57 protein-coding genes and 1 pseudogene (2 of these 58 running past the window's edge) are annotated in these 55,778 nt (G+C 69.0%); 26 read left to right on the plus strand and 32 right to left on the minus strand.

All coding sequences use genetic code 11. The annotated features are described in order from the left end of the window. The 4 genes from ABZ863_RS22070 to ABZ863_RS22085 form a co-directional block, all read left to right on the plus strand. A protein-coding gene (locus tag ABZ863_RS22070) for a glycerol-3-phosphate dehydrogenase/oxidase (RefSeq protein ID WP_358538629.1) crosses the window boundary here: on the plus strand, positions 1 to 287 show its final stretch. 1,264 nt of this gene lie to the left of the window's left edge; 287 of the gene's 1,551 nt are visible here — the last part of the coding sequence; its start codon lies beyond the left edge, outside the window; the stop codon is at positions 285 to 287. 73 nt (positions 288 to 360) lie between these two features. Beyond that, complete coding sequence (locus ABZ863_RS22075; RefSeq protein ID WP_358538800.1) at positions 361 to 1,272, plus strand: ATP-binding cassette domain-containing protein; 912 nt, start codon at positions 361 to 363, stop codon at positions 1,270 to 1,272. Further along, complete coding sequence (locus ABZ863_RS22080) at positions 1,269 to 2,471, plus strand: ABC transporter permease (protein WP_358538632.1); 1,203 nt, start codon at positions 1,269 to 1,271, stop codon at positions 2,469 to 2,471. The genes ABZ863_RS22075 and ABZ863_RS22080 overlap by 4 nt, the downstream gene beginning before the upstream one ends. A 120-nt stretch (positions 2,472 to 2,591) precedes the next feature. Beyond that, positions 2,592 to 3,470 carry an alpha/beta hydrolase gene (locus tag ABZ863_RS22085; protein ID WP_358538635.1) on the plus strand — a complete coding sequence of 293 codons (879 nt, stop codon included), beginning with the start codon at positions 2,592 to 2,594 and terminating at the stop codon, positions 3,468 to 3,470. A gap of 63 nt (positions 3,471 to 3,533) precedes the next feature. Here the strand turns inward: ABZ863_RS22085 and ABZ863_RS22090 are convergent, their stop codons facing one another. From ABZ863_RS22090 to ABZ863_RS22100, 3 genes are all read right to left on the minus strand, one after another. Beyond that, complete coding sequence (locus tag ABZ863_RS22090) at positions 3,534 to 4,847, minus strand: citrate synthase (protein WP_358538638.1); 1,314 nt, start codon at positions 4,845 to 4,847, stop codon at positions 3,534 to 3,536. 235 nt (positions 4,848 to 5,082) lie between these two features. Next, a complete protein-coding gene (locus ABZ863_RS22095; protein ID WP_358538641.1) occupies positions 5,083 to 6,003 on the minus strand; it encodes a carbohydrate kinase in 921 nt (306 codons plus the stop codon). A gap of 10 nt (positions 6,004 to 6,013) precedes the next feature. Then, complete coding sequence (locus ABZ863_RS22100; RefSeq protein WP_358538644.1) at positions 6,014 to 6,607, minus strand: TetR/AcrR family transcriptional regulator; 594 nt, start codon at positions 6,605 to 6,607, stop codon at positions 6,014 to 6,016. Positions 6,608 to 6,690: 83 nt separating this feature from the next. Between ABZ863_RS22100 and ABZ863_RS22105 the strand changes: the two genes are divergently transcribed. Next, positions 6,691 to 7,827 (plus strand): acyl-CoA dehydrogenase family protein, encoded by a 1,137-nt coding sequence (locus ABZ863_RS22105; protein ID WP_358538646.1) that lies wholly within the window; start codon positions 6,691 to 6,693, stop codon positions 7,825 to 7,827. 21 nt (positions 7,828 to 7,848) lie between these two features. Here the strand turns inward: ABZ863_RS22105 and ABZ863_RS22110 are convergent, their stop codons facing one another. The 3 genes from ABZ863_RS22110 to ABZ863_RS22120 are packed head-to-tail and all read right to left on the minus strand — an operon-like array spanning position 7,849 to position 10,392. Beyond that, the gene (locus ABZ863_RS22110; protein ID WP_358538649.1) at positions 7,849 to 9,060 is read right to left on the minus strand and encodes an amidohydrolase; all 1,212 of its coding nucleotides are present in this window, start codon (positions 9,058 to 9,060) and stop codon (positions 7,849 to 7,851) included. 38 nt (positions 9,061 to 9,098) lie between these two features. After that, the gene (locus ABZ863_RS22115) at positions 9,099 to 9,464 is read right to left on the minus strand and encodes a hypothetical protein (protein ID WP_358538651.1); all 366 of its coding nucleotides are present in this window, start codon (positions 9,462 to 9,464) and stop codon (positions 9,099 to 9,101) included. A 10-nt stretch (positions 9,465 to 9,474) separates the two neighbouring features. Then, positions 9,475 to 10,392, minus strand: coding sequence for an aldose 1-epimerase family protein (locus ABZ863_RS22120; protein ID WP_358538653.1), 918 nt, complete (start codon positions 10,390 to 10,392; stop codon positions 9,475 to 9,477). A gap of 66 nt (positions 10,393 to 10,458) precedes the next feature. Here ABZ863_RS22120 and ABZ863_RS22125 point away from each other — a divergent pair, with 66 nt between their 5' ends. Both ABZ863_RS22125 and ABZ863_RS22130 read left to right on the plus strand, forming a co-directional pair. Further along, complete coding sequence (locus ABZ863_RS22125) at positions 10,459 to 11,037, plus strand: TetR/AcrR family transcriptional regulator (protein ID WP_358538655.1); 579 nt, start codon at positions 10,459 to 10,461, stop codon at positions 11,035 to 11,037. A 2-nt stretch (positions 11,038 to 11,039) separates the two neighbouring features. After that, on the plus strand, positions 11,040 to 11,864 hold the full coding sequence (locus ABZ863_RS22130) for an MBL fold metallo-hydrolase (protein WP_358538658.1): 825 nt from the start codon (positions 11,040 to 11,042) through the stop codon (positions 11,862 to 11,864). On the opposite strand, the gene ABZ863_RS22135 is transcribed toward ABZ863_RS22130, so the two are convergent. The 9 genes from ABZ863_RS22135 to ABZ863_RS22175 form a co-directional block, all read right to left on the minus strand. Beyond that, positions 11,853 to 13,226, minus strand: a complete 1,374-nt coding sequence (locus ABZ863_RS22135; RefSeq protein ID WP_358538661.1) for an APC family permease — start codon at positions 13,224 to 13,226, stop codon at positions 11,853 to 11,855. The genes ABZ863_RS22130 and ABZ863_RS22135 overlap by 12 nt on opposite strands. Positions 13,227 to 13,284: 58 nt before the next feature. Beyond that, positions 13,285 to 14,574, minus strand: a complete 1,290-nt coding sequence (locus ABZ863_RS22140; protein WP_358538663.1) for an MFS transporter — start codon at positions 14,572 to 14,574, stop codon at positions 13,285 to 13,287. Positions 14,575 to 14,617: 43 nt separating this feature from the next. Next, on the minus strand, positions 14,618 to 15,310 hold the full coding sequence (gene pdxH, locus ABZ863_RS22145) for a pyridoxamine 5'-phosphate oxidase (RefSeq protein ID WP_358538666.1): 693 nt from the start codon (positions 15,308 to 15,310) through the stop codon (positions 14,618 to 14,620). Between the two features lie 124 nt (positions 15,311 to 15,434). Next, positions 15,435 to 16,172, minus strand: a complete 738-nt coding sequence (locus ABZ863_RS22150) for an urease accessory protein UreD (protein ID WP_358538668.1) — start codon at positions 16,170 to 16,172, stop codon at positions 15,435 to 15,437. Continuing rightward, entirely contained in the window at positions 16,169 to 16,879 is a 711-nt protein-coding gene (gene ureG, locus ABZ863_RS22155; protein ID WP_358538671.1) for an urease accessory protein UreG, read from the minus strand. The genes ABZ863_RS22150 and ureG overlap by 4 nt, the downstream gene beginning before the upstream one ends. Beyond that, positions 16,869 to 17,555 carry an urease accessory UreF family protein gene (locus ABZ863_RS22160; RefSeq protein WP_358538674.1) on the minus strand — a complete coding sequence of 229 codons (687 nt, stop codon included), beginning with the start codon at positions 17,553 to 17,555 and terminating at the stop codon, positions 16,869 to 16,871. Before ABZ863_RS22160 ends, ureG begins: the two co-directional genes overlap by 11 nt. 10 nt (positions 17,556 to 17,565) lie before the next feature. Next, a complete protein-coding gene (locus ABZ863_RS22165) occupies positions 17,566 to 19,290 on the minus strand; it encodes an urease subunit alpha (RefSeq protein WP_358538675.1) in 1,725 nt (574 codons plus the stop codon). Further along, complete coding sequence (locus ABZ863_RS22170; protein WP_358538678.1) at positions 19,287 to 19,580, minus strand: urease subunit beta; 294 nt, start codon at positions 19,578 to 19,580, stop codon at positions 19,287 to 19,289. Before ABZ863_RS22170 ends, ABZ863_RS22165 begins: the two co-directional genes overlap by 4 nt. 11 nt (positions 19,581 to 19,591) lie before the next feature. Continuing rightward, the gene (locus ABZ863_RS22175; RefSeq protein ID WP_358538680.1) at positions 19,592 to 19,894 is read right to left on the minus strand and encodes an urease subunit gamma; all 303 of its coding nucleotides are present in this window, start codon (positions 19,892 to 19,894) and stop codon (positions 19,592 to 19,594) included. Positions 19,895 to 20,131: 237 nt separating this feature from the next. On the opposite strand from ABZ863_RS22175, the gene ABZ863_RS22180 reads away from it, so the two are divergent. Continuing rightward, positions 20,132 to 21,283: a citrate synthase 2 gene (locus ABZ863_RS22180; RefSeq protein ID WP_358538683.1), complete on the plus strand. Its 1,152-nt coding sequence runs from the start codon at positions 20,132 to 20,134 to the stop codon at positions 21,281 to 21,283. Positions 21,284 to 21,301: 18 nt separating this feature from the next. Here the strand turns inward: ABZ863_RS22180 and ABZ863_RS22185 are convergent, their stop codons facing one another. Both ABZ863_RS22185 and ABZ863_RS22190 read right to left on the minus strand, forming a co-directional pair. Then, the gene (locus ABZ863_RS22185) at positions 21,302 to 23,014 is read right to left on the minus strand and encodes an SDR family oxidoreductase (RefSeq protein WP_358538686.1); all 1,713 of its coding nucleotides are present in this window, start codon (positions 23,012 to 23,014) and stop codon (positions 21,302 to 21,304) included. A gap of 38 nt (positions 23,015 to 23,052) precedes the next feature. Next, a complete protein-coding gene (locus ABZ863_RS22190; protein ID WP_358538688.1) occupies positions 23,053 to 24,531 on the minus strand; it encodes an MFS transporter in 1,479 nt (492 codons plus the stop codon). A 133-nt stretch (positions 24,532 to 24,664) separates the two neighbouring features. Here ABZ863_RS22190 and ABZ863_RS22195 point away from each other — a divergent pair, with 133 nt between their 5' ends. The 5 genes from ABZ863_RS22195 (at position 24,665) to sepH (ending at position 30,071) form a co-directional block, all read left to right on the plus strand. Next, the gene (locus ABZ863_RS22195) at positions 24,665 to 25,888 is read left to right on the plus strand and encodes a sensor histidine kinase (RefSeq protein ID WP_358538691.1); all 1,224 of its coding nucleotides are present in this window, start codon (positions 24,665 to 24,667) and stop codon (positions 25,886 to 25,888) included. After that, on the plus strand, positions 25,866 to 26,486 hold the full coding sequence (locus tag ABZ863_RS22200; protein ID WP_358538694.1) for a response regulator transcription factor: 621 nt from the start codon (positions 25,866 to 25,868) through the stop codon (positions 26,484 to 26,486). The genes ABZ863_RS22195 and ABZ863_RS22200 overlap by 23 nt, the downstream gene beginning before the upstream one ends. 56 nt (positions 26,487 to 26,542) lie before the next feature. Next, a complete protein-coding gene (locus ABZ863_RS22205; protein ID WP_358538696.1) occupies positions 26,543 to 27,892 on the plus strand; it encodes a serine hydrolase domain-containing protein in 1,350 nt (449 codons plus the stop codon). Between the two features lie 12 nt (positions 27,893 to 27,904). Next, positions 27,905 to 29,035 (plus strand): phosphoserine transaminase, encoded by a 1,131-nt coding sequence (gene serC, locus ABZ863_RS22210; RefSeq protein WP_358538698.1) that lies wholly within the window; start codon positions 27,905 to 27,907, stop codon positions 29,033 to 29,035. Between the two features lie 181 nt (positions 29,036 to 29,216). Continuing rightward, the gene (gene sepH, locus ABZ863_RS22215; RefSeq protein WP_358538700.1) at positions 29,217 to 30,071 is read left to right on the plus strand and encodes a septation protein SepH; all 855 of its coding nucleotides are present in this window, start codon (positions 29,217 to 29,219) and stop codon (positions 30,069 to 30,071) included. Between the two features lie 133 nt (positions 30,072 to 30,204). On the opposite strand, the gene ABZ863_RS22220 is transcribed toward sepH, so the two are convergent. After that, positions 30,205 to 31,356, minus strand: coding sequence for an NAD-dependent epimerase/dehydratase family protein (locus tag ABZ863_RS22220; RefSeq protein WP_358538701.1), 1,152 nt, complete (start codon positions 31,354 to 31,356; stop codon positions 30,205 to 30,207). Positions 31,357 to 31,524: 168 nt separating this feature from the next. On the opposite strand from ABZ863_RS22220, the gene ABZ863_RS22225 reads away from it, so the two are divergent. Next, positions 31,525 to 32,013 (plus strand): GtrA family protein, encoded by a 489-nt coding sequence (locus ABZ863_RS22225; protein ID WP_358538703.1) that lies wholly within the window; start codon positions 31,525 to 31,527, stop codon positions 32,011 to 32,013. Between the two features lie 96 nt (positions 32,014 to 32,109). Here the strand turns inward: ABZ863_RS22225 and ABZ863_RS22230 are convergent, their stop codons facing one another. From ABZ863_RS22230 to ABZ863_RS22250, 5 genes are all read right to left on the minus strand, one after another. Beyond that, positions 32,110 to 34,389 carry a glycosyltransferase family 2 protein gene (locus ABZ863_RS22230; protein ID WP_358538705.1) on the minus strand — a complete coding sequence of 760 codons (2,280 nt, stop codon included), beginning with the start codon at positions 34,387 to 34,389 and terminating at the stop codon, positions 32,110 to 32,112. Beyond that, a complete protein-coding gene (locus ABZ863_RS22235) occupies positions 34,390 to 35,334 on the minus strand; it encodes an NAD(P)-dependent oxidoreductase (RefSeq protein WP_358538706.1) in 945 nt (314 codons plus the stop codon). A 76-nt stretch (positions 35,335 to 35,410) separates the two neighbouring features. Continuing rightward, entirely contained in the window at positions 35,411 to 35,770 is a 360-nt protein-coding gene (locus tag ABZ863_RS22240; RefSeq protein ID WP_358538708.1) for an MmcQ/YjbR family DNA-binding protein, read from the minus strand. A gap of 20 nt (positions 35,771 to 35,790) precedes the next feature. Beyond that, a complete protein-coding gene (locus ABZ863_RS22245; protein ID WP_358538710.1) occupies positions 35,791 to 36,399 on the minus strand; it encodes a DUF2537 domain-containing protein in 609 nt (202 codons plus the stop codon). Between the two features lie 2 nt (positions 36,400 to 36,401). After that, entirely contained in the window at positions 36,402 to 37,256 is an 855-nt protein-coding gene (locus tag ABZ863_RS22250; RefSeq protein WP_358538712.1) for an RNA methyltransferase, read from the minus strand. A gap of 223 nt (positions 37,257 to 37,479) precedes the next feature. Here ABZ863_RS22250 and ABZ863_RS22255 point away from each other — a divergent pair, with 223 nt between their 5' ends. The 4 genes from ABZ863_RS22255 to ABZ863_RS22270 all read left to right on the plus strand — a co-directional run bounded on the left by ABZ863_RS22255 (position 37,480) and on the right by ABZ863_RS22270 (position 41,166). Then, on the plus strand, positions 37,480 to 38,976 hold the full coding sequence (locus ABZ863_RS22255) for a glutamate-cysteine ligase family protein (RefSeq protein WP_358538802.1): 1,497 nt from the start codon (positions 37,480 to 37,482) through the stop codon (positions 38,974 to 38,976). Between the two features lie 72 nt (positions 38,977 to 39,048). Next, complete coding sequence (locus tag ABZ863_RS22260) at positions 39,049 to 39,660, plus strand: TetR/AcrR family transcriptional regulator (RefSeq protein WP_358538714.1); 612 nt, start codon at positions 39,049 to 39,051, stop codon at positions 39,658 to 39,660. A gap of 66 nt (positions 39,661 to 39,726) precedes the next feature. Beyond that, positions 39,727 to 40,380 (plus strand): biliverdin-producing heme oxygenase, encoded by a 654-nt coding sequence (locus ABZ863_RS22265; RefSeq protein WP_358538716.1) that lies wholly within the window; start codon positions 39,727 to 39,729, stop codon positions 40,378 to 40,380. A 162-nt stretch (positions 40,381 to 40,542) separates the two neighbouring features. After that, positions 40,543 to 41,166, plus strand: a complete 624-nt coding sequence (locus ABZ863_RS22270) for a superoxide dismutase (protein WP_358538717.1) — start codon at positions 40,543 to 40,545, stop codon at positions 41,164 to 41,166. A gap of 151 nt (positions 41,167 to 41,317) precedes the next feature. Here the strand turns inward: ABZ863_RS22270 and ABZ863_RS22275 are convergent, their stop codons facing one another. Genes ABZ863_RS22275 through ABZ863_RS22285 form a run of 3 tightly spaced genes read right to left on the minus strand, consistent with a single transcriptional unit; the run spans position 41,318 to position 43,547 of the window. Then, positions 41,318 to 42,649 carry an MFS transporter gene (locus tag ABZ863_RS22275; RefSeq protein WP_358538720.1) on the minus strand — a complete coding sequence of 444 codons (1,332 nt, stop codon included), beginning with the start codon at positions 42,647 to 42,649 and terminating at the stop codon, positions 41,318 to 41,320. Between the two features lie 33 nt (positions 42,650 to 42,682). Then, on the minus strand, positions 42,683 to 43,117 hold the full coding sequence (locus ABZ863_RS22280; protein ID WP_358538722.1) for a MarR family transcriptional regulator: 435 nt from the start codon (positions 43,115 to 43,117) through the stop codon (positions 42,683 to 42,685). A gap of 52 nt (positions 43,118 to 43,169) precedes the next feature. Beyond that, a complete protein-coding gene (locus ABZ863_RS22285) occupies positions 43,170 to 43,547 on the minus strand; it encodes an isocitrate lyase/phosphoenolpyruvate mutase family protein (protein ID WP_358538804.1) in 378 nt (125 codons plus the stop codon). On the opposite strand from ABZ863_RS22285, the pseudogene ABZ863_RS22290 reads away from it, so the two are divergent. Next, positions 43,515 to 43,736: pseudogene (locus ABZ863_RS22290) on the plus strand (helix-turn-helix domain-containing protein); the annotation flags it as partial. The gene ABZ863_RS22285 and the pseudogene ABZ863_RS22290 sit on opposite strands and share 33 nt — an antisense overlap. Positions 43,737 to 43,886: 150 nt before the next feature. Here the strand turns inward: ABZ863_RS22290 and ABZ863_RS22295 are convergent. Then, positions 43,887 to 45,341 carry an NCS2 family permease gene (locus ABZ863_RS22295; RefSeq protein ID WP_358538724.1) on the minus strand — a complete coding sequence of 485 codons (1,455 nt, stop codon included), beginning with the start codon at positions 45,339 to 45,341 and terminating at the stop codon, positions 43,887 to 43,889. Positions 45,342 to 45,387: 46 nt separating this feature from the next. Between ABZ863_RS22295 and ABZ863_RS22300 the strand changes: the two genes are divergently transcribed. Continuing rightward, positions 45,388 to 45,660, plus strand: coding sequence for a DUF2530 domain-containing protein (locus tag ABZ863_RS22300; protein WP_358538726.1), 273 nt, complete (start codon positions 45,388 to 45,390; stop codon positions 45,658 to 45,660). Between the two features lie 4 nt (positions 45,661 to 45,664). Here ABZ863_RS22300 and ABZ863_RS22305 read toward each other — a convergent pair whose 3' ends face one another. Together ABZ863_RS22305 and ABZ863_RS22310 are read right to left on the minus strand one after the other, a co-directional pair. Continuing rightward, positions 45,665 to 48,487, minus strand: coding sequence for a molecular chaperone Hsp90 (locus ABZ863_RS22305; protein WP_358538727.1), 2,823 nt, complete (start codon positions 48,485 to 48,487; stop codon positions 45,665 to 45,667). Further along, complete coding sequence (locus ABZ863_RS22310) at positions 48,465 to 49,247, minus strand: DUF3027 domain-containing protein (RefSeq protein WP_358538729.1); 783 nt, start codon at positions 49,245 to 49,247, stop codon at positions 48,465 to 48,467. The genes ABZ863_RS22305 and ABZ863_RS22310 overlap by 23 nt, the downstream gene beginning before the upstream one ends. 50 nt (positions 49,248 to 49,297) lie before the next feature. Between ABZ863_RS22310 and ABZ863_RS22315 the strand changes: the two genes are divergently transcribed. From ABZ863_RS22315 to ABZ863_RS22325, 3 genes are read left to right on the plus strand one after another with little or no spacing between them, the layout of a single operon-like run. Next, positions 49,298 to 50,083 carry a glutaminyl-peptide cyclotransferase gene (locus ABZ863_RS22315; RefSeq protein WP_358538732.1) on the plus strand — a complete coding sequence of 262 codons (786 nt, stop codon included), beginning with the start codon at positions 49,298 to 49,300 and terminating at the stop codon, positions 50,081 to 50,083. Positions 50,084 to 50,125: 42 nt separating this feature from the next. Continuing rightward, positions 50,126 to 51,910 carry an MFS transporter gene (locus ABZ863_RS22320; protein ID WP_358538734.1) on the plus strand — a complete coding sequence of 595 codons (1,785 nt, stop codon included), beginning with the start codon at positions 50,126 to 50,128 and terminating at the stop codon, positions 51,908 to 51,910. Between the two features lie 9 nt (positions 51,911 to 51,919). Then, positions 51,920 to 52,417 carry a DUF2771 family protein gene (locus ABZ863_RS22325; protein WP_358538735.1) on the plus strand — a complete coding sequence of 166 codons (498 nt, stop codon included), beginning with the start codon at positions 51,920 to 51,922 and terminating at the stop codon, positions 52,415 to 52,417. 10 nt (positions 52,418 to 52,427) lie between these two features. Here ABZ863_RS22325 and ABZ863_RS22330 read toward each other — a convergent pair whose 3' ends face one another. Further along, positions 52,428 to 52,814: a cold-shock protein gene (locus tag ABZ863_RS22330; protein WP_358538806.1), complete on the minus strand. Its 387-nt coding sequence runs from the start codon at positions 52,812 to 52,814 to the stop codon at positions 52,428 to 52,430. A gap of 161 nt (positions 52,815 to 52,975) precedes the next feature. Between ABZ863_RS22330 and ABZ863_RS22335 the strand changes: the two genes are divergently transcribed. Next, the gene (locus ABZ863_RS22335; protein WP_358538738.1) at positions 52,976 to 53,209 is read left to right on the plus strand and encodes a hypothetical protein; all 234 of its coding nucleotides are present in this window, start codon (positions 52,976 to 52,978) and stop codon (positions 53,207 to 53,209) included. On the opposite strand, the gene ABZ863_RS22340 is transcribed toward ABZ863_RS22335, so the two are convergent. Next, positions 53,148 to 53,801, minus strand: coding sequence for an HAD hydrolase-like protein (locus ABZ863_RS22340; RefSeq protein ID WP_358538740.1), 654 nt, complete (start codon positions 53,799 to 53,801; stop codon positions 53,148 to 53,150). The two genes, ABZ863_RS22335 and ABZ863_RS22340, sit on opposite strands and share 62 nt — an antisense overlap. 90 nt (positions 53,802 to 53,891) lie before the next feature. On the opposite strand from ABZ863_RS22340, the gene ABZ863_RS22345 reads away from it, so the two are divergent. Next, the gene (locus ABZ863_RS22345; RefSeq protein ID WP_358538742.1) at positions 53,892 to 54,482 is read left to right on the plus strand and encodes a TetR family transcriptional regulator; all 591 of its coding nucleotides are present in this window, start codon (positions 53,892 to 53,894) and stop codon (positions 54,480 to 54,482) included. Between the two features lie 16 nt (positions 54,483 to 54,498). Beyond that, positions 54,499 to 55,458, plus strand: coding sequence for a R2-like ligand-binding oxidase (locus tag ABZ863_RS22350; protein WP_358538744.1), 960 nt, complete (start codon positions 54,499 to 54,501; stop codon positions 55,456 to 55,458). Between the two features lie 38 nt (positions 55,459 to 55,496). Here the strand turns inward: ABZ863_RS22350 and ABZ863_RS22355 are convergent, their stop codons facing one another. Continuing rightward, positions 55,497 to 55,778, minus strand: the 3' portion of a protein-coding gene (locus ABZ863_RS22355) for a VOC family protein (RefSeq protein WP_358538746.1). It continues 132 nt past the right edge of the window; the window shows 282 of its 414 coding nt (coding positions 133-414); its start codon lies beyond the right edge, outside the window; it ends in the stop codon at positions 55,497 to 55,499.

Here is a 55,778-nt window from a genome sequence, read left to right on the forward strand (position 1 = left end):
CTGTGGATGCTCCGGCTCGACTCGTCGCCAAGTACGGCACCGAGGCGCCCCGGGTCGCCGCCCTCGGCGAGGTTGATCCGGACCTCGGCCTGCCACTCTTCGACGGCTGCGAGGTGACGGCGGCGGAGGTCGTGTGGGCCGTCCGGCACGAAGGTGCGCTGGACGCCGCCGACGTGCTGCACCGGCGCACCCGGCTCGGCCTCGTCCCAGCCGAGGCGCAGGCCACCGAGGAGCGGGTGCGCGACCTCGTGGAGCGAACGCTGTACGGCCTGGCCGACATCTCCTGACGGGTCGCCCACGTCCGGCATGATCGCGGATATCCTGCTCGGTGACGCGGCCGGGCGAGACAGGGGCAGCACCATGGGTGAGCGCACGCTGGAGATCGACAGAGTGTCCAAGCGTTTCGGCGACGTCGTCGCGCTCGACTCGGTGACCTTCGAGGTGCTGCCCGGCGAACTGTTCGGCTTCGTGGGCAGCAACGGCGCAGGCAAGACCACCACCATGCGGATCGTGCTCGGCGTACTCGGCGCCGACGCCGGCGAGGTACGCTTCGACGGCACACCCATCGCCCACGAGACCCGCACCCGGATCGGGTACATGCCAGAGGAACGTGGCCTCTACCCGAAGATGAAGGTGCTCGACCAGCTCGTCTATCTCGCGCAGTTGCACGGCATGCCTGCCAACGACGCGCACCGCAGCGCGGAGAGCTGGCTCGAACGGCTCGGGCTCGGCGATCGCCGCAAAGACGAGGTACAGAAGCTCTCGCTCGGTAACCAGCAGCGCGTGCAGCTCGCCGCCGCACTGGTGCACGAGCCCGAGGTACTGGTGCTCGACGAACCGTTCTCGGGCCTCGACCCCATCGCGGTGGACGTGATGAGCGAGGTGCTGCGCGAGAAAGCGGCCACCGGTGTGCCGGTGATCTTCTCCAGCCACCAGCTGGAACTGGTGGAACGGCTCTGCGACCGCGTCGGAATCATCCGAAGTGGACGGATTGTGGCGTGCGGTTCGGTCGGCCGGCTCACCGCGGGAGCCGCCGCCCGGCTCACCGTCGTGGCACCGGCTGCGCCGCCCGGCTGGGCAGCAACGCTGCCGGGCGTCAGGGTGGTCGACGAGAACGGCGACGGCACGCTGCTCGAACTGGCTCCCGGCACCGACGACCAGGTGGTGCTGGCCGCGGCCCTCGCCACCGGGCCGGTGCACGAGTTCACCCGCGCCCACCCGTCACTCACGGAACTGTTCCGGAACGCGGTCACCGAAGGAGCTGCCAAGTGAACCGTCCCGGCCACTCGGTATCCCCTGCGACCGCCGTACGCCTCGTCGCGCAGCGGGAGCTGAACACGCGCCTGCGCACGCGCGGGTTCGTTGTCGGCACGCTGGTGATTCTCGCCGTACTCGCGGGTTACCTGCTGTTCCAGGCGAACGTGTTCGACAACGCCCAGCGCACCACCGTCGGGCTCACCGGCCAGGCCGCCGCGATCGCCGAGCCACTCGAAGCCGGTGCGCGGCAGCTGGGCACCGATGTCGTCACGACCACTGTGGGCGATGCCGCGCAGGGCCGGGCGCAGGTGACGGCCGGGGACCTCGACGCGCTCGTCTCCGGCAGCCCGGCGAACCTGCACGTGCTCGTGAAGTCCGAATTGGACAACCAGGTGCGCGGTCTGCTCACCGGAATCACCCAGCAGGAAGTGCTGGAGGCGAAGCTCGCGCAGGCCGGTCTCGAGCCCGCCGCCGTGCTCAGCGATGTGGATGCGGCGCGGCTGCAGGTCACGACGCTGGAGCAGCCGGATCCGGACAGCGGCCAGCGGATCGTGGTGGCGCTCGTGATGATGTTCCTGCTGTATATGGGAATCACGGCGTACGGCGCGCTCGTCGCGCAGGGTGTCGTCGAGGAGAAGTCCAGCCGGGTGGTGGAGATTCTGCTGTCCAGTGTGCGCCCATGGCACCTGCTGCTCGGCAAGGTGATCGGGCTCGGGCTGGTCGGTCTGGTGCAGCTCACCATTCTGAGCGTGGGCGGCTTGATCATGGCGAGTGCGGCGGGCGTGCTGACGATCACCGGCATCGCCGCCAGCACGCTGCTGTGGGGCCTGCTGTGGTACGTGCTCGGTTTCTTCCTCTACGCGACGGTGTTCGCGGCAGCGGGGTCGCTGGTGTCCCGGCAGGAGGACATGCAGTCGGTGCTCACGCCCATCTCGATGGTGCTGATGGTCGGCTTCATCGCCGGCTTCACCGTGGTCCAGCAACCCGACGGCACGACGGCGACCGTGCTCTCGCTGCTCCCGCCACTGTCGCCGATCCTCATGCCCAGCCGGATCGCGACCGGCTCGGCGGGACCGATGGAGATCGTCGCGGCGCTCGTACTCACGCTGGCCGCCATCGCCGCCCTCACCTGGCTCGGCGGCCGGATCTACCGGGCCGCCGTCCTGCGCACGGGCGCCCGTATCCGGCTGCGCGACGCTCTGCGTGGCTCCTGACCCACCAGGGCAAGTCGCCGCACGCGCCGGTCGGCATGTGGGTAAGATCGTCAGCGGTGTGCCGGGAAGCCTGGTCGGCGATGTGTTCACGCAGGCATATTCCGGAATGGAGCACGGCACATGGCTTTCTCCAGCAGGTCCACCTCGCAACGACCTAATCGGACGATCTACCGCAGCGAGGCAGGGCGCAATGCCATCGCCACCTGGTGCACGGCTCAGTTGGGTGCGTGGCCGGTGCCGCACGAACGGCAGGTGGTCACCGCGGCCGGTGCGCCAACGCACCTGGTGACGGCAGGCAGTGGCGACCACACTGTGCTCGTCCTGCCCGGAACCACCTTCTGCGCCGCCGCCTACCTTCCGCTCGGCACGGCCCTCGCGGCACGCACCAGGGTCGTCTTGCCCGACCTGCCGGGCCAACCCGGCCTCAGCGGCGCCGCCCGCGTTCCCTCCGCAGACAAGCTCGGGTGGTATGGCCGGTGGCTGGCCCAGCTGGTGGACCAGGTCACGGACGGGCCGGTGACCATCCTCGGCCACTCGCTGGGTGGTGCGATCGCGCTGTCGTGCGATGCCCCGCGCGTCCACCGGCAGGTGCTGGTCTCACCTGCCGGGCTGACCCGGTTACGGCTCCCACCCCGCGTCATCATTGCCTTCACCGACTGGATCCTGCGCCGCCAACCCGCCGCCAGCGCCCACCTCCTGCGGTTGCTCCACGGTGCCGGGCACGCCCCCCGGCCCGAGCTGGTCGAGTGGATGACACTCGTGGCCCGCCATGTGCGCTCGACGCGCGACCCCGGGCATGCAGCCGTCGCGGCGCAGGACATCGAGCGTACCGTTGTCGTCGGTGCCGACGATGTGTTCCTGCCTGCCCATGCCCTGGCTCCGGTTGTCCTGCGAACGCTGTGTGTGCCACTGGACGTCATGGCGTCGGCCGGTCACCTGATCGTCGACGAGTTCCCGGACCGTCTCGCCGAGCTCGCTTCGGGCCACGGAAAGCAGTAAGGGCCACCCCCACTGCGTTCAGTAACGCAGGCAGGGTGGCCCTCAGGGCAGCCGGTCGGCGGGTCAGCGCTCCGTGAGCGGCTTGTAGTCGCGCTGCTTCTCGCCGGTGTAGATCTGGCGCGGGCGGCCGATCTTGGTGGCCGGGTCCTGGATCATCTCCCGCCAGTGCGCGATCCAGCCGGGGAGGCGGCCGAGCGCGAACAGCACCGTGAAGAACTTCGTCGGGAAGCCAAGGGCCCGGTAGATCAGCCCTGTGTAGAAGTCGACGTTCGGGTAGAGCTTGCGCTCAATGAAATAGTCGTCCGAGAGCGCTCGCTCTTCCAGCGCCTTGGCGATGTCGAGCAACTGGTCCCCGCCGGCGATCTTGGAAAGGATCTCGTCCGCCGTCTGCTTGATGATCTTCGCGCGCGGGTCGTAGTTGCGGTAGACCCGGTGCCCGAAGCCCATCAGGCGGACACCCTTCTCCTTGTTCTTGACCCGGTTGACGAAGTTGTTGACGTCGCCGCCCTCGGCCTTGATGCTCTCGAGCATCTCCAGCACCGCGCTGTTCGCACCGCCGTGGAGGGGGCCGAAGAGGGCCATGATGCCCGCCGCGATGCTCGCGAACAGGTTCGCCTCGGAGGAACCGACGAGCCGCACCGTTGACGTCGAACAGTTCTGCTCGTGGTCGGCGTGCAGGATGAAGAGCAGATCGAGCGCCTTGGCGACGTCAGGGTCGATCTCGTACGGCTCGGCGGGCAGGCCGAACGTCATGCGCAGGAAATTCTCCACCAGGCCAAGCGAGTTGTCCGGGTAGAGGAACGGCTGGCCGATCGACTTCTTGTAGGCGTAAGCCGCGATCGTCGGGACCTTCGCCAGCAGGCGGACAGTGGACAGCTCGACGTTCGGTTCGTCGAACGGGTTGAGCGCGTCCTGGTAGAAGGTGGACAGGGCGGAGACGGCGCTGGAGAGCACCGGCATCGGGTGCGCGTCGCGGGGGAAGCCGTCGAAGAACCGCTTGAGGTCCTCGTGCAGCAGGGTGTGCCTGCTGATCTTCGAGCTGAAGTCCTCCAGCTGGGTGACGGTCGGCAGCTCACCGTAGATCAGCAGGTAGGAGACCTCGATGAAGGTCGAATGCTGTGCCAGCTGCTCGATCGGGTAACCCCGGTACCGCAGCACGCCCTGGTCGCCATCGATGTAGGTGATGGCAGAGGAAGCCGCCCCGGTATTGACAAAACCGGGGTCGTACGTGATGTAGCCGGTCTGTGCCAGCAACTTCCCAAGCTCGATACCGGGGGCGCCTTCGACAGCGCGGACGACCTTCAACTCGTGTTCGCCACTCGGCAGGCGGAGCACGACGTTCTCGCCCCCGGACTGCGCCGCAGTCGCGTCGGACATGCACATGCCTCTCACGGTCACACGGGCCGGTGGTGACCGCAGGTTTCGCTGGCCACCAGCTTCGTACGCGACAGGTCCTTGCACCTCGCCGCACACCGCCCCGCTGGGGTATGAAATTCCCCTTTACGCTAGTCCAGAAGACACCTGTTTCGCAGCCGTTGTGTTACCCACAGCTAATCGTTTGCGATCAGGTTCACACGGTAAGCGTTGCCGCAGCGACATGCGGTGGACACAATTACCGAAATTGCGCGAGCTCCTCGGCCGTTGGTGGTTCCGCACCGCGACGCGACACTGTGATGGCGGCCGCACGGGCGGCGTAGCGGAGTGCCTGCGTCCAGTCGGAAGCGTCCAGCGTCGCCGGCTCGCGGACGTCCTGCTGGGTGAGCCAGGCCAGCAGGGCACCCTGGACGGTGTCGCCCGCGCCGATCGTGTCGACGACCTGGACCGGAACCGTCGCCGCACTCGCCAGCTCACCCTCCGTGGTCACCACGGACAGTCCGTCAGCACCCCGGGTCAGCACAACGGCCTGCACGCCGGCTGCGAGCCACGCCTTCACCGCATCCGGCACGGCGAAGTCGCCCGCTAGCCATTCCGCGTCCTCCACCGAGAGCTTCAGCAGGCGCACGAAAGGCAGCCACGACGCGAAGCGGGCACGGTAGGCGGCGGGATCGGCGATCATGTCGGCCCGGATGTTCGGATCGAGCGCGGTGAGCACGCCGCGTGCGGACTCCCGCCGCAACATCGCCTCGTACGCACTGGCAGCGGGCTCCAGCACCATCCCGAGCGTGCCGAGCGAGAGCGCGGTCACCCCCTCCGGCAGCGGACCGGGATCGGTGAGGAGCCGGTCGGCAGTGCCTTCGGTGTAGAAGCTGTACCGCGCACTGGACGCCGCGTCGAGCGATACGACAGCGAGGGTGGTCGGTTCCGGCCCGCGCTGCACGAGTGTGGTGTCCACGTTGGATGCAACCAGCCGGTCAATGAGTGACTCGCCGAAGCGGTCGGTGGAGATGCGCGAGAGAAACGCTGTCGGCACACCGAGCCGGCCCGCCGTCAACGCCACATTGTACGGCCCACCACCGAATCTGGGCGCCAGAAGATCCACAGTAGACTCTGCTGGCACAAGATCGACGAGTGCTTCGCCACCGGAGACAATCACAGGGGCGATGCTATCCCACGCGGAGCCCGCCGAGCAGTAGCTCAGCCAGCGCTGTGAAAGCGTCGGCATCGGACACACCGGTGCGTGCGCGGACGACCCCCGTCTGGATACCTTCCACGAGCAGCCCTGCCATTTCGGCGATGAGCGTCGCATGCACGTCCCGGAAAACGCCGTCGGCCACACCCTTGGCGATGAAGGAACGGATCCGGCCTGCGGCGGCCTGCGAGTTCAGCTCGTAGGTCACCCGCGCGGGCTCGAACGCGGCGACATCGGCCATGAAGGTCTCCGAGGCGCGCTTCAGCTCGTCCGCGATCCCGGCGAGGTAGAGCGCGATGACCTCGCGGGCATCGGCAACGCCGTCGATGCGTTCCTCGATCCGCTCGGCGGCGCCCTTGAAAAAGTGGGCGACCACCTTGACCGCGAGCTGTTCCTTGCTCGACGCCAGTGTGTACAGCGTCGACTTCGAACAGTGCAGGCGGGCTGCAAGATCGTCCAGGGTGAACTCGCGGAAACCCTCGGCGAGGAAGAGCTCCTCGAGTTCGCCGAGCAGCACCTGCTGCCGTGCGGTGGGCTGCCGGCGTGAGCGCAGCGGTTGGGAGGGCATATCGCCACCGTAATCTAGTACTGAAGTCGCCACTACAGTACTGTTTTCAGTATCGCCGACGACTACGAGAGCCGGAGACGACGATGCCTGCGGAACGACTGCTACCCACCACCGAGGCCACAGACCTCGTCGCACTGGCGAGGGAGATAGCCAGGGAGGAACTCGCGCCGCTCGCGGCGGAGTACGAGGAGGCGGAGCGTTTCCCCCGCGAACAGTTCCGGTTGCTCGGCAAGGCGGGCCTGCTCGGCCTGCCCTACCCGGAGCGCTGGGGCGGCGGCGAGGTGCCCTACGAGGTCTACCTCCAGGTCCTCGAAGAGATCGCGACCGCGTGGATGTCGGTCGGGATCGGCCTTTCGGTGCACACGATGTCCTGCTTCGCGCTGGCCCACCACGGCACCGACGCCCAGCGTGACCGGTGGTTGCCGACGATGCTCGAGGGCGACCTGCTCGGGGCGTACGCGCTGTCGGAAAGCCAGGCCGGCTCCGATGCCGCGGCGCTGTCCACCCGGGCCCACCGCGACGGCGACGTGTATGTCGTCAACGGCACCAAGGCATGGGTCACGCACGGCGGTCAGGCCGACTTCTACACGACGATGGTGCGCACCGGCGACGACGCGATCTCGTGCCTGCTCGTCGACGGCACGACGCCGGGCCTTTCGGCAGCGCCACCCGAGCGCAAGATGGGCCTCACCGGCTCCACCACGGCGCAGCTGATCTTCGCCGACGCGCGGGTGGACGCCGACCGGCTCATCGGCGCCGAGGGCCAGGGGCTCAAGATCGCGCTCGCGTCGCTCAGCTCCGGCCGGCTCGGCATCGCGGCCTGCTCGGTCGGCCTCGCGCAGGCGGCGCTGGACGAGGCGATCGCCTACGCCAAGGACCGCACGCAGTTCGGCAGGCCGATCATCGACTTCCAGGGCGTGGAGTTCATGCTGGCCGACATGGCAGCAGCCGTGGAGTCAGCGCGTGCGATGTACCTCGACGCGGCGCGGCGCCGCGACCGCGGCCTACCGTTCCAGCGCCAGGCGTCCATCGCGAAGCTCGTCGCCACCGATGCGGCGATGCGGGTGACCACCGACGCGGTGCAGGTGCTCGGCGGCGCCGGCTACACGCGCGACTTCCCGGTCGAGCGGTACATGCGCGAGGCGAAGGTGCCCCAGATCTTCGAGGGCACCAACCAGATACAACGCATTGTGATCGCCCGCGAACTCCGCAGGGTGTGAAAACGTCCCCCAAAACCCTGGTTACTCCCGGTAGCGGCGGTCGGCTACCACGCCCTCGCCGGTGCCCTCGTCGAAGTGGTACACGTCGCGGCCCCGGACGAAGACCCGCATCGCGCGGTTCATGACGTCGAGCGGATCGCCGGACCAGATCACCACATCGGCGTCCAGACCGGGCTTGAGCGCGCCGATCCGGTCGTCGAGCCCGAGGATCGCCGCCGGGTTCACGGTCAGCGCCTTGATGGCGGCGTCCGGGTCGAGGCCGTCCTTGACCGCCAGCGCCGCCTGGTACACCAGGAAGTTGATCGGCACCACCGGGTGGTCCGTGGTGATGGCGAGCCGGACGCCGGCGCGCGCCATGATGCCGGCCGCCCGCAGCGTGCGGTTGCGCAGCTCCACCTTCGACCGCGAGGTGAACAGCGGTCCGAGGATCACCGGCACGCCGCGCTCGGCGAGGAAGTCGGCGACCAGGTGCCCCTCGGTGCCGTGGTTGACCACCAGCTTGTAGCCGAACTCCTCGGCAAGCCGCACCGCCGTGACGATGTCGTCGGCGCGGTGCGTGTGCTGGTCCCAGTACAGCTCGCCGTCGAGCACCCTCGCCAGTGTCTCCAGCGTCAGGTCCACATCGAACGGCTTGCCCTCGGCGCGAGCGTGGTCACGCTGCGCGGCGTAGTTGCGGGCATTGGTGAACGCCTCGCGAAGCACCGCGGCGACGCCGAGCCGCGTCGACGGCGTCTGCTTCTTCTCGCCGTAAATGCGCTTCGGGTTCTCGCCAAGCGCGCTCTTCACGCTCACCTCCTCGGCGAACAGCATGTCGAGCACCGTGCGGCCCCACGTCTTGACGCCCACCGTCTGGCCGCCGATCGGGTTGCCGGACCCCGGCTTGATCACGACGCTGGTGACACCGCCCGCCAGTGCGTCGTCGAAGCCGACCTCGTACGGGTCGATCCCGTCGATGGCGCGGAAGCGGGCACCGTTCGGATCGGTCATCTCGTTGGTGTCGTTGCCGGACCAGCCTTCGCCGTCCTCGTGCACACCGAGGTGCGCGTGCGCGTCGACGAAGCCGGGCAGCACCCACGCGCCCGAGGCGTCGATGAGCTCGGCGCCGTCCGGAATGTCCACATCCGCGTCCGTACCCACCGCGACGATCTTGCCGTCGTCCATGAGCACCGTGCCGCCGTCGATCGGATCGCCGTCGACGGGGACCACGTAGCCGCCAGTGATTGCGCTAACCATGGTTGTCTACGTTAACGAACTTCGCCCGCCTCCCCGCGTCACCAGGCGGAAAGCGGGCGGGCCGCACACCGGCAGTCCCACGATCGACACCACCGAGAGGAAATCGAGCAGCCCCTGACGACAGGCACCTGGCCGAGCCGCGCGTTGCGCTGCCGGACCATGTCCGGCAGGAACCGCAGGACCAGCGCGACACCAAGGCCGACCATGCCGCCCACCCCAATGCCGGCGATACCCAAGGGGATCCGCAGCGCGGGCTCCACGTCAGCAAGACGGGTGGCCTCGAGCGCACGAGACGCGCCGTACGCGCCCAGCCCGGCACCGGCGAGGATCAGCAGCAGCACTATCCACACGTTGATCAGAAAGGATCGGACCTTTCCCGGTGGCGGCTTCTCCACTTCCCCCATCGCCGCCGCGCTAGCCGATCTCGTCGTGGACGCGTACGCCCCAACTGCCCCGCCACGTCTCGCCGGGTTCGAGGGTGATGAGGTCCGTTCCGGAGTTCAGCGCGTCGGCCGGGCAGGTCATCGGCTCGATCGCGATGGCCCGGCCACGCCCGGTCAGCTCCGCAGGCGTGAACACCTGCACCCAACGGAAATCCGGATCGCTCCACACGTCCACCGTCGTGGTGCCATGGCCGAGCAGGACGTGGTGCCGCCCGTCGTCGGCGGCGGTCAGCCCGCTGAACGTCGTGTCGAGGTCCAGACCACCCACGTTCCGCCCGGACCGGAGGTCGTACTCGGTGCCCTCGACGTCCTGTTCCTCCTCGTTGGGCACCTGCTCCGCGTCGACATACGGGCGCACCCTGCTCGCCTGCAACGTCAGCGTCAGCTCGTCGGTCGGCACGTCACCGATCCGGAAGTACGGATGCGTGCCGACGCCGACACCGATGGCACGCTCGCCATCGTTGCGCACCTGGTGTGTGACAGTCAGCTCGCGCGGCTCGAGGTCGTAGACGATAACCGTGTGCAGCGGCACCGGCCAGCCCGGCTCGTCGGCGATGTCGCAGGCCAGCGTGATCGAGGACTCGGCGTGTTCGAGCAGCTGCCATTCCTTGTGCCGCACCAGCCCGTGGATGGCGTTTCCCCGCCCCTCCTCCGTCACGGCCAGCTCCTGCGGCTCGCCGTCGAACGTCCAGCGCGCGCCCTTGGTCCGGTTGGGCCAGGGCACGAGGACCTGCCCCGCACCCTTGGGCGGCTCGTCCTCCGCGTCAAACGTCTCCAGATACGGCACGCCGCCGATCTCGAAAGCACGCAACCCCGCACCGATCTCTGTGACCACGGCGCGCGCATTGCCACGAATGAGCTCGAACTGTTCCCCAGTCGGATTCGCCATGGACGCAATCTACCGGCCTGGGAAGTTACTAGACCGGTCGCCATAGTAAGCGGTACAGTGTCGGGCATGCCCAGACGGACAGACACCCGGGCGCGAATGCTCGACAAGGCAGCCACCCTGTTCCACGCGCAGGGCTACCACGCGACGGGGCTCAACCAGCTACTCAGTGAAGGCGGCCTTCCCAAGGGCTCGCTGTACTTCCACTTCCCCGGCGGCAAGGAACAGCTCGCGGTGGAGGCGCTCGCCATCTCCGGCGGGCACGTGTGCCAGTTGCTGCGCGAGACGCTGGCCGCCGCGCCGGACCCGGCGTCCGCACTCCGGACCGCCATCGACGAGCTGGGCCGCGTGCTCACCGAATCCGACTACCGGCAGGGCTGTCCACTGTCGACGGTCGCGCTCGACGCGGCCGCTGACAGCGAGCCGATCAGACTCGCCTGCGCCGAAGGCTTCGGCTCGTGGCAAGCCGTGATCGAGGAGGCCCTGACCGGTGCCGGGCTCGACGCGAAGAAAGCGGCGAGCCTCGCCACGGTCACCGTCTCATCGGTGACAGGCGCCCTCATTCTCGCCCGGACCCAACGCGATCTCGCACCACTGCACGCGGTCGCGAACCACCTGTGCGCGACCCTCGACAAGGAGCTGAGCTGACTATGCGTATCCACCACCTCAACTGCGGCACCCTCCGGCCTCCGGCGGGGCGGCTCGTCGACGGAAAACCGGGGCTGTTCCGGCGTGGCGAGATGGTCTGCCACTGCCTGCTGATCGAAACCGACACCGAACTCGTCCTTGTCGAGACCGGCCTCGGCTCACTCGCGACCACGCGTCCGGTCGAATGGCTGGGCAGCCTTTTCGTGCGAGGGCTGCGTCTGCCGCTGTCCCAGGAAGAAACCGCCCTGCACCAGGTACGGCAGCTCGGCTACGACCCCGCCGACGTGCGGCATATCGTGCTGACCCATCTCGACCTCGACCACGCCGGTGGGCTCGCCGACTTTCCGGACGCCACGGTGCACGTCGCCGAGCGGGAGCTGGACGCCATGCGCAACCCCCGTAACAGGCTCGAGCGCACGCGGTACCGGAAAGCGCAGTTCGCGCACGGACCGAAGTTCAGCAGCTACACCGCCCACGGGGAGCCCTGGTTCGGCTTCGACGCCGTTCGCGACCTCGTCGGGCTGCCCCCGGAGATCCTGCTCGTGCCGCTCGCCGGGCACACCAGCGGCCACTCGGGAGTCGCCGTCGACACGGGTGAGGGCTGGCTGCTCAACGCGGGCGACACGTACTTCTTCCACGGCCAGGTCGACCCGGTGAACCCGCGTACGACGCCCGGCCTCGGTCTGTTCGAACGCGTCATGCAGACCGAGGCCGAATCGCGGCGGCACAACCTGGATCGTGTGCGCCAACTGGTGCGCAACCACGGCGACGAGGTCACCGTCTTCTGCGCACACGACGCCGTCGAGCTGACCCGTTCACTCGGCTAGCTCGCGCTCCCTGTTCTCGGTGGAGCGCATCACGAACCAGTTGACCGCCCACAACACGAGACCCACGGCGAGCAGGATGAGCGCCACCACGTAGTCGCGAGCGGGGCGGCCGGACAGCGGGCTCGCCAGATAGACACAGAACACCGCTGCGACGGCGGGGATCAACGTCGGCGCCCGGAAGTGCTTGTGCGCCACCGTTTCCTTGCGCAGCACGAGCACAGCGACGTTGACGATCGCGAAGACGACGAGCAGCAGCAGGGCAGTGGTCCCACCAAGCACACTGATGTCCACAGTTGACACAAGGACGATCGCGATGGCGCTGGTGAACAGGATCGCCACCCACGGGCTGCGGCGCAGCGGGTGCACCGTACCGAGTGCCTTCGGAATGATCCGTTCGTTGGACATGCCGTAGAGGAGCCTGCTGGCCATGAGCATGTTGATGAGCGCGGAGTTGATGACGGCGAAGAGCCCGATCGCGGAGAAGATCTCCCGTGGCATGCCGGGCGCGCCGATGTCGATGACCTTGAGCAGCGCGCTGCTCTCGGCGGCTTCGAGCTCGTTCGCGGGCACCAGCAGCGACGACGTGAGCGACACGAGGATGTAGATCGTGGCCGCGATGACCATGCCCCACAGCATGGCCTTCGGGAAGATGCGCACCGGATCCTTGCACTCCTCGGCCATGTTGACCGAGTCCTCGAAGCCCACCATGGCGAAGAACGCCAGCGAGGTCGCCGAGGTGATCGCCACCAGCCAGGTCTGGTCGGCGGTGTTGAACTCGACGAGCCTGCTCGGCTCACCGTCACCGTTGAGCACGGCCCACACGCCGACCCCGATGATGATCAGCAGGCCTGCCACCTCGATGCAGGTCAGCACGACGTTCGTGGTGACCGACTCGCGGACGCCCCGGAAGTTGATGGCCGCCAGCAAAAGGATGAACAGGATCGCCACCAGCGGCATCGGTGAGGTGATGAACTCGGCGAGGTACGTCTGTCCAAACGCGACAGCGGCCGACGACGCCGAGGTGATGCCCGAGCACATCACCGCGAAAGCGACAAGGAACGTCAGCATACGGATGCGGAAGGCACGGTGGGTGTACAGCGCCGCACCCGCGGCCTTGGGGTACTTGCCCACCAGTTCGAGGTAGCTGAACGCCGTCATGAACGCGACGATGAACGCGAGCAGGAACGGTAACCACAACGCGCCACCGACGCGCCCGGCGACCTGGCCGGTGAGTGCGTAGACCCCGGTGCCGATGATGTCGCCGACCACGAAGAACAAGAGCAGTTTCGAGCCCATGACCCGCTTGAGCGCGGGCTGGCCGGTGTCCGAGGTGTCCTGCGATGTCGCTGTCGCATCCGCCATTGCGGGGAGTCTGCCGTATGTCTCCCGTCAGCGATACACCAGGTCGTCTAGTCCATTGTTACGACTTTGCGTCAGCAGCGCGGTAGCCCCAGAATGCCGGGAGCAGCACCACCGCGAGCACCAGCAGCACGATCACGAGTACCCCACCACCGGCCGCCGTCGCGGCGGTGCCCACGCCGGCGGCCGCCCAGCCGTGCGACAGATCCGCCAGCCGCGGGCCGCCCGCGACGACGACGGTGAACGCGCCCTGGGTACGACCGCGCATCTCGTCGGTCGCGGCGGTCTGCAGGATCGCCATGCGATAGATCGCGCTCACCATGTCGGCCACGCCGCCGATCGCGAGGAACACCACGGCAAGCCACAGCGACGACGAGAGGCCGAACCCGATCACGGCGAGGCCCCACACCGCGATCGCGACGACCACGGCGGCACCCTGCCGCTGGATGCGGCCCACCCAGCCGGACATCAGACCGATGAGCATGGCACCGAGCGGGATCGCCGCGTAGAGCCAGCCGAGCGCGAGCCCGCCACCGGGCGGGTCGCCGAAGCTACGTTCGGCCATCTCGGGGAACAACGCACGGGGCATGCCGGCGACCATCGCGATGATGTCGACCAGGAACGAGGCCAACAGCACCTTCTGGGTCGCCATGTAACGGAAGCCGTCGACCACGTCCCGCAGCCCCGCCCGACGGACCTGCCCGGACAGCGGTGGCAGCGGGGGCAGCCGCCACACCGCCCACAGCACGACCACGAGCGCGACCGTGTCGACGAGATACAACGTGGCCAGTCCGATCACCGGGAGCAGCGCGCCCGCGGCCAGCGGGCCGAACACCGCGCCGAACGTCGTCATGGTTCCGGTGAGAGCGGCGGCCGACGGAAGCAGGTGCTCGGGGACGAGCCGGGCGACGACGGCATTGCGGGTCGGCATGTTGACCGCGAAGAACGCCTGGTTGACCGCGAGCAGGACGAGCACGAGCCACACCGAGTTCAGGCCGAGGAACGCCTGTGCCCACAGCAGCCCCGCGGTTGCCGCGATGCCCGTGTTGGAGACGATCAACAGCTTGCGCCGGTCGACGGTGTCGGCGATGGCGCCGCCCCACAGACCGAAGACGAGCAGTGGCACCAGACCGAAGGCACCGGTGAGGCCCACGTAGGCCGACGAGCCGGTGATGTCGAAAACCTGTTTGGGAACGGCGACCGCGGTGAGCTGGCTGCCGATGGAGGTGACCATCGAGCTGACCCACAGCCTGCGAAAAGCGGGGATGCGCAGTGGCCGACTGTCCACGACGATCGAACCGAGCAGCTTCCGCCTTCCCGGAGACGGCGCCGCCTCGGTCTGATCACTCACGACTGGTTAGCTTACGACAGCTAACTTCCGTGTCCCCGCTGCGTCAGGGCGCGACGCGGTCGATCCGCCAGCCGTCCTCGGTGCGGACATAACGCAGGCGGTCGTGCAGGCGGTCGCGCCTGCCCTGCCAGAACTCGACGGTGTCCGGACGGATCCGCCAGCCACCCCAGTGCGGCGGCACGGGTACCTGCTCGACGTCGGCGAACCGGCGCTCGATGGCGTTCAGCGCGTTGTCGAGTGCGCGGCGGTCCGCGACGACGCGGGACTGCGGCGAGGCCCACGCCCCGAGCTGCGAACCTCGCGGGCGCGATGCCCAGTACGCAGCCGTTTCGGCCGCGCCCACCTTCTCCACCGGGCCACGGACGGTGACCTGCCGGTGCAGTGCGTACCACGGGAACGTCGCCGACGCGTACCTGGTCACGGTGAGGTCGTGGCTCTTCGTCGAGGTGTAGTTGGTGTAGAAGACGATGCCGCGCTCGTCGAGTTCCTTGCACAGAACCGTGCGTGACGACGGCAGTCCCTCGGCGTCAGCCGTCGCGAGAACCATGGCGTTGGGTTCGGCGCACCCTGCGGAAACGGCCTGGTTCAGCCACAGCTGGAGTTGCTCGGTCCACGTCGCCGCGAGTGCGGACTCGTCGAAGGCCTCGCTGTCGTAGGCGACCCGCATCCCCGGCAGCTGGACGGTGACGTCCGCGGCCTCGGCTACCCCGTTGCCCAGCTTGTCGACTTCCGGCATGCCAACCTCCGCCCTTGTGGGGCCTTCGCTCACTTGGCCTTCCAGCCGACGTTAGGGGTTCGGGCGGCGGCGCGAAACCTCTTGATCGGTGACAGCCGCCACTGGATCGTGACACTCGGTGCCTTTATCGCGACCAGGCCGGGTGCTGCAACCGCGCGGTATCCAGGTCGCGCATGGCGGTCACGGCGTCGGCTGCCAGCGCGGTCGCGAGGCAGCCGCCTGCCGCGAGCGGTGTCAGCGACCACCAGTCACCGGACACCGGTTCGGCCGGGTCCTCGCCCCAGACCAGGATCTCGGTCGCGAGCACCCGCCTGCCTGCCAGGTACGCGGGGCTGCGGTGGAGCTCGGCGTCGCCGATCGCCAGCTGCTGGCGCAGCAACGGGACGCCGGCGCGGGTCAGCTGCGTGTAGGTCGTCAGGCTGCCGGGGCACTCACCGGACCTGCCGAGTACGAGCACCTCCCGCGCGCGGAACCGGGCATCGGGTGCCAGCTCGGCGCTCAGCGTCGCGGTGTGCCGGGCACGTGCCGTCACGACCGTCGCCTCGGGCAGGTACTCGACGCAACCACCCTCGGCGATCTCGAACCGCGTCGTCGCCGAGCTGGCCTCGCCGTTCTGCCCTGGCAGGGCGAGCGTGGCCGCGACGCCGGACAGGTTCACGGTCGCGCCGGGCCCGACCCGCACCGTGAGCAGCAGTTCGTCGCCGCCGAGCGGGGTGGTCGCAGAGTTCACGAGGTGCACCCGCGCCGCGCGGCCGCCGCGCTTGGGGAACAACGTCAGCGGCGCCATCGAGGTGAGCTCACGCAGCACGGTCCGCCCGGTGCCGGCGTCCAGCTCGGCGGTCAGCCGCGCATGTGCCTTCACCCGGCGCTGACCGGCAGGACCGAGCGAACCCAGTCGGCCACCACTGGCGCGTCCGGGGTCTCGACGAGCGACTGGGCTATGACGGGCAGCTCGCCGCGCATCCGGTGCGCGTCGGCGGTCATCACGGTCAGGTCGGCACCCACCAGGTGCGCGATGTCGGTCTTGTTGATCACCAGCAGGTCGGCGGTGGTCACACCGGGACCGCCCTTGCGCGGCACCTTGTCGCCGCCCGCCACGTCGACCACGAAGATCTGGCTGTCGGCGAGGCCGCGACTGAACACAGCGGTGAGGTTGTCACCGCCACTTTCGATGATCACCAGCTCCAGCCCGGGGAAACGCTCCTCGAGCTGCTCCACGGCGTCGAGGTTGGCGGTGATGTCGTCGCGGATCGCCGTGTGCGGGCAGGCACCGGTCTGCACGGCCTCGATCCGGTCGGCGTCGAGCACCCCGGCCTTGCGCAGGAAGTCGGCGTCCTCGGTGGTGTAGATGTCGTTGGTCACGACGGCGAGATCCAGCTCGCTGCCGAGTGCCCGGCAGAGCGCGGCGACCAGCGCGGTCTTCCCGCTGCCTACCGGACCGCCGATGCCGATCCGGTAGGGGCGGCCGTTGTGTGGCGCCGCGTCGAAACGGTCCGGCTCGGCGGCCGTCGGGTCGAAGTTGACCGGGTGCACGTGGCCGTGGCCGTGCCCGTGGTGTTCAGCTGGCAAAGAGACGCACCTCTTTCTTGTGCTGCCGCACGTGTGACTCGGCGAGCAGATCGAGCGCCGGGGCGCTCGGTGCGGGCAGGTCCTGCGGGTCCGCTCCCGCGTGGGCCGCGGCCTGCTCGGCGACGGCCGCCACGGCACCGGAGAGCCCCGCCACGATGGCGTTGACCGCGAACGGGTCGAGGCCGAGCAGGCGAACGGCGGCGCTCGCCGGTCCGCTGACCGCGAGGTAGCCCGCCGTCCGCGCGGCGTCCACCGGCCTGCCACCCGCGATGCCGGTGAGCGCGCCGAGGATGATCGGGTGATGAGGCCGCGGGGTCGCCGCGAGCAGCTCGTCGAGCACGGGCGACGGCCAGGCGGCGCGACCGGCCCGCGCGGTGCCCCTGCCCTGCGCCCGTGAGGCGTCCCGCTGTGCACGCGAGGGAGTACGCGCGTCCAGTTCCGCGTCCAGCAGTTTCCAGTGTCCACTATGGACACCACGTGCGGCGGCATGTGCGGCCGCGGCCGCGAACACCGCGGCGGGCTCGCCGGCCGCGCGCAACCGTCCACTGAGGAACGCGGGAAGATCCCGCACACTGGTGACCAGCCCGCGCGCCACCGACTCCTCGAGCCCGCCGGAATGCACGTGTCCACCCCCGGGGAACCGGGAGTCGGCGAGCACGAGCGAGACGAGATCCATGGTGTGGCGGTCAGAACAGGAAGTACCGCTGCGACATCGGCAGCTCGCTGACCGGTTGCGGTTCGATGAGCTCACCGTCCACACGCACGGCGAAGCTGTCCGGATCGACCACGATGTCGGGCATCACGTCGTTGAGCACCATGTCGGCCTTCGTCCGCGCCCGCGTGTTCGACACCGGCACCAGCTTGCGCCGCAGCCGCAGGCGATCCGCAAGGTCCGGATGGGCCGACTCGGCCACGAAGTGGAAGCTGCTCTCGGCCGCAACGGCAGGCGCGGCACCGTACATCGGGCGCGCCAGGTAGGGCTGGGGCGTCGGGATGGACGCGTTCGCGTCCCCCATACCGCCCCACGCGATGAACCCGCCCTTGAGCACCACGTGCGGGCGAACGCCGAAGAACTTGGGCTCCCAGAGCACCAGGTCGGCCAGCTTCCCGACCTCCACCGAACCGATCTCGCGCTCCAAGCCGTGCGCGATCGCCGGGTTGATCGTGTACTTGGCGACATAACGACGTGCCCGGAAGTTGTCGGCCTTGTCGGCGGCGCCGTCGCCGGGCAGGGCACCACGCCTGCGCTTCATGACGTGCGCGGTCTGCCAGGTCCTGATGATCACCTCACCGATGCGCCCCATCGCCTGCGAGTCGGAGCCGATCATCGCGATCGCGCCGATGTCGTGCAGCACGTCCTCGGCGGCGATCGTCGACGGGCGGATCCGGCTCTCCGCGAACGCGAGGTCCTCCGGCACCGATGGGTTGAGGTGGTGGCAGACGATGAGCATGTCGAGGTGCTCGTCGACGGTGTTGATGGTGTGCGGGCGGGTCGGGTTCGTCGATGACGGCAGCACGTTCGGCAGGCCCGCGACGGTGATGATGTCCGGCGCATGCCCGCCGCCGGCGCCCTCGGTGTGGTAGGCGTTGATCGAACGGCCTCCGATGGCCTCGATCGTCGACTCGACGAACCCGGCCTCGTTGAGCGTGTCCGTGTGGATGGCGACCTGCACGCCGGACTCCTCGGCGATGGACAGGCACGCGTCGATCGCGGCCGGCGTGGTGCCCCAGTCCTCGTGCAGCTTGAACCCGGCGGCGCCGGCGGCCAGCTGCTCGCGCAGTGCCTCGCGCCGCACGGTGTTGCCCTTGCCGAGCAGCAGCACGTTGATCGGCTGGTCGTCCATGGCCTGCAGCATCCGGCCGAGGTTCCACGCGCCGGGTGTCACCGTGGTTGCCTTGCTGCCTTCGGCGGGCCCGGTACCACCGCCGATGAGCGTGGTGAGGCCGGAGGCCAGCGCCGTCTCGGTGAGCTGCGGGCAGATGAAGTGCACGTGGCAGTCGATGCCGCCCGCGGTGAGGATCTTGCCGTTACCCGCGAGCACCTCGGTGGACGGGCCGATCACGAGTGCCGGATCGACGCCATCCATCGTGTCCGGGTTCCCGGCCTTGCCGATACCGACGATCCGGCCGTCCCTGATCCCCACGTCGGCCTTCACCACACCCCAGTGGTCGAGCACGACGACACCCGTGATGACCAGGTCCGGCGCCCCTTCGGCACGGGTGGCCATCCCCTGGCCCATCGACTCGCGAATCACCTTGCCACCGCCGAAGAGGACCTCGTCACCCGAGCCGGCGCCGAGGCTGCGGTCCTCGGTGACCTCGATGAGCAGGTCGGTGTCGGCGAGGCGGATCCGGTCGCCGACGGTCGGCCCGAACAACTCGGCGTACCGCTCACGGCTGATCTCGGTCATGGTTGCCTCCGCAGGCCCGGAACGACGGCGTTGCCTGCCAGCGGCACGAGGTCGACCTCGCGCTCGACACCGGGCTCGAATCGCGCAGCCGTGCCTGCCGGGATGTCGAGGCGCTTTCCCTGTGCGGCGTCCCGGTCGAACTCCAGCCCGGTGTTGACGACCGCGAAGTGGAAGTGCGAGCCGACCTGCACGGGACGGTCACCGGTGTTGCGCACGAGCAGCCTGGTGCGCGGCCTGCCCGGGTTCAGCTGGACCGGCTCGGCAGCCGGGATGATCTCGCCTGGTCGCACTGGCCGGCTCCTCACGCGATGGGGTCGTGGACGGTGACGAGCTTCGTGCCGTCCGGGAACGTCGCCTCCACCTGCACCGAGTCGAGCATCTCCGGCACACCGTCGAGGACCTGCGCGCGGGTGAGCACCGACCGGCCGCTGGACATCAGCTCGCTGACCGTCCGCCCGTCGCGGGCCCCCTCGACGACGTGGTCGGTGATGAGCGCGACCGCCTCCGGGTAGTTCAGCCGGAGCCCGCGCTCCAGGCGGCGCCGTGCCACGTCCGCGGCGACATGCACGAGCAGCTTGTCGCGTTCCTGGGGGCTCAGATGCATCGCCAATGTCTATCACCGCGTCCGCGAGGCGCCCTGGCGCGAAACACAGGATTTACCTTCTGAGGCCCCCGCAGACTGAATCGTTCTCGTAATCGTGACCGAAACCACCACTTCTTTCGATTGATACCGGCCCGTAGGAGGAGGAGAGTTCTTCGCATCCGTGCAGCGAGGCACCTCGGGTCCTGGGGCCTCGCGCATGCGATTGATCGGGGAACGCGCTTCGAAAGGTCCACTCCAGTGACATCGACGATCAGCAAAACCCAGACTCCGTCCGAGCAGCCGGATGACGGATTCCGCCCGGGCCTCGAAGGCGTCGTCGCCTTCCGTACCGAGATCGCCGAACCGGACCGCGACGGTGGCGCACTGCGCTACCGCGGCGTCGACATCGAGGAACTCGCTGGCAAGGTGAGCTTCGGCGACGTATGGGGTCTGCTGGTGGACGGCAGGTTCGGCCACGGCCTCCCGCCCGCGGAACCGTTCCCGATTCCCGTGCACACCGGTGACGTGCGTGTCGACGTGCAGGCAGCGCTCGCGATGCTGGCCCCGATCTGGGGTTACCGGCCGCTGCTGGACATCGCCGACTCCGAAGCCCGTGACCAGCTCGCCCGCGCCTCGGTCATGGCGCTGTCCTACGTCGCCCAGTCCGCGCGAGGCACCGGCGTTGCGGCTGTGCCGCAGGAACGCGTCGACGAGGGAAAGACCATCACAGAGCGGTTTTTGATCCGCTGGCGCGGGGAACCGGACCCTGCGCACGTGAAGGCGGTGGATGCCTACTGGGTGTCGGCTGCCGAACACGGCCTCAACGCCTCCACCTTCACCGCCCGAGTCATCGCCTCCACCGGAGCGGACGTCGCTGCCGCTATGTCCGGTGCCGTCGGCGCGATGTCCGGCCCGCTGCACGGCGGCGCCCCTGCGCGTGTGCTGCCCATGATCGAGGAGGTCGAGCGCACCGGCGATGCGCGCTCGTTCGTCAAGGGCCTACTGGACCGCAAGGAACGGCTGATGGGGTTCGGCCACCGGGTGTACCGTGCCGAGGACCCGCGGGCGCGCGTGCTGCGGCGAACCTGTCAGGAGCTCGGCGCGCAGCGGTACGAGGTGGCCGCGGCACTCGAACAGGCCGCGCTCGCCGAGCTGCGGGAGCGCCGTCCGGACAGGGCGATCGAGACCAACGTCGAGTTCTGGGCCGCCGTGATCCTGGACTTCGCGCAGGTGCCGCCGCACATGATGCCGGCCATGTTCACCTCGGCCCGCACGGCGGGCTGGGCCGCGCACATCCTGGAGCAGAAGCGCACCGGCAGGCTCGTCCGGCCATCGGCGACCTACGTCGGGCCGGCCCCGCGCAGGCCGGACGAGGTCGAAGGCTGGGACCGCGTCAGCCCCCTCGGCTGACCGGTCAGGCGCGCCGCGTCACCGCGCTGCCGCCGCTCGCAACAGGCCCGGGGTCAGCCGGGACAGCGCGAGTGCCACCTTCGCCTCCGCCGTGGGCGCGACGAGTGCACGATCACGCTCGACCGCGCGCAGGATGTCCCTGGCCACCCGCTCCGGGCCGAAGTCTCGCCTGGCATAGAGGCTGGTGCTTCGTTGCCTGCGCAGCTGCTGCTCCGCCTCGTCGAGGCCGACGAACGTCGTCGCCTCCGTGATCGCCGTGCGCACGAAACCGGGACAGACGGCGGTGACCCCGATGCGGTGAACGGCGAGCTCGGCGCGAAGGCATTCGCTGAGCATCAGCACGGCGGCCTTCGTCGTCGAGTAGGCAGGCAGCAGTTTGTTCGGCGTGTAGGCCGCCATCGAGGCGACGTTCACGATGTGCCCGCCCTCCCCGCGCTCCGTCAGCTGCGGGGCGAACGCACGGCAACCGTGGATGACGCCCCACAGGTTCACGTCGATGATCCGTTCCCAGTCGGCGACTCCGGTGTCCGCGAACGAGCCCGCTATACCGATACCCGCGTTGTTGACGACGATGTCCGGCACACCGTGCTCGGCAGCGACCGCGGCGGCGAACTCCTCGAACCGGCCACCGTCACTGACGTCCACTGTGTACTGTGCGGCCATGGCGCCGGTGGCGCGGATGGTTTCGGCTGTCCGTGCGGCGGCATCCGGGTCGATGTCGGCGGCCACCACATCGGCGCCCTGCTCGGCGAACGCGAGTGCGGTGGCCCTGCCGATCCCGCTGCCCGCACCGGTCACCACGACGAGGTGTCCCGAAAACCGTTGCGGCGACGTGTGATCGACGCGCGCGCGGCGCAGGGCACGCGGCTCCGGACCGCCCTCGACATGCTCGGCCAGTTCGGCGACGGCGCGGGCGACGAGGTCCGGGTTGCTGCGCGGCAGCCAGTGCCTGCCGGGTACCCGGCGCACCCGCAGGTCGGGCACCCAGGTGTCGATCTCGGTCTGCAGCGGCGCGGTGACGTAGGCATCGTCGAGCGGAGCGAGTACCTGGACCGGAATGTCGGCACGGGGCCGCCGAGGCGTGCGCAGCCTGCGGCCGATGTTGGCGCGGTACAGCTGGAGCCCATGCAACCCGTCGGAAAGGCTGGGCGTGGCGATGCCCGGTTCGTTGCCGGACAACAGTCTTGGGAGCAGGCCGCTGCGCCAGGCGAGCTCGGGGACGATGGGGAGCTGGAAGAACGCGATGTAGGTGGAGTGCACCAGCTGGCGCAGTGCCTTGCGCATCCGTTGCGGGGATGGCTGCCGCAGCTGCGCACGCAGCCAACGGCCCGCATGATCGAGACTCGGGCCGGAGATCGAGGTGTACGACGCGATCCGCCCGCGGAGCCACTCGCCGGTGACGGCGTGCCAGGTCTGGATTGATCCCCAGTCGTGGGCAAGCAGGTGGACCTTCCGATGTGGACTGACGTGGTCGACCACGGCGGCCAGGTCGGCGGCCAGCTGGTCGAGCCGGTAGGCGGCACGTTCACGTGGCTTGTCCGACGCGCCCGCGCCGCGAACGTCGTAGGTGACGACGCGGAAACGGCCGCCAAGGCGCGCGGCCACGCCGTCCCACAGGCTCGCGTTGTCCGGGTAGCCGTGCATGCAGACGACCACGGGCGCATCGGCAGGCCCAGTGGTGTGTACCGCAAGCCGCACACCATCGTCGGCCGTCACCCACATGTCAGACATCCCGCCATGGTAGATGGGCACGGCGTCAACAGGGGCGCTCAGCGGGAACGGGCCCGGAGCAGGTGAGCACCCCACGTCCACATGGTGTCGATGACGAAGATGACGCACCAGATCCGGCTCGCGTTGAGCAGCCAGTGGCCGCTGGAGTTCCAGAACCAGCCGGCCTCGTGCGGACCGCCGAAGATCGCCTCGACCGGCCAGCCGAATCCGAGCACCGCAAGCACTGCCTGACCGGCGACGAACAACACCAGATGCAACGTCCAGTTCCGGATGCCGTTCCCCGGCGATCGCTCACGCTCGGCACGCTCCGGTGCGGGAGTGGGTTCCGGTTCGGGCTCCGGCGCCGGAGCAGGTTCCGGCTCCGGGTACTCGGCAACGCCGATTCCGCGCACCGCCGCGGGCGCCAGCACCGCGCCGAGTAGCAGCAGCGCTGCGGCGCCGAGGCACGCGATCTGCCAGCCGTCACCCGCCGCGTACAACAACCCTGCCGCGAAGGTGCCGATCGTGGCGCCGAGCAGCATCGCGCTCTCGTAGATCCCCATCCCGCGGCCGAGGCTCACGCCCGCGGCTTCGGCCACAATGGACTGTTGCACTGGGATCGCTGCGGCGAACGCGACCGCCGACAGCACCCACATCGCCGCGATCATCCACGGATTCGGCGCCAGTGACAGCCCCGCGGCGAACCCGGCACTGCACACCAGCGCGATCACCAGCACTCGGATGCGACCGATCCGCCGCACGATGCCATGCAGGAAGTCCGGCAGCGTGCTGTAGACGATGAACCCCGGCAGGAAGACGGCCGCGATCTCCCCCAGTTCGAGATCGTGCCCACGCTGCAGGTGCAGCAGCAACAACAGCGCGACGCCCGCCTCGGCGAGCGCGGTGAGCACCACGAGCGCGAGCACCGGCCGCAGCCGCCTGCCGAGATCACGCAGCCTCGGCGCGCCGTCATCGGCACGGAGGGTCTGCCCCGCTGGGGCGAGGAGCGTCACCGCGGCCACCGCACAGGCAGCCGCCCCGAGCCAGAACACGCCCCGGTAGCCGATACTGGCGGCCAGCGGTATCGCCGCGACGAAGGCGATCCAGGTGCCGGCACCCTCAGCGGCGAACAGCTTGCTGAAGATGCCGCTGTCGTCGGCTAGCCCCTCACCGACCCTGGCACGAAGGGCGACCCAGAACAACGCACCGCCCGTGCCGCCGAGTACCGCCGCCGCATAGGCGAGACCGACCCCGGGCGCCAGCGCGTACCCTGCGAACGACAGTCCATAGAGGACCGCGCCGACCGCGGCAAGCCTGCCACGATCGACGCGGTCGGCCAGTACTCCCGCCAGCGGCCGCACCAGGAACGAGACCAGTGTTTCCAATGCCGTGAGCGCCCCGACCTCGGCCGCCGACGCGCCGAGCTGGCTGCCGGCCCACAACGGTAGGAAGAAGTCGAGCACCTCTGCCGGTCCGCGGGTCAGTGCCGCTGCCAGTTCGTTCTGTTGCCTGCGCCGACTGCCGGTCTCGACGTTCACTGTCAGCCCCCCTACGTTCCGCCGGCCGATCCTAGAAGGGCGTCTGGGCGCCGGTCGTCATCCTTTCGACGGACATCGGGTTCCACCGCAGGACGGTCCCTCACTGCGACCGTGGTAGGGCATCATGACCAGAATGCGCAGGGGGAGGTGGGTGGCCAGGACGGCGGATCAGCCGATCACCGCTGGGACGCTGCGCCATTGGGAGCTGTTCTACGTCGTCGTCTACCTCGGCGCGGTCACCGCCGTGTGGCTGCAACCGGACCCGGTCACCACAGCGAAGACGGCCGCCACGGCACTGCTCTGCGCCATGGCCTGCTGGTACTGGTGGGTCGGGCATGGACCACTGGTCACCTCCGCGGCGCAGCTGCACCCACGCGTGGGGTGGCGGTGGCTCGCCGGCACGCTGCTGCTGTTCCTGGCGGCGATCGCGTGCGCGGGCAACGCCGCGTGGGTGACGCCTGCGGCGATGTCGCAGGCGTTCTGGCTCCTGCCCATGCGGATCGCCGCTCCAGTGGTGGTCGCCGTCAGCTTCGCACCCGGCATACGTGACCTGGCGTTCGGCGACGACGTCGACTCCGTGCTGCGGGAGCTTGCCCCCGCTGCCGCCATCTTCTGTGTACTGGGGTTGCTGCTCGGCTACGTCATCACGCAGTTGGGCGAGCACAACGATCGGCAGGCCGAGCTGATCAGCTCGCTGGAAGCCAGCCGCGCCGACGTCGCACGACTGTCCAGGGAGGCAGGCAGTTCGGCAGAACGTGACCGCCTCGCCAGGGAGATCCACGACACGCTCGCGCAGGGGTTCACCAGCATCATCGCGCTGACCCAGGCAGCAGAGTCCGAACTGGACACTGATCCGGCCGCCGCGCGGCGCCATCTCGCGCTGGCCACCCGCACCGCGCGGGAGAACCTGGCGGAGGCCCGCGCCATGGTTGCGGCCCTCACGCCGTCCGCCCTCGGTGGCGGTTCGCTGGAGGATGCCGTGCGCCGTCAGGCAGAGCGGTTCACCGAGGAGACCGGCATCGCCATGGTGTGCGAGATCGGCGCGCCTCTGCCCCGGCTACGGACCGCGGCCGAGGTGGTGCTGTTACGTGCGGCGCAGGAGGCACTCGCCAACGTGCGCAAGCACGCCGCCGCCACCTCGGTGCGGCTGGTACTTGCGTGCGCGGACTCCCGCGTGCGGCTCCTGGTGCGCGACGACGGCCGCGGCTTTCATGCCGGTACGGGTGGTGGTTACGGGCTCCGTGGCATGCGGGCACGTGCGGACGAGGTCGGCGGACACCTCACCATCCACAGTGGACCTGGCGAGGGTACGGCGGTGGAGCTGGAGGTGCCGGTTGATCCGGATCATGCTGGTTGACGATCATCCGGTGGTCCGTGAGGGGCTGCGCGGGATGCTCGAGTCCGAGCCCGACCTGACGGTGGTCGGCGAGGCCGGGTCCGGCGCGGAAGCGGTGGCGCTCAGCCGGATCAAGGAGCCCGAGGTGGTCCTGATGGATCTCCGGATGCCGGGCCTGGACGGGGTCGGCGCGATCCGGGACATCCTCGCCGAGACACCGGGCAGGCGGATCGTCGTGCTCACAACATACGAGACCGATGCCGACATCCTCCGAGCCGTCGAGGCTGGCGCCACCGGTTACCTGCTGAAGGACGCCTCGCGGGAGGAGCTCGCCCATGCGGTGCGCGCCGCGGCCCGCGGTGAGACCGTGCTCGCGCCCGCGGTCGCCGGACGCCTGATGCACCAGCTGCGCGAACCGGCCACGCCAGGGCTGTCCCCGCGCGAGATCGACGTGCTGCGCCTGGTCGCCACAGGCAGCACCAATGCCGACATCGGCCGCACACTGCACATCAGCGAGGCCACCGTGAAGACCCACCTGCTGCGGGCGTTCGCGAAGCTGGACGTCTCCGACCGCACGGCCGCCGTGCTGGCGGCGATGGAGCGCGGCCTGCTGCGCTGAAGGGGTTACCGGTCCAGGCGGCGCGGGCGGGGTGAAGGCGCGGCAGAATAGCCGCCATGCTGCCCTCCACGGAACTCCTGCTGCTCCGCCGGATCGCGACCGAACAGGCGACTGGGCGCGCGCCGTCGCTGGCGGCGGCGGTCGTGCGGGATGGTGCGATCGCGTGGTCAGGAGCGCGCGGATACGTCGGCGCAACGGCCCCGGACACCACGACGCAGTACCGCATCGGCTCGATCACCAAGTCGCTCGTCGCCGCTGTCGTGCTGCGGTTGCGCGACGAGGGCAAGCTCGACCTCAACGACCCGCTCGACAAACACGTGCCCGGCACGAGCTTCGGCGGCACCACCATCGCGCAGCTGCTCGCGCACACCAGCGGGCTCACGTCCGAATCGCCAGGGGCGTGGTGGGAACGCACACCGGGCGGCAACTGGACCGAGCTCAGCAGCAGCCTCACCGTGGACGAGGTCAAGCACCGTCCCGGCCGCCGGTTCCACTACTCCAACGTCGGCTACGGCACGCTCGGTGAACTGGTCGCCCGCCTGCGCGGCACGAGCTGGTTCGACGCGCTGCGCACGGAGGTCCTCCTCCCGCTCGGCATGACGAACACGACCGAACAGCCGCGGGGCAGGCACGCGCTCGGCTACGCGGTGCACCCGTTCGCCGACGTAATGCTGCCAGAACCAGCCCACGACGCCGGCGCGATGGCCCCGGCAGGCCAGCTGTGGTCGTGCCTCGATGACCTGGCCAAGTGGACGGCCTTCGTCGGCGGGCGTACCGGCGACGTGCTGCACCCGGACACCGTCGCCGAGATGCGCGAGGTCGTCACCATCGACGCTGGTGACACCTGGAACGCCGGGTACGGGCTCGGCCTGCAGCTGATCCGGACGAACGGCAAGCGACTGGCCGGGCACACCGGATCGATGCCCGGCTTCCTCGCCTGCTCGCTCATCGATCCGGCGACGCAGACGGGTGCCGTCGCCTTCGCCAACTCGACCGCCGGCGTCGGCGTGGTGTCGGTCGTGGCGGATCTGATCTCGATGGCCGACGACTGCGAACCGGCACTTCCCGCCGAATGGCGGCCCGCGAACATCGACCGGTCGTTGTTGGAGCTCACCGGTTTGTGGCACTGGGGACCGTCGCCCTGTCACCTGCGCGTGCTGGCGAACGGCTGGCTCGACCTGAGCCCGGTGAGCGGGGCAGGCCGCGCGTCCAGGTTCCGCCCACTCGGCGACGACCGCTGGCTCGGCCTCGACGGCTACTTCGCCGGCGAGACACTCACGGTCGGGCGGACCGCGGACGGCACACCCGGCCACCTGAACCTCGCGACGTTCATCTTCACCCGCACGCCGTACGACCCGACCGCGCCGGTGCCCGGCGGCGTGGACGAGGCCGGCTGGCGGGCGTGACAGACTGAAGCCATGACCGATGCCGCTGAGTTGATCCTTCCCGAAGAGCTCAAGCCTTCCGACGGCCGGTTCGGCTGCGGGCCGTCCAAGGTTCGCCCTGAGCAGCTCGCCAACCTGGCCAAAGAGGGCGCGAACGTCCTCGGCACATCGCACCGGCAGAAGCCTGTGAAGTCCCTCGTCGGCAGGGCGCGGTCGGGGCTGACCGAGCTGTTCGGCCTGCCCGACGGATACGAGGTCGTGCTCGGTAACGGCGGTACCACGGCGTTCTGGGACGCCGCCGCGTTCGGTCTCGTGCGTGAGCGTGCCCAGCACTTCACCTACGGCGAGTTCTCCGCGAAGTTCGCGACGGTCACCGGCAAGGCGCCCTTCCTTGCCGACTCGATCGTGGTGAAGGCCGAGCCGGGCAGCGCACCCGGGATCGCCTACCAGCAGGGCGCCGATCTGGTGGGCTGGGCGCACAACGAGACGTCGACCGGTGTGGCGGTGCCCGTACGCAGGCCCGCCGGCAGCGACGGCGCGCTGGTCGCGATCGACGCGACGTCCGGCGCCGGTGGCCTGCCGGTCGCGGCCGAGGACTTCGACGTCTACTACTTCGCACCGCAGAAGTCGTTCGCCTCCGACGGCGGCCTGTGGCTCGCGCTCATGTCGCCTGCCGCGATCGAGCGGGTCGGCGAGATCGGCGCGTCGGACCGCTGGGTGCCGGAGTTCCTCTCGCTGCCGACCGCGCTGGACAACTCGCGCAAGGACCAGACCTACAACACGCCTGCCGTGGCGACCCTGTTCCTGCTCGTCGACCAGATCGAGTGGATGCTCGCGCAGGGCGGTCTCGAATGGACGACGGCGCGTACGCGGGAGTCGTCATCGCGGTTGTACGAATGGGCCGAGAAAACCTCCTACACAACGCCCTTCGTGACCGATCCCGCACTGCGCTCGCAGGTCGTCGGCACGGTGGACTTCAGCGACGAGGTGGACGCTGCCGCGGTCGCCAAAACGTTGCGCGCCAACGGGATCGTCGACGTCGAGCCGTACCGGAAGCTGGGCCGCAACCAGCTGCGCGTCGGCATGTTCCCCGCCATCGAGCCGGACGACGTCACCGCGCTCACCCGCTGCGTCGACTGGATCGTGGAGCGACTCGCGAAATAACGGCTGCGCCGTTTTTTCCTTATCGGGATGCGCTCCCCCGGCGTGTCCGGCACTATCGAGCCAAGACTGAACCAGCAAGATCGACAGTGGATATCCGGGTTGATCGGCGCGCCTCGCCCGCTGCGGCAACGCGCCGTCATACCGTGGATACCCACAGAGGTAACGCGCTTGGGAGGCGGGAATGCGAACGCTACGGGTTGTCGGACTACACGAGGACGGTAAGTCCATCGTGTGCGAAGACCCCGCGCGCCGCGAGCGATTCCTGCTGCCCGCGGACGAACGCCTGCGCGCGGCCGCCCGCGGGGACATCACGCGCCTCGGCCAGATCGAGATCGAGCTGGAGACCCAGATGCGACCACGTGAAATCCAGGCCAGGATCCGGGCCGGCGAGTCGGTCGAGCAGGTCGCAGCGGCCGCCGGGGTGCCGGTCCAGCGCGTCGAGCGGTTCGCCCACCCGGTGCTACTGGAGCGCTCGCGGACAGCGGAGCTCGCCCAGCAGGCACACCCGGTGCGCGAGGACGGGCCGGACGTGCAGACGCTCGGTGAGGTCGTCGCGCACTCGTTCGGCATGCGCGGTCAGGACTACGCCCAGGCCACCTGGGACGCCTGGCGGGGTGACGACGGCCGCTGGATCATCGGGCTGCACTGGTACGCGGGCCGCTCGGAGAACCGGGCGCACTGGTCGTTCTCGCCGGGAGCGCACGGCGGCACCGTGACGGCGATCGACGAGCACGCCGAGGCACTGCTCGACCCGACGTCCTACCGGATGCCCCGTGCGGTGGAGCTCAGGGGCGAGGCCGACGTCGAGCAGCCGATGCTGGACTACGGGCTGCCGACCGGAGGCACCGTCATCGAGGCGCCGATCCCGGAGCCGGACACCGACGACACCACCGAGACGGCGTACCGGCCGGGGAACCAGCCCGCCGCCGGCAATGGTCAGTACCAGGCGGCGAAGCCGAAGCCCAAGAAGAGCCGCCACCCCGCCGTGCCTGCCTGGGAAGACGTCCTGCTAGGCGTGCGCAGCCAGCGCGGCTGAATCAGCGGAGCCAAAGCACCCAAGGCCACCTTGGTTGCTTTGGTCAAACACCGCGACGCGGAGCGTCTCCGTTTGGGTGGCGGTGGGAGACGGGTGGGCGCAACCAAGGTGGCCTTGGGGGAGCTTCAGCAGGCTAGTTCTTCGGGCTCGCCCACTTGATCTTGGGCAGCATGTTCTCCATGTCCACCCGGTGCTTGTTCTCCTCGACGATGGGGAACAGCGACTCGATCAGCGTGTCCGACAGCATGTGCGGCTTCAGACCGAGCTCGAGCAGACCGGTGTGCTTGACGTTGTAGTAGTGCTCCGCGAGCTCCCAGCGCGGGTTCTCCATGTAGTCGATCTGCACCGGGCCGGGGAACGTCTCCGCCACCAGCTCGGCGACCTGCTTCACGGAGAAGCTCTCGGTCATCTGGTTGAACACACGGAACTCGCCACGCTCGGCCGGGTTCTCGACCGCGAGGCGCAGGCACTCGACGGTGTCCCGGATGTCGAGCATGCCGCGCGTCTGGCCGCCCTTGCCGTACACGGTCAACGGCTGGCCGAGCACGGCCTGGATGACGAAGCGGTTCAGCACGGTGCCGAACACGGCGTCGTAGTCGAGCCGCGTCACCAGCCGCGGGTCACGCACGGTCTGCTCGGTCTGCTGGCCGTACACCACGCCCTGGTTGAGGTCGGTGGCGCGCATGCCCCAGATCCGGCAGCCGAACTCGATGTTGTGCGAGTCGTGCACCTTGCTGAGGTGGTAGAAGGAGCCCGGCTTCTTCGGGAAGAGCATCCGGTCCTTGCGACCGTTGTGCTCGATCTCGATCCAGCCTTCCTCGATGTCGATGTTCGGCGTACCGTACTCGCCCATCGTCCCGAGCTTCACCAGGTGGATCTCGGGGTTGATCTCGGCGATCGCGTACATGACGTTCAGGTTGCCGACGACGTTGTTGTACTGGGTGTAGACCGCGTGCTCACGGTCGATCATCGAGTACGGTGCCGCCCGCTGCTCGGCAAAGTGGACGATCGTGTCCGGCTCGAACTCGCGGATCATCTGGTACACGAAGTCCGCGTCGACCAGATCGCCCACGTACATCGGAAGCTCCTTGCCGGAGACCTCCTTCCACGCCGCCACACGAACGCTCAGGTCCTCGATGGCGACAAGGCTCTGCGAGCCCAGCTCTTCGTCGTACTTTCTCCGAGCGAAGTTGTCGGCCACGGCGACTTCGTGACCGCAGTCGGAGAGGTGAAGTGCCGTCGGCCACCCCAGATAACCGTCACCACCAAGAACCAGGACTCGCACGACTCGACTGCCTCCAAATCGATACATCACGGTGCCCCGGAGGTGATCTCCACCGGGTCCACCTCTTGTCCGGTCCACCTTGTCCTAATAACGCTCAGACATCAACCCCGTGAAAATAAGAGGGACACCCGTGCGGCCACCGGAAAGGCTGTTGGCACAATAGAGAGTGTGAGCACCGTAACTGCACCAGCGCCCCCGCAGGAGCCACACGCCGGTCAGCCAAGGTTCTTTGCCCGCCTGGGAAGGGCCGCCGCCAGCTCTGCGCTGGCCACGGCGGTCAGCCAGGTGACGCTGATCGGACTGCTGTTCTGGGGCGCGAGCGCCACTGCCGCGAGCGCGGTCGCCTTCGTCGCCGGGGCCATCCCGAACTACTTCGTCGCCCGCCGCTGGGCCTGGGGACGCACAGGAAAACCGCACGTCAAGCGGGAACTTGTGCCCTATCTCGCAGTCATCGGCGTCGGCGCGCTGGCATCAGTGGGATTGACCACAATCGCCGGTATGTTCACCGAGCCACTGAACATTTCCGGTATCACGCGCATCATCGTGCTCGATGTCGCTTACCTGAGCAGCTATGCGGTGGTGTTCCTGTTCAAGTTCGCGTTGCTGGACAGACTGGTCTATCGCAATGCACAGGTTCGCATGGCGACCTCACAGTGAATTCACAGAATTCACTTCACCTGCACTTCACAAATTGCCTATAGCGCAACGCCCCCCGGCCTTCCACAATGGAGACTCGGGGACAAATCCGGCTGTTCAGGCCGTCTCGCGCGCATCCGTGGTGACCGGCACGACCCGGCCGGCCGCCGCGCTCCGCTTGCCACCACGCAACACGTACTCCCGCAACCAGGTTCCGGTCATCACCCGCGCATAGTTGGCGCCGTACTTGAGGCTGCGGCCCTTCTTGCTGGCACCGTTGTTGCGCAGGTGCATCGACATGGGCACCTCCAGCACGCGCGCACCGCGCGCCAGCACGCCGAGCAGCAGCTCAGAGGACTGGTACTGCGGCTCGCGCAGCGTCACCGAAGTCGCCAGCTCCGCGGTCATCCCACGGAATCCGAACGAGGTGTCGGTGATCTTGCGCAGGGTGAGGACGGAGGCGAGCACCGCGAACACTCGCACGCCGAGCCAACGGACCCTGCTGTCGTACTCGCCGGTGCCGAGCCTGCGCGAACCGGTCACGAAGTCGGCCGATCCGTCGATCAGCGGTTCGACCAACATGGGCATCTCGTCGTTCTTGTACTGCCCATCCGCGTCAGTGGTCACGATGTACTTCGCGCCACAGGCGGCCGCCACGTGGTAGCCGAGCCGCAACGCGCCGCCCTGTCCCCGGTTGCGCGGAGCCACGCACACGTAGGCACCGTTGTCCGCCGCGACCTCGGCGGTGTTGTCGGTGGCACCGTCCACCACGACCAGCGTCGACACCGGCAGGCCAGCGCACTCGGCCGGCATGTTGCGCAGCACCGCACCGATGCCGTTGGCCTCGTTGTAGGCGGCAATCACCACCACGAGCGGGGTCAGCCGGCCATCGCCGTAGCGTTGGCGGAATTCGGCGACCGCGGCGGAGTCCACATCGTCGGGGTAGTCCGGCAACCTGGGCCGCACCGTCTTGCCAGTACCGGGATTCCGCTTGCCGAGCCCGAACATCGCCGCGACCCCGAGCACACCGCCCAGTGGCAGCAACACGAGTACGGGCAGCTGGTAACGCCAGGAGAACTCGAAGGCCGCCGAACCGAGCAGGATGATCAGGCCGCTGCCCGTGGCCAGTAAGGCCGCCGCGCGCAGCCCGGAACGCCGTGCCTTGCCGACACCGAGCGCGCCCAGAATCCCGAGGAGCGCGGCCAGCGCCAGTGCCGGCCCCCAGGTATAGCCGCCGTTCAGCTGGTAATCGCGGAGGAAGGAGGCCAGCTCGACGTTGGTGCTCGGCAGCACACCGTCGTAGGCCAAGGTTGTCGCGTTGTAGTTCTGCACGGCTTCCTCACCGATGTCGTGAAACGGGTAGCTGATCTGGAACTGCCAGCGCTCGGCCGGCACGTCATTGAGCGAAGTCGTCTTGACCGGCGCGAAGTTCTTCCCGAAGTCGCCGAGGATGGCCAACGCGAAGTCCACCGGCTGGTTGCGGATGACCGTCATCGCGAACTCGTTGGCCAGCTCGGGTTTCGTCCTGCCGTCCGGCAGCGGGACATACGGCCAGTTCGGGTCCCCGTACCGGAAATGGGTGTAGTAGTCGACGCCAAGCCGCTGGTCCCGCGGTTCCGGCGGGCAGAAGATCAGCAGGCCGGGATCACCGGTCGGCAACTTGCTGCAGTCCGCGACGGTGGCGGTGCGCCCATAGAACACATTGCCCTGCGCACCGGTCAGCCCCCATTCGCCCGCCTGGGACCAGTAGTACCCGGAGTAGGAGCCGAGCGCGATCGCGAACGTCGCCAGCCCCGCCACACCGCGGACCGCGATGCGCTTCCAGCCGGCGCGGCTGCGCCACGCTCCACCGGCGAGGATCAGGTACGCCACCATCGGGACGATGAGGGTGATCCCGATGGTCCGGGTGACCACCGCCGCGGCGAGCAGCAGACCCGCCAGCGCCGCACGTTGCCACCGCGGCTCTCCGCGTGAGAGCAGTACCCACAGAAAACCCACGAACAGGGCCTGGAACCAGACCTCTGACATGAGGTTCTCTTCGATCTGGAGCTGGTAGGCGTCCAGCAGAACCGGTGCCGCGACGATCGCGGCGAGCCAGGTGCGCGAGGTGTATCGCAACGTCAGCGCGTACAACGCGAGCGCCATCAGCACACCCACGATGTGCTGTACCGCCGCCACGAAGCCGAGCCCGCCCAGCTGCAGCAGTCCTTTGAGGACGACCGTGTAGCCGAGCGGGTTCAGGTCGGTCGGGCGCAGTTGTTCCAGGTTGTCCAGATAACGGAACGTGTCGATGTACAGCAGCGCAGGCTGGTACGCGAGCCACGTCAGTACCCGCAGGGTGATGCCCGCGGCCAGCAGGAGCAGCAGAAGCCAGTGGCGGCGCAGGATCGCTGTCACTCAGCGCACTTTCTGCCTGTCGTGGTCGAGGAAGTACTCCCAGGTTGCGGCGAGTCCGGCCTTGAGGTCGTAGGCCGGCGTGTAGCCGATGGTCTCCGCGCTGCGCGAGATGTCGACCACGACGGCCGGCATCTCACCGCCCGGCGCAGGCACGTGTGCGACCGGGATCGGGCAACCGGTGACCTGGCGGACCGTCTCGATCAGCTCCAGCACCGACACCGAGCGGCCGGCACCGACGATGGCCCTGCCGACGTGACCGGAGTCCCAGGCGAGCGTGATGCCCCGCACCACGTCGTCGAGGAACACCAGATCACGTCGCTGCAGGCCGTCGCCGTAGACCTTGACGCCGCCGTCGGTCAGCGCGGCACGCATGAGCCGCGGCACGAAACTGTCCTTGTGCGACATACCGGGCCCGTAGACGTTGGTGAAGCGCAGCGCACAGGTCGTCATGCCGAAAGCGCCCGCGTAGCCAGACATCAGCATCTCGCAGGCTGCCTTGGTGGCGCCGTACGGAGTGAGCGGCCGCAGCGCGAGATCGTCGGTGATCGTGCTGGTGCCCACGTCGCCGACCACCGCGTTGGTGGACGCGAGGATGAACCGCGGCACACGGTGCATCCGTGCCAGCTCGAGCAGTTCGTGGGTGATCGCGACATTCTCGGTGTAGGTCCTGGCGGGCATCTCCACCGAACGCAGCACCGAGGTCACCGCGGCGAGATGGATGATGCCGTCGGTGCCGGGCAGCACGGCGCGTTCCCGGATCTCCGGATCCGCCAGATCGCCCCGGATCACGACGACACCCTCGTCCTGCACCGCGCACGGCTCCCTGTCGACGACGGTGACCTGCGCACCACGTTCACGAAACGCGGCGACCACCGCCCGCCCGATGAAGCCGCTACCGCCCGTGATCACGACATTGCACACGTCGCCAGGGATCAACGAAGCCATGGCCGCCAAACTACCCTTCGCCCGAATGGAGCCTTTCAGGGTGTTCCTTATTACTGGGACAACCAGCACAAACGTGCTAGGAGTCCAGGCGGGCGACCAAACTCTTCGGGGCGATCATCCGGTAGGCGTCGGTGACCAGCTCGGCGATCTCCGTCCAGTCGACGGTTACGTCGAGCCACACACCGAGCCAGCCGCGATGGCCGACATAGGGCGGGCGGAAGAACCGGTCGGGGGCGTGCGCGACGAGGGCCTCCTGCGCGCCCGGCGGCGCCGCGCACCAGAAGGCGACCCGATCATCGTGGTGATGGTCGGCGTAAGAAACGAAGGTCTTCTTGCCGCGGACGAACCACGTCGGCTCGCCATGGCTGAGCCGTTCACTGGTCTCCGGCAGAGCAAGGCACAGCTCGCGCAGACGCGGCAGCGGGTCGTCGGCCATGCGACACAGTGTGTCGCAGATCAGAACACGATGACCAGAACCCCGATCCACGACACCACGACGCCTGCGGCCGCACCCAGCACGACCCAGCGCACGATCGGCAGTTTGCGGCCGAGCCACAGCGACGGCGAAATCCCCGCGGTGACCACGAGCGCGGCGACGACCGCGATCCAGTCCGCGGTCTCCGTCGCCAGCGTGTTGATCAGTGCGAGCAGTGCGACAGCAACGAAGACGGCGATGAACAGGGCCACCAGCAGCCCGGTACCCCACGGCGGACGCGGATCGACGCGCGGCGGCGAACCGAGCAGGCGCTGGACCTGCGTGGTACGGGACGGTCGTTCCGGCGGTGCCACCACGAACTCCTGCCCCGTCACCGGATCCTGGTAGCTCACCGGCACGCCGAGCGCCGTCGCGACCCGGCCGGCGAGCTGGTTGCCCCGGCGTGTGACCACCTCGGCGCCCTGATCGTTTCCGGTCCGCTGCACGGCCGCGGCGACCCGCGCCCACTCGTGCAGCGCGTTGGCGAGATCGCTGCTGAGTGCGAGCTGGTGTGGATCGGCCTCGGCACCGTCCCCGCTGGCGAGCACCGCACGGTCGCCGTATATCCGCAGCACGACTTCCGTGGCCACGATCACCGCTCCCCCCGCGTACCGGCGGCCGCCATCGTCGCGCCGGTGGCCGATCTGGTCGTCAGCTCGTAGAACGCGACCGCCGCGGCCGTCGCGATGTTGAGCGAGTCCACCCCGTCGGCCATCGGGATGCGCACCGCGAGGTCGGCAGCGGCGAGCGCCTCTTCCGACAACCCGTGCCCCTCCGACCCGAGCAGCAGCGCGATCCGCTCCCCCGCGGCCGCAGGCAGGTCGCGCAGGTCCACCGCATCCGCCCGCGGAGTGAGCGCCGCGATCCGGAAACCGTGCGCACGCAGCACATCCAGCGAGGCAGGCCAGTCCTCCAGCCCGGTGAACGGCACCCGTAGGACGTTTCCCATCGAGACTCGCACGCTGCGCCGGTAGAGCGGGTCGGCGCAGCCGGGACCGAGCAGTACCCCGCCGACGCCGAGTGCCGCGGCGTTGCGGAACAGTGCGCCGAGGTTCTCGTGGTCACCGACACCCTCCAGCACGGCAACCACACCGGCGCCGGCGAGGACCTCCTCCACCGGCGGCCGCGCGACACGATCGGCGACAGCGAGCACGCCACGGTTGAGGTGGAAGCCGACAACGCGCGCCATGACGTCGGCAGAGGTCACGTAGGCCGGTGCGGTCACCCCGGCGAGGTCGTCGGCGAGTTCGGCGAGCCTGCGCTCGACCCCGAGAACAGCACGCACGCGGTATTGCGACTCCAGCAGCCTGCGGACGACGACGGTCCCCTCGGCGATCACCAGACCGCGGCCACCCGGCCGGTCAGGGCGGCGGTCGGCGGTCGTGAGATCGCGAAACTCATCGAGCCGCCGATCGGCGGCATCCTCGGTGTAGATCAAAGACGCCACCTGCCGAGTCTCCCATCCTCCGCTCGCCGGGGCATCTGTGCTCCGAATGTGGGTACTCCCATGCTACGAACAGTTGATGTTGCTCTCTGTTAGGGGCAGGTGACGCCATGGCACCAGTTTGGCCGCTAGCTCCGGCCCCCTGGATATGCCACCGTTTCCCGCTGGCAGACAAGGGTGCCAAGGCGTTCGGGAAGCCGTGGCCGGAGCGGAAAAGGGATACGCCATGGGCAAGGACGTGTCGCCGGGCTCCTCCACTCCACGGGACAGGGGGCGCTACCGCCGCAAGATGCAGCGCTGCCTCGACACGCTCGCACGCATGCTCGCGGACGGCAGCTTCTCCTTTCCCCGCAAGCACATCGGGCTCGAGGTCGAGTTGAACCTCGTGGACGAGGCGATGCGGCCCTCGATGACCAACGCCACAGTGCTCGAGGCGCTCGGCGACCCGTCGTTCACCACCGAGCTGTCCCAGCACAACCTCGAACTGAACGTGCCACCGCGCCCGCTCGACGGGGACTCCGCGCTGCAGCTGGAAGACGACCTGCACGCCTACCTCGGCAAGGCCACTGTGAAGGCCGAGGAGACCGGTGCACTGGTGGCCGTGATCGGCATCCTGCCGACGTTGAGCATCGAGCACTTCGACCAGAAGTGGATCACCGGCAACGCGCGCTACTCCCTGCTCAACGACCGCATTCTGGCTGCCCGTGGCGAGCACACACTGCTGGCCCTGGACGGCACCGGCCTGCCAGGTCAGCAGCCGGAACGGCTGCGCAGCTACGCCGAGTCGATCCTGCCCGAGGCGGCGTGCACGTCGGTGCAGCTGCACCTGCAGGTGGGGCCGGAGGAGTTCGCAGCGCACTGGAACGCCGCGCAGTGCCTGGCCGGCATCCAGGTGGCACTCGGCGCCAACTCGCCGTTCCTGCTCGGCAAGGCGCTCTGGCACGAGACCCGGATCCCGTTGTTCCTGCAGGCCACCGACACCCGGCCGGAAGAGCTGAAGAACCAGGGAGTGCGGCCACGGGTGTGGTTCGGGGAGCGGTGGATCACCTCGATCTTCGACCTGTTCGAGGAGAACGTCCGGTATTTCCCGGGGCTGCTGCCGGAGACCGACGACGAGGACCCGATGGAGGCGCTGGAGTCCGGGAAGGCACCGAAACTGTCCGAGCTGCGGCTGCACAACGGCACGGTATGGCGATGGAACCGGCCGGTGTACGACGTCGTGGACGGCAAACCGCACCTGCGCGTGGAGAACCGGGTCCTGCCTGCCGGGCCGACGGTGGTGGACATGATGGCCAACGCGGCGTTCTTCTACGGCGCCCAGCGCGCGCTCGCCGAACAGGAACGGCCGGTGTGGACGCAGATGTCGTTCCAGGCTGCTGAGGAGAACCTCTACGCGGGCGCACGCAACGGTTTCGACGCGCAGCTCTACTGGCCGGGCATCGGCTGGATCCCGCCGGACGAGCTGGCGTTGCGTGTGCTGCTGCCGCTGGCCTACGAGGGACTTCGCAACTCCGACGTCTCGGCGGCGGCGGCCGATCGCTACCTCGGTGTGATCGAGCGGCGCTGCGTCACCAAGCGGACGGGCGCCGCCTGGCAGCGGGAGACCGTGGCCAGGGCACAGGAGCGGGGCATCGACCGTGACTCCGCACTGGCCACGATGCTCGCCCGCTACCTCGAGCTGGCGAAAGCCGGCGAACCGGTCCACGCGTGGCCGGTAACCTGATTCCTCGTGAGTGCGCAATCGGCGGGTGTGCGCACAACCACCTGCCGCGCATGACCGTCGGGAGGTGCTCGTATGCCCAAGATCATCGGTAGCTCACTGCACGAGCATCGGGAGCAGGTCCGCGCCAAGGTCTTCGACGCGCTGCGCCACCAGCTCTACGAGCGGGGTTTCAACGCGATCACGCTCGCGAGCGTGGCTGCGGAGGCAGGACTCGGGCGCACGGCCATCTACAACCACTTCCCGGACAAGGAACAGCTGCTCGTCGCGTTCGTCGAACAGGAGGCCGCCCAGTACGTGCACCGGCTGCACGAGGCCGTCGCCGCGGAGCGCGATGCCGTGGCGAAGCTCGCGGCGTTCGTCCGGCTCCAGTTGCATTCGCTGGCCGACTATCACCTCCCGCCAGGAGGCACGCTGTCCGCGGCACTGGCGCCGGCTGCGTACCGGCGGGTGGCCGCGCACGCGGATCCCATCACCGAACAGCTGCACGACATCCTCGCCGAGGGCATGCGAACCGGGGCGCTACCACGCCAGGACCCCGGCATCGTGGTCCCCATGATCGTCGCCGCACTCGGCGCCAGCCAGGTCGTCGACGTGCCAGGCGAAAGGCTCGACGAGGCCATCGACGCGGCGGTCCGGTTCATTCTTCGCGCGGTTGGAGTAAAAGCCGACGACGACGAGCTCTGAGACTCGCCCGGCGGGCTACGCTCTTTTCTGACACGGTGTCAGAATCGGGAAGGGCGTGGTGCGGCGATGGTGTTCTCGGTGTTCTCGCAGACGTTGCGTGAGTCGACCCGGCAGGTACACGACCGAGCACACCACTCCCGATACATGAACGCCCTGCTCAGTGGTTCCCTGACGCTGGACGGCTACACGAGGCTGGCCACGCAGCACTACTTCATCTACCGCGCATTGGAAGAGACCGGTGCTGCGCTGGCAGGCGATGCGGTCGGCGCGCCGTTCGTCATCGACGAGCTGCACCGGACGCCGGCGCTGGCCGCGGATCTGGAGTTCCTCATCGGGCCGGACTGGCAGGCGCGGATCGAACCACTGCCCGCGACGCAGGAGTACGTGCACCGCGTGCACACCGTGGCCCGCCATTGGGCCGGCGGCTACGTCGCCCACCACTACACGCGCTATCTCGGTGACCTCGCCGGTGGGCAGGTGGTCGGCGCCCTCCTCCAGCGCAGGTACGGCATCGCGGGGCCAGGGGCGCTGTTCTACGACTTCACGAGCGTGGGCAACCCGCACGCGTTCCGCCTGCGCTACCGCGCGCTGCTGGACCAGGCGCCGTGGGACGAGGCCGAACGGAACCGGGTCGTCGAGGAGACGCTGGCCGCATTCGAGCTCAACATCGCGGTGCTCGACGACCTCGCGGAGGGGCTCGAGGAGTATCTCGCCGCCTGAGTGGTAACCCAGCGGTGTGGCGGTTGTAACAGCCGCTTGACCTCAACTTAGCTCGACATAGCAAGGTCAACTCCAAGGCAGCCGGGTTCGCATGCTGTCTTGGCTGCTACTAGGTTTGCAACCAGCAGGACTTATCTGGAAAAGACGGAAGAAGGAGGGCTAATGCCCACGTACGAGCTCCCCGATCTCGACTACGACTACGGCGCCCTCGAGCCGCACATCTCGGGTGAGATCAACGAGCTGCACCACACCAAGCACCACCAGGCGTACGTGAACGGCGCGAACCAGACCCTGGAAAAGCTCGCCGAGGCACGCGACGCCAACGACTTCGGCTCGATCGTGGGCCTTGAGACGACGCTGGCGTTCAACCTGGCTGGTCACGCCAACCACGTCGTGTGGTGGAAGATCCTGTCGCCGAGCGGTGGCGACAAGCCGACCGGCGAGCTGGCCGCCGCCATCGACGACGCCTTCGGCTCCTTCGACAAGTTCAAGGCGCAGTTCACCGCCGTCTGCACCACGATCCAGGGGAACGGCTGGGGCGCCCTGTCCTGGGACCCGATCGGCAGGACGCTGATCACCCAGCAGCTGCGCGACCACCACAACAACCTGATCCTGCCGACCGTGCCGATCCTGCTGGTGGACGTCTGGGAGCACGCGTTCTACCTGCAGTACAAGAACGTGAAGCCGGACTACGTCAAGGCCCTGTGGAACATCTTCGACTGGGCCGAGATCGGCAAGCGCTTCGAGGACGCCAAGGCAGGCCGCAACGGCCTGCTGCTCGGCTGACGAAACGGTCCCCAAGGCCACCTTGGTTTATGGTGGCCTTGGGTGCACATCAGCTGCACAGGGAACGAGGCCCCGCACCGGTTACCCGGTACGGGGCCTCGTCCGTTCCCGAACTGACTGCCGCTCCCACCACGAAGCGGACTCCCTAAGGTTAGCCTAACCTCAGCTCGTTCTGCAAGGGGGTCCGCGCAGCGACCTTCCGCGCGCGGCGCAGGACCAGGGCGCAGGCCACCACCGCGAGTGCTGCGACCGCCCCGCCAATGTAGAACGGCGACCGTCCACCGAACTCCTCGGCCATCCAGCCCGTCATCAGGCCGCCCACCGGGTTGCCGCCCAGCAGCACCAGCACGTACAGGCCCATCACGCGCCCCCGCATCTGCGGGCTGACCGACGTCTGCACCAGCGCGTTGGCCGTGTTGAGGAACGTGATCGTCGCCAGGCCGAGCGGGATGAGCGCGAGCCCGAACAGCAGGTAGGTCGGCATGAACGCGGTGCCGAACTCGATCACCCCGAGCGCGAAGGCGGAGAGCAGCAGTAGCCGCACACTCGGCTTACGCCTGCTCCCCCGCCGCGCGGACGCCAGCGCACCGGTGAACGTGCCGACGGCCAGCAGCGTCGAGAACAACCCGTAGCCGTCGGCCTGCGTGCCGAAGACGTTGGCGGCCACGATGGCCAGTGAGGTGAAGAACGTGATCCCGAAGGTGCTGACGAAGAACACCAGGACCATGACCGTCATCAGGTCCGAACGACCACGCACGTAGCGCAGGCCCTCGCGGAGCTGGCCCTTGGCGCGGGCCACACCGGGCCCACGGAAGAGCTGGTCGGCCTTCATGAATGCGAGTCCGGCGATGACGGCCGCCGTGCTGACCGCGTTGGCGATGAACAGCCAGCCGGTGCCGACGGCGACGATCGCGAATCCGGCGATGGCGGGGCCGACGATCCGCGCCATGTTGAAGATCGACGAGTTGAGCGCGACGGCGTTGGCGACCTGCTTGCGGCCGACCATCTCGGCGACGAACGACTGCCGTGTCGGAACCTCCAGCGCCGAGAAGCAGCCGAGCACGAAACACAGCAGGTACACGTGCCAGAGCTGGACCACCCCGGCCACGTCGAGCACACCCAGCACTGCGGCCTGCGCACACACACCCGCCTGGATCGCGATCAGCAGCTTGCGCTTGTCCACCCGGTCGGCGAGCACCCCGGCCCACAGCGACAGCAGGAGCGTTGGCGTGAACTGCAGCGCGACCGCGATACCCAGCGCGACCGGGTCGTTGCCGCTGAGGGTGAACACGAGCCAGTCCTGGGCAATGCGCTGCATCCAGGTACCGACGTTGGAGATGATCTGACCGGAGAAGAACAGCCGGTAGTTGCGCACACGCAGCGAGGCGAACATGCCTTGCTTGGGCGGCGCGGGGGCGGCGCGGCCGGTATCGCGGGTAACGGATGGTTGGGGTGTCTGCGCTTCGTTACCCGTGATACTCACGCCGTGTTGTCGCCTCCTATGAGGGTGGGGGCGTCAGCTGTTGCCCGCCATCCTGTCGATGATCTCGGCGGCTCTGGAGAGCACCTCGCGCTCCTCGCCGCTCAGTTCTGCCAATCTCTTGTCCAACCACGCCTCGCGCACCGAGATGGCCGCGTGCACGTAGTCGAGTCCCTTGTCGGTGATCGCGACGATCGCCTGCCTGCCGTCGGTGGGATGCGGGCTCCGCACGGCGTAGCCCGCCTCTTCGAGCGCGGCGATCACCCGCGTCATCGACGGCGGCTGCACGCCTTCCTTCGCGGCCAGCTGGCCCGGCGTCATCGCACCGCACTTGTGCAGAGCCGACAGCGCGGAGATCTGGGTCAGCGAGAGGTCCTCGCTGGTTCGCTGCGCCCGCAGCCGCCGGTTCAACCGCACGACCGACACCCGCAGGCGGCTCGCCAGCGATCGGTCATGGGCAGGGTCGGGCATATCCTTAGCATACCTTAGGATCTCGCGAACGGAGTAGCTGCCGTGAGTCAGCTCATGAACCGGCCGTGAGGCGCTGGATGTCGGCGTAGGTGGGCAGGTCCGCCGCGACCGGATCCCCGTCGCGGATCGCGATCGCCGTTCCAGCGGCGGCATGCAGCGCGGCGCGGAACAGGAGCGACCCGGTACTGATGCGCCGCACACCCAGCTCGCCGAGCTCACGCGCGGTGAGCCCGCCCGGCAGGGCGAGGACGTTGAGCGGCAGCCCGATGCCCACGAGAGCGGGGACGTCCGGGAGCCTGCCCGGTACGAAGATCCCGTCCGCGCCGGCCGACCGGTAGCGCTCGGCGCGGGCCAGCGTCGCCGCCGGACTGCCGTCATCGATGCCGAGCCAATAGGTATCGACCCGTGCGTTGACGAACAAGGCCGGCACGCGGTCCTGGCCGCACTGCTCGCCGATCGCACCTGCGGGCGTTTCTGCCTGGCGCTGCTGGACGGGCGTGCCTGGATCGCGGGTGAACTGGCCACGCTCGCCGGAGTCACCGCGCCGACGGCGAGCGAGCACCTCGACCGCCTGGTGTCCGGCGGCCTGCTCGTCGAACGCAGGCAGGGCGGGCACCGCTCGCCGCACACTCCGATCCTGCGCCGGAGCGGACGCGGAGCCTGTGTGCCGCCAAGGGTGTCGGCAGCGATCGCGCGGTACGCCTGACACCTGCCGGCGTCGGCGCACTGCGCGACCGGCTGTCCATCGACGCCGAGCGCCGCGGCCTGGTCAGCTGAACAGCGCCTGGATCGGCCCGATGGCGAAGTAGACGACGAAGGCCGCCGAGACAATCCACAACAGCGGGTGCACCGAGCGGGCACGGCCGGTGGCCGCCTGCAGCAGCACGTGGCTGACGAAGCCGGCACCGATGCCGTTGGCGATCGAGTACGTGAAGGGCATCACCACGATCGTCAGGAAGGCGGGCAGCGCGACCGCGAAGTCCCGGAAGTCGATCTCGGCGATCTGCCGGATCATCAGCGCGCCGACCACCACCAGCGCGGGCGCGGCCGCCTCGATCGGCACCACCTGGTACAGCGGCGTGAAGAACATGGCCGCGATGAAGAGCAGCCCGGTGACCACGTTCGCGAGGCCGGTGCGGGCACCCTCCGCGATGCCGGAGGCCGACTCGATGTAGACGGTGTTGGAGCTGGACGACGAGGCGCCACCGGCGACCGCCCCGAGCGAGTCGACGAACAGCGTCTTGCCGACGTTGGGCAGCTGACCCTTCTTGTCGACGAGACCGGCCTCCTTCCCCAGCCCTGTCATGGTGCCGATCGTGTCGAAGAAGTCGGTGAGCACCAGGCTGAACACCAGCAGGGCCGCGGTGATCGCAGGCACCTGCACCCACGCGCTGAAGTCGACCTGTCCCAGTAGCGACAGGTCGGGCAGCCCTAACACGTCCTGTGGCAGCGCCGGATAGCCGAGGTTCCAGCCCGCCGGGTTCTCCCCGCCGGACGGGCCCACGTTGACGATGGCCTCCACGATGATCGACAGCACGGTGCCGAACAGCACGCCGATGAGTATCGCGCCCTTGACCTTGCGGGCGATGAGGATGGCCATGACCACGAGCGTCACCACGAAGACGGCAGTGGGCCACGACGCGATCGAGCCGTTGATGCCGAGCTGCACCGGCGTGCCCGAGCCTGCGCGGACGAACCCGGCGTCCACCAGGCCGATCAGGGCGATGAACAGGCCGATGCCCACGGCGATCCCGGCCTTGAGCTGCGAGGGAACGGCGTTGAAGACCATGCTCCGCACACCGGTTACGACCAGCAGCAAGACGACGAGACCGTTGACCACCACGAGCCCCATCGCGGCTGCCCACGTCATCTGCGGCGCGAGGGTAAAGGCCACGAGCGCATTGATACCCAGCCCGGCGGCCATCGCGAACGGGTAGTTCGCGATGACCCCCATCAGGATCGTCATCACCCCGGCCACCAGCGCCGTCACCGCGGCGACCTGGGGTACGCCGAGGATCGCGCCGGTCGAGTCGGTCTTGGCACCCGGCCCCTCGGCCGAGAAGCTGCCGAGGATCAGCGGGTTCAGCACGACGATGTAGGCCATCGTCACGAACGTGACGAGCCCGCCACGCAGTTCCCTGCTGACGGTCGATCCGCGTTCAGTGATCTGGAAGAAGCGGTCGAGCCGTGACCGCGCCTGCTTCTCGGCGGTCGCCTGTGCCATTGTCACCTGCCTCGGGGTCGGGAGTGGCAGCGGTAGCCTGTCCTACGTGGACGAAGCCGGCAACTCCCCCCGTGTAACAGGACGGTTTCGTCCGCCGCCGGAACTTCCGAGGGCACTGGTCGGCCTCTGGGTGCCGGCGATCGTCGGCACCGTGGCGTGGTTCCTCGCGTTCGCCGTCCTGCTCGTGCTGGGCGTGGACGGCGTATGGCGCTGGACAACACTGGCCGGCGGCGGACTCGGCTTCGTCGGTTTCGGCATCATCGCCTGGCAGTCGGCGGCGTCACGACGGGGATCCCGCGGCGCCCAACGCGGCCTTTAGTGTTCTAGCCGAGTAGCGTCCGCGGGTCGGGATCGTCGAGGAGTGCGGCGAGCACGGCGCGATCGGCCCAGCGGTCGGCGGCCCAGGCGAAGGCGCGGGCGAGGCCGTCCGTGGTGTCGCCCGCGTGCAGCGCCCCGTCGAACCACCACGACGCCGGCTGAGTTCCGACCGTGAGCTTCTCGTGCACGACAACGCCGCCATCGGGCACCGGAACCCCCAGCAACTCCGCGACCTGCACGATCGCGGGCAGCTCCAGCCACGTCACGAACTCGCCCTCGCTGGCGACCTCCGCCGTTGTCTCGTCACCGGCCAGCGGCACATCCAGCACCTCGGCCAGCGCAGGCGCTTCCGCGTAGTCCGGCAGCGCGACGAGCCGGTTCGCCGGCCACACCGCGAGCAGCCACGGAGCGTCGAGCACCACCGCGTCCGCGGCATCCACCACGGAGCCGTCCAGCACCCGCACCTGCTCGGGTGGTTCGACGTCGTCGGGTTGCTCGGCCGCGAGAGCGGCATGCGCGCGCAGCACGAGCCCCGGCAGGAGATCCCGCTCGGGGTCGGCGAGCCGGTCGCACAGCGCCTGCGTGTCCTCGGCGCCGTTCAGCGTGAGGTCGGTACGCACTCCGATCGCGGCGAGCAGCTCCGCGGGCAGGCCGACATCGGGCACCGGATCGAAAAGCCCAGCCAGGTGCTCGGCGGCGGGCAGCCGCCAGTCACCGGGTGCCTGCCCGGCGAGCAGCGCGGCGCGGGCGAGCCACCACCGAGTGTGCCCGCCGGGCAGAGTGAGCGCTCGCCAGGTTCCGGGCCGCGCCGCGAGTAACCGGACTGCCGCGGGCCAGGCGTCGTCGGCGACGAGATCCAGATCGCGCACCGCGAGGATCCTCGCAGGTGGCACCGGCTGCGCGTCCCACCACTCGGCCTCGTCGGGCAGCTCATGGTCGGGTCCCACCGGTTCCTCGTCGTCGATCACGACGAAGCCGTCCAGCACCCCGGCATCGGTGAGCACGCCGGTGGGCCAGCCCGCGGCGAACTCCGCATCGAGCACGTCCAGTGGTGCGTCCTCGCCGAGCGCCTCGGAATCGAGCACATCGAGCAGATCGGCGCCGGGCAGCACGAGCTCGTCGGCACGCCGCCAGCCCGCGCGGCCGGGCAGTGCCAGTGCGCCGAGTTCCGCCACGTGCGTGTGCTCCGCCAGCCGCAGCACTGTCTCGGCAAGCGGCAATACGTCCACACCGGACAGTGCATCGTCGACGCTGCGGTGCACGGCCTCGCGCAGCGCGGGGGAATCCAGCAGTTCGGCAGCCCCGGCGCGGACGGCACCGAGGCGTTCCAGCAGTGGATGCGCCGCGTCCGGATGCACGATGTGCAGGCCGACGATGTCGACATCGGCGAGCAGCCCGGCATCGTCGAACAACAGGGCACCACGCGGGCCGGGGATCGTCCGCCCATCGGCGAGCGGCACGGGCAGCGCGCCCAGCTCCTCGGCTTCCAGAGCCCGCTGCTCGACGGCGGTGAACAGCGCGTCGTAGAGGGCCCGCCACCATGCGGGCGCGCGCTCGATCCCGGTCACCGCCTCGACCAGCTCTTCCGCGTTCACGGTTGCGGTGTCCACCGCGGCGAGGACACGCGCCGGGCCGGGACCACACAGCGGCGCTGCCACGAGTCCAGGAAGCACGTCGGCGAGCAGCTCCACGAGCCGCGACGAGTCGATGCCGAACACACGAGCCCGCTCCCCAGCCAGCTCGCCACCTGCTGCCGCGGGCAGCCAGGCGTCACCGGCGAGCCGCAGGGTGACCAGCTCGCGCAGCATGGTGTCCACTTCGGACAGTGGGAACCGGGCTCTCGGCACCAGCGCGAGCCGGTGCTCGGCAGGCAAGGCGCGCACCAGCGCCGGGTAGGCCGCGGCCGCGGCACCCAGTGCCGCGCGGGTGTCGTCGCCAGCGAGGAGCCGCCGCCGGGACGGCTCGACGGGCACCGAGGCGAGTAGCCGCGCCGGCAACGACAGCCGTTCGTCGCTCGGGGTCGGCGTGTGCAGCACGTCCTCGCCCACCGGCTCTGGCACCCCGTCGGCGGTCACCGGCACCGCCCACACGCAACCGTCGGCGGCGTGGGTGAGCCAGCGGCTGCGCTCACCCTCCGGCGAGAGCAGTTCGACAACGCCCGCACCGTTCTCGCGTCGCCATACGGCGCCCGCGACGTCGATCTCGGCGAGCCACGGCAACGCCAGCAGCAGATCGGGCACCTCGGAGCCGACCCTGGCGAGCAGCTCGCCAGCGTCCACTCCAGGGCGCAACGGAAGCCGGACCTCGGTGTCGAAGCCGGCCGGCAGGGGCGGTTCGGCGGCGGGCAGTGGCCAGGGCAGCCGCAGGATCGGCACCTGCCCGGAACGTCCTGAAGCCGTCCTGGTGCGCTCGTCGGAGAACGCGACACCACCCGTGCGGGACACGACGCGCGGCTGCGAGGTCACCGCGAGGACGGCGGCGAAGCCGACACCGAACCTGCCGACCGTGCCGTCGCGCTTGGCCGAGGCACGCAACGACGCGAGCGCGGCCACTCCCTCGGCATCCAGCGGCGCACCGGTGTTGGCCACCCGCAGCTCACCGTCCACAAGCGACACTCGAAGCCTGCCGGGGCTGCCCGCCGTGGCGGCCGCGTCGGCGGCGTTCTGCGCCAGCTCGACGAAAAGCCGGTCCCGGTAGCCACCGACCCGCAGGTCGTGCTCGGCGTTGGTGTCCTCTGTGAACCTGGTCGGCGAGTCCTGCCAGGCCCGCAGTACTGCCGAGCGCAGCGCGTCGGCGCCGAACGGTTCAGGACCCGGCTGGCTGCTCACCGCTCGCCGGTTCCATGTCGAGCAGCGAGTCGTCGTACACCAGTTCCGCTACCGGAACCGACGACGTCACCTCGACCTCGATCTCGGAGTGCGCCCCGCAGCCGTACTCGGCGTGCACCACGTGGCCGTCGGCCGGCGCGAACTCGTTGCCGCACACGCCGAACGCCGACCGCAGCGAACCGCCGAGCCGGAGGTAGAAGGCACACGTGCCGCACACCTCAGGCGCGCTGCGCGCCATGTCGGAACGTGGGCCGAACTCGCCGCGGTGCCAGCGGGTCGCCGCCTCCTCCCTGCCGTGCCGGGACATGACCCGGACCCGGCCGAGGCCGAGTTCGTGCGCTGTCTCGGTGACCTCCGCATCGACGGAGTCGAGGTAGGCAGGCACCAGCCGCGTGTCGTCGGCGTCGGTCGGGAAGATGTCACCGACCCCGAGGTCTCCCGGTCGCACACGGCGCTCCCACGGCACCCAGCGGGGCGCCACGAGCGCATCAGGCCCCGGCCGCAGCACGACCTCGCTCACGGTCACCGGGTCGTCAGGGCCCGCGGCGGCCACCGTCACCGACCAGCGCCACCCCCGGTATCCCGGCAGTGCCGAGTCGAACAGGTGGGTCAGCGACACCGCGTCCTCGTGCTCCACACCGACGTGCTCGCCGACGTGCTCCACGCCGGCGTCGTGCACGGCGGCCGCACGGGCCGGCTCGACCGCATCGACCAGCTTCTGGCGGATGGCGCCGTCGTCGAGGGTGAGCAGCAGGGTCATGCCTCAATTGTGCAGCACGTAACCCAGCGCGTTCGTGTCAGGCTAGTGACGTGAGACGGCTGATGAGTGTCCTGGTGGTGACGACCGCGCTGGCCGCGTGCGGTGCGACGACGGAGGAGCCCGCCCCGGCCACGCAACCCGAGCGGCTACGGGTCGAGGTGCTCGAGGTCCTGCCACACGACACCAGCGCGTTCACCCAGGGCCTCGAGTTCGTGGGCGACACGTTGTACGAGGGCACCGGCCTGGTGGGCCGCTCGTCGCTGCGGGCAGGTCCAGCGGGACAGGAACCGACGGCCAGCGTCGCACTGCCCGAACCCCTCTTCGGCGAGGGCATCACCGTGGTCGACTCGACGATCTGGCAGTTGACCTGGCAGAACGGCATCGCCATCGAGCGCGACCGCGACACGCTGGCCGAGCGGCGCCGGGTCGGCTACTCCGGCGAGGGCTGGGGACTGTGCCACCAGCCGGAACGCGACCGCCTGGTGATGAGCGACGGCACCGCCCGGCTGACCTTCCGTGATCCGCGGACCTTCGCTGCCACGGGTTCGGTGACCGTCACCGACGGCGGGACGTCGGTCGATCAGCTGAACGAGCTGGAGTGTGTTGGCGAGGATGTCTACGCCAACATCTGGCAGACCGACGAGATCGTGCGGATCAACTCGGCCAGTGGCGCCGTCACCGCCCGTATCGACGCCTCCGGCCTGCTGGAACCCGGCGAAGAGCGCGGCGCGGACGTGCTCAACGGCATCGCGGTGTATCCGGGTACGGACCAGTTCCTCATCACGGGCAAGCTGTGGCCGAAGATGTTCCGGGTGAATCTCGTCCCGGCGGCATAATCACACAGCACGGGCCGCCCCGAGTACGGCAGGATTGGGTGCATGCGTTCCAGCAGACGGGGGAAGCGGAAATGGACACCCGAGCCCGGGTCGCACCAGCCGCGGGCGGAACGCACCCCGGCACCGCCACCAGCACGACCGACACGCGTTCACCGGCCTGGACCACCGCCGACGGCGGACGAAGCGCCGACCGGTGCCATGCCCGTGCCACCACCACAACAGCCAGGGCAGCCACAGCGACGGCCCGGCCCGCCGCACCGTGGCGCGCGCCCGTACCCGTCGCCGCCACCGCGGCCGTGGAACCAGCCGCCGCGGACTGACCACGAGACCGACTACGAGCGGTACGACACGGGTGGCTACGCCCCCGGCCAGCCGCGGGACACCCCGGCCATCGACGGCGCACCCGACGACCGCACGCAGGCCGAGCACGGGTTCGACGGAAGCGACCGGAGCCTGCCACGGCTGCCGAAGAAGCTCACCGTCACGCGGGTCGCCGCGCTGCGCGGGCGCCAGCTCAGCGGCCAGGCTGTCGATGCGTTCCGGCGTGCGACCCGCGCGGACGGCGCCGACAAGTCGGGGCTCACGTCGCTGACCTACGCCGTCATGCTCAACTACGCCAGCGATGCGGCCATGGCCATCGCACTGGCCAACACCCTGTTCTTCGCCGCCAGCAGTGGCGAGAGCAGGGGCAGGGTCGCGCTGTACCTGCTGATCACGATCGCCCCGTTCGCGCTGGTCGCTCCGGTGATCGGCCCCGCACTCGACCGCATCCAGCGTGGGCGCAGGCTCGCGATGTGTGTGGCCTCGGCGGGTCAGGCACTGATGTGCGTGCTGATGGCGGTCAACTTCGAATCCTGGGCGCTGTACCCGGCCGCGCTCGGGAAGATGGTGCTCTCGAAGTCGTTCATGGTGCTCAAGGCGGCGGTCACGCCACGGGTGCTGCCACCGGAGATCACGCTGTCCAAGACCAACGCGCGGCTGGCCGTGTTCGGCCTCGCGGCAGGCGGCGTGTTCGGTGCGATCGCCGTGGGCATCAACTCGATGTTCAGTTCCTCGGGAGCGCTGTTGTTCACGGCGCTCATCTGTGTGGTGGGCGCCGTTCAGGCAATGCGCATCCCGTCCTGGGTGGAGGTCACCGAGGGCGAGGTCCCCGCCTCGCTCACCCAGCGCAGCCCGGTGCAGAAGAAACGCCAGCCGATGGGCAGGCACATCGTGGTCGGGCTCTGGGGCAACGGGACCATTCGCGTGCTGACCGGGTTCCTGATGATGTTCGCCGCGTTCGCGGTGAAGGCACAGACCGAGGACGCAGGCCACAGCCCGTTCGTCCAACTGCTCCTGCTGGGCATCATCGGTGCCGCCGCGGGCACGGGTGGCTTCCTCGGCAACGCGCTCGGCTCCCGGATGCACTTCGGCAAGCCCGACCAGGTGGTAGTCGTCTGTGTCGCGGCCACGCTCGCGTCAACGGTCCTGGCCGCGCTACTCGCCGGTCTGGCGACGGCAGCCATTGTCGGCCTGGTCGGCGCCACCGCCAGCGCGATGGCCAAGAACAGCCTCGACTCCGTGATCCAGGACGACCTGCCCGAGGAGTCACGGGCATCGGCGTTCGGCCGTTCTGAGACGGTGCTGCAGCTGGCCTGGGTGTTCGGCGGGGCGGTCGGCCTGCTGCTGCCGCCGACGTACTGGATCGGCTTCCTGGTCGTATCGGTGCTGCTGGCACTGGGCCTGACGCAGACGATGCTGGTGCGCAAGGGCACCTCGCTGATCCCGGGGCTCGGCGGCGACCGGCCGTTGCGCCCCGATCCCGCCGGCGCGGGGCCGAGACCGTAATCTCCGGGTATGCGACGTGGGGTAGTAGCACTGCTGGCCGGTGCCGCGGTGGCGCTGACGGGATGTTCGGCGCCGAGTCAGCCGGAGATCACCTTCTTCGCCGATGGCAGGACGGTGGTCGCCGATCCGCTGATCTACTGCGACGCCCTGGTCACCAAGTGCGCTGACCACGGCGATGCGGTGCACCTGCAGGTACGTCCCGGGAAGCCGGTGCAGGTGTCGGTGCCCAGTGAGGTGTCCGGCACACCGTGGGCGGTCAACGTCCAGTACGTCAACGGTGCGGGCCAGCTCCAGCCGGTACGGCAGCAGGTGTTCACCGACGGCAAGCAGCACGCCTACACCGTCACCACCGGCGCCGATGAGCAGCTCGTCGTGGTGGAGATCCAGCAGCTCGGCGCGGCCTACGCAGCCGACCAGCAGGGCAACCCGATCCTCGACGAGAACGGGCAACCCCAGCTGGTCGTGCGCGGCGTGTGGTCGCTGCAGATCAATCCCGCGCAGTCCTGAGCACAGCTGATCACGGGTCGAGGTCGCGTGCCACCGCGCGCATGACGTCGGCAATCCGCTTGATGTTCTTGCGGTCGGGGTAACGGCCACGGCGCAGGTCCGGCTGGACCTTCATCTCCAAGAGCTTGATCATGTCCTCGATGAGGCCGTGCAGCTCCTCGGCGGGACGGCGGCGTGCCTCGACCACAGACGGCGGCGGGTCGAGCAGCCGGACCGACAACGCCTGCGGGCCCCGCCTGCCGTCGGCCACACCGAACTCGAGCCGTTGCCCGGCCTTGAGGGCCTCCACCCCCTGCGGTAGCGCGGATTTCCGGATGTAGACGTCCTCTCCGCCATCCTGTGTGACGAAGCCGAACCCCTTCTCCGCGTCGTACCACTTGACCTTGCCGGTCGGCACTGCCCTCACCCGTTCCTTCACTACTTCAGCAGCGGATCGGCCGCCATGGCCTGCCCGCACGACGAACGCGCCCCAGGTGCGTACCCAGGACGCGTGTCAGTCAAGCCTATCTCGCCACATACCGTACGGAGAAGTACATTGCTCGCCTTAGAATGTCCCGTATGGAGACCGCCACCCGCGACGAAGCCACGACCAGCGACAGCAAACCCTGGTTGATGCGACTGGGCATCGGGCTGTTCGCCATCGGCATGCTGGCCGTCGTCGTGGTGTTCATCCTGTTCGCCGTCGGCTTCCAGGACCTGCCGGTATGGCTCTCGGCGGCAGCGGGTGTGATCACGCCGCTGGGCCTGCTCCTCGGGCTCGCCGCTCTCGTGCGCGAGCACCGGAAGGGCTGACCAGCCACTCAGGGAACTCGGCCAGCGAGTCCAGCACCACGTCCGCGCCGGCTTCGAACAACTCGTCCCGTGTGCACGGCCCGGTGACGACACCGACGGCCGTGGCACCCGCTGCCCGCGCGCCAGCCATGTCGCCGGCGTGATCGCCGACGTAGGCGAGGGCATCGTGCTCCCGAAGGGCCGTTGCCTTGCCGGTCGCCCACAGGTCACCGACGAGCACGTCCACGGCGAAGCCGAGCGACTCGACGTGCAAAGCCGCGTTGGGCCCGTACTTTCCAGTCACCACAAGGGTTGTGCCAGCGACCGCCCGCACGGCGTCGAGTGCCGCCGCGGCCCCTGGCAGCGCGACCGTACGTGGCACGACCACCTCGGGATAGATCTCCCTGAACCGCGCGATCAGCTCCGGGATGCGCTCCTCCGGTGCGTCGTATCCGCGCAACGCGTGATCGAGCGGCGGGCCAAGGTTGGCGGCGAAGTGCTCGCCGTCGAGGGCGAGCCCGGACTCCTCGCCGAGCCGGGTCATGGCCGCGATCATGCCTGGCCTCGGATCTATCAACGTCATGTCAAGGTCGAACCCCACGCAGATCCCCACGTGATCACCGTAGCGGCCGGCCCTCTTTGACACATTCGCAGGCGATGTCGAACTGCTTGACACCATGACGATCTGTGTCAAGCTAGCCTTGTGACCGATATCACCAGCTTCACGGAGCGCACGCGGGCCTCCCTGCGTGAGCAACTGCTGGACGCCGCCGCCGAACTGCTGCCGAGCCGTGGTTACGCCCGGCTGCGGATGGCCGACGTTGCGGCGGTCGTCGGGGTGAGCAGGCAGACGGTCTACAACGAGTTCGGCGGAAAGGCCGCGCTCGTGCAGGCGGTGGCGTTGCGGACGATGGCGGAGTTCCTCGACGGCATCCAGCACCGGCTCGACGCCGAAGCCGACGTGGCCGCCGGGATCCGGGCCGCTTCGGCCTTCACGATCGAGCACGCCAGGCAGAACCGGCTCGTCGCCGCGGCACTCGGCACCGAAGCCGGTGAGGATCTGCTGCCGCTGCTGACCACGCGGGGCGAGCCGATTCTGCGTGCGGCCACCGAGGTGGCCCAGGGCTACCTGAGCGAGCGCGTGCCGGGCCTGCGGAACGTGGCGTTCATCGCCGAGACGCTCACCCGGCTCACGCTGAGCCATCTGGTGCTACCGACACACACCGCCGAGGAGGCGGCCGACGAGGTGTGCGCGGTGATCACATCCCTCATCCATTCGTCCACGACGACGTGACACGGAGGAACCCACCATGACCGGCACCATGTCAGCGCACCGCACCGGATTCCAGTCCCTGCGCCGGGGCGGCCTGAACTGGGAGTCGTTCCCGCTGCGGCTGTTCGCCAAGGGCAACCGCAAGTTCTGGGACCCTGCCGACATCGACCTCAGCGCCGATCGCACGCACTGGGAGTCGCTCGAGGACGAGCTGCGGCGCGCGGCGACCTACCTGTGCGCGCAGTTCGTCGCCGGTGAAGAGGCCGTGACCGAGGACATCCAGCCGTTCCTGAAGGCCATGGCCGCTGAGGGCAGGCTCGGCGACGAGATGTACCTGACGCAGTTCTGTTTCGAAGAGGCCAAGCACACGGCGATCTTCCGGCACTGGATGGACGCCGTCGGCCTCACCGGTGACCTGCATCCCTACGTCGCCGACAACCCGCACTACCGCACGCTGTTCTACGAGGAGCTGCCACAGTCGCTGCACGCGCTGGAACAGAACCCCAGCCCCGCCAACCAGATCCGCGCGAGTGTGACCTACAACCACGTCATCGAGGGCAGCCTGGCGCTCACCGGCTACTACGCCTGGCAGAAAGTCTGCACCAGTCGCAACATCCTGCCGGGCATGCAGGAACTCGTCCGCCGCATCGGCGACGACGAACGCAGGCACATGGCGTGGGGCACGTTCACCTGCCGCAGGCACGTCGCCGCAGACGACTCGCTGTGGGAGGTCGTACAGCAGCGCATGGCCGAGCTGCTCCCGCACGCGCTGGACATGATCCAGTGGGTCGACGCACAGTTCGACGAGATGCCTTTCGGCATCGCCAACGAGGAGTTCGTCCAGTACGCCGCCGACCGGGCGCAGCGCAGGCTCGGTGCCATCGAGTCCGCCCGCGGCGCCGACATCGCGGCAATCGACGTCGACTACTCGCCGGAGCAGCTGGAAGAGACCTTCGGCGCGGAGGACGCGCAGGCCTTCGCGGAGGTTGTGCGCTGAGTAGGGGCGCGGTGCGGCCGGTGCCGCACCCGCCTCGCTCAGCCCTGCGACTGGGAGATGTTCACCAGCCACCGCACGCCGAACCGGTCGACGCACTCGCCGAACATGTCACCCCACATCTGCTTCTCCAACGGCGTGTGCACGGTCCCGCCGTCGGACAGCTTCCCCCAGTAGCCGCGCAGCTCGTCGGCGTCGTCACCGCTGAGGCTCACCGACATCGTGTTGCCCGGCTGGTACTCGATGTCCGGCGGCAAGTCGGAGCCCATGAGCGTGAACCCACGCTCGGTTTCGAGCTGGCCGTGCATGACCTTGTCGGCCAG

Origin of the sequence: Saccharomonospora sp. NPDC046836 (assembly GCF_040645195.1) — a bacterium.
Classification (GTDB): Bacteria; Actinomycetota; Actinomycetes; order Mycobacteriales; family Pseudonocardiaceae; genus Prauserella_A.

What these genes read in the sequence shown, in the direction of transcription:
- ABZ863_RS22205 (WP_358538696.1), top strand. Translation starts at nt 26,543, where the DNA reads ATGCTGCCCTCCACGGAACTCCTGCTGCTCCGCCGGATCGCGACCGAA.
- ABZ863_RS22335 (WP_358538738.1), top strand. Translation starts at nt 52,976, where the DNA reads ATGGAGACCGCCACCCGCGACGAAGCCACGACCAGCGACAGCAAACCC.
- ABZ863_RS22085 (WP_358538635.1), top strand. Translation starts at nt 2,592, where the DNA reads ATGGCTTTCTCCAGCAGGTCCACCTCGCAACGACCTAATCGGACGATC.
- ABZ863_RS22310 (WP_358538729.1), bottom strand. Translation starts at nt 49,247, where the DNA reads ATGACCCTGCTGCTCACCCTCGACGACGGCGCCATCCGCCAGAAGCTG.
- ABZ863_RS22130 (WP_358538658.1), top strand. Translation starts at nt 11,040, where the DNA reads ATGCGTATCCACCACCTCAACTGCGGCACCCTCCGGCCTCCGGCGGGG.
- ABZ863_RS22110 (WP_358538649.1), bottom strand. Translation starts at nt 9,060, where the DNA reads ATGGTTAGCGCAATCACTGGCGGCTACGTGGTCCCCGTCGACGGCGAT.
- ABZ863_RS22125 (WP_358538655.1), top strand. Translation starts at nt 10,459, where the DNA reads ATGCCCAGACGGACAGACACCCGGGCGCGAATGCTCGACAAGGCAGCC.
- ABZ863_RS22195 (WP_358538691.1), top strand. Translation starts at nt 24,665, where the DNA reads ATGCGCAGGGGGAGGTGGGTGGCCAGGACGGCGGATCAGCCGATCACC.
- ABZ863_RS22295 (WP_358538724.1), bottom strand. Translation starts at nt 45,341, where the DNA reads ATGGCACAGGCGACCGCCGAGAAGCAGGCGCGGTCACGGCTCGACCGC.
- ABZ863_RS22240 (WP_358538708.1), bottom strand. Translation starts at nt 35,770, where the DNA reads ATGGCCGACGACCCGCTGCCGCGTCTGCGCGAGCTGTGCCTTGCTCTG.
- ABZ863_RS22260 (WP_358538714.1), top strand. Translation starts at nt 39,049, where the DNA reads ATGCCCAAGATCATCGGTAGCTCACTGCACGAGCATCGGGAGCAGGTC.
- ABZ863_RS22120 (WP_358538653.1), bottom strand. Translation starts at nt 10,392, where the DNA reads ATGGCGAATCCGACTGGGGAACAGTTCGAGCTCATTCGTGGCAATGCG.
- ABZ863_RS22105 (WP_358538646.1), top strand. Translation starts at nt 6,691, where the DNA reads ATGCCTGCGGAACGACTGCTACCCACCACCGAGGCCACAGACCTCGTC.
- ABZ863_RS22255 (WP_358538802.1), top strand. Translation starts at nt 37,480, where the DNA reads ATGGGCAAGGACGTGTCGCCGGGCTCCTCCACTCCACGGGACAGGGGG.
- ABZ863_RS22270 (WP_358538717.1), top strand. Translation starts at nt 40,543, where the DNA reads ATGCCCACGTACGAGCTCCCCGATCTCGACTACGACTACGGCGCCCTC.
- ABZ863_RS22280 (WP_358538722.1), bottom strand. Translation starts at nt 43,117, where the DNA reads ATGCCCGACCCTGCCCATGACCGATCGCTGGCGAGCCGCCTGCGGGTG.
- ABZ863_RS22265 (WP_358538716.1), top strand. Translation starts at nt 39,727, where the DNA reads ATGGTGTTCTCGGTGTTCTCGCAGACGTTGCGTGAGTCGACCCGGCAG.
- ABZ863_RS22075 (WP_358538800.1), top strand. Translation starts at nt 361, where the DNA reads ATGGGTGAGCGCACGCTGGAGATCGACAGAGTGTCCAAGCGTTTCGGC.
- ABZ863_RS22185 (WP_358538686.1), bottom strand. Translation starts at nt 23,014, where the DNA reads ATGTCTGACATGTGGGTGACGGCCGACGATGGTGTGCGGCTTGCGGTA.
- ABZ863_RS22100 (WP_358538644.1), bottom strand. Translation starts at nt 6,607, where the DNA reads ATGCCCTCCCAACCGCTGCGCTCACGCCGGCAGCCCACCGCACGGCAG.
- ABZ863_RS22320 (WP_358538734.1), top strand. Translation starts at nt 50,126, where the DNA reads ATGCGTTCCAGCAGACGGGGGAAGCGGAAATGGACACCCGAGCCCGGG.
- ABZ863_RS22175 (WP_358538680.1), bottom strand. Translation starts at nt 19,894, where the DNA reads ATGCATCTGAGCCCCCAGGAACGCGACAAGCTGCTCGTGCATGTCGCC.
- ABZ863_RS22325 (WP_358538735.1), top strand. Translation starts at nt 51,920, where the DNA reads ATGCGACGTGGGGTAGTAGCACTGCTGGCCGGTGCCGCGGTGGCGCTG.
- ABZ863_RS22135 (WP_358538661.1), bottom strand. Translation starts at nt 13,226, where the DNA reads ATGGCGGATGCGACAGCGACATCGCAGGACACCTCGGACACCGGCCAG.
- sepH (WP_358538700.1), top strand. Translation starts at nt 29,217, where the DNA reads ATGCGAACGCTACGGGTTGTCGGACTACACGAGGACGGTAAGTCCATC.
- ABZ863_RS22235 (WP_358538706.1), bottom strand. Translation starts at nt 35,334, where the DNA reads ATGGCTTCGTTGATCCCTGGCGACGTGTGCAATGTCGTGATCACGGGC.
- ABZ863_RS22350 (WP_358538744.1), top strand. Translation starts at nt 54,499, where the DNA reads ATGACCGGCACCATGTCAGCGCACCGCACCGGATTCCAGTCCCTGCGC.
- serC (WP_358538698.1), top strand. Translation starts at nt 27,905, where the DNA reads ATGACCGATGCCGCTGAGTTGATCCTTCCCGAAGAGCTCAAGCCTTCC.
- pdxH (WP_358538666.1), bottom strand. Translation starts at nt 15,310, where the DNA reads ATGCCGGAAGTCGACAAGCTGGGCAACGGGGTAGCCGAGGCCGCGGAC.
- ABZ863_RS22115 (WP_358538651.1), bottom strand. Translation starts at nt 9,464, where the DNA reads ATGGGGGAAGTGGAGAAGCCGCCACCGGGAAAGGTCCGATCCTTTCTG.
- ABZ863_RS22165 (WP_358538675.1), bottom strand. Translation starts at nt 19,290, where the DNA reads ATGACCGAGATCAGCCGTGAGCGGTACGCCGAGTTGTTCGGGCCGACC.
- ABZ863_RS22090 (WP_358538638.1), bottom strand. Translation starts at nt 4,847, where the DNA reads ATGTCCGACGCGACTGCGGCGCAGTCCGGGGGCGAGAACGTCGTGCTC.
- ABZ863_RS22160 (WP_358538674.1), bottom strand. Translation starts at nt 17,555, where the DNA reads ATGGATCTCGTCTCGCTCGTGCTCGCCGACTCCCGGTTCCCCGGGGGT.